Origin of the sequence: Agrobacterium sp. 10MFCol1.1 (assembly GCF_000381165.1) — a bacterium.
GTDB classification, from domain to species: domain Bacteria; phylum Pseudomonadota; class Alphaproteobacteria; order Rhizobiales; family Rhizobiaceae; genus Agrobacterium; species Agrobacterium tumefaciens.
Map to the genome: position 1 here is coordinate 112,148 of NZ_KB906072.1, position 54,566 is coordinate 166,713.

Genomic DNA, 54,566 nt, shown 5'->3' on the forward strand with positions numbered 1-54,566 from the left:
ACCGCTTCCTGCCCTATCTTCAAAGCATCCGATGGCTGAACATTTCGGCAGCGACCTTCAGCATGGGGTCGATTTCGATGGAATCGCTGATTTCGCGCAGCGGCGAGATAATTTCCCTGCTCGGTTCCAACGTCACCCCCGCAGTCGTTCAGGGCATGATCTTCCTCGCCGCGCTTTTGATGTTCCTCTACAGCCGCCTGCGGCTGCGCAAGGCGATCATCATGGCCTTTCCGGCCCGGCACCAGCGGCTGAGGGCCATTCGGATCATCGCTTCGGTGGAAGAAGTGCTCGGCACCTATTTTGCCACGGCAGCGCTGATCTATGCGGCGCTGGGCGTGACGATGGTGGCGATCGCATATTTCGGCGGGCTGGCCATGCCGCTTCTGTGGGGGCTTTTCGCCTTTCTCTCCAGCTTCGTGCCATTTCTCGGCATCACCGCCATGACGGTGTCGCTGGCGGTGGCAGGCATCATCACGCATGACAACATGGTGCTGGCGTTGCTGCCATCCGCGATCTTCTTCACCATTCACCTGTTGATGGAAAACCTGGCCTTTCCGGCAGTTGTGGGCCGCAACATGGAGATCAACCCCTTCCTCGTCTTCGTGATGATCATCTTCTGGACGTGGATGTGGGGTGCTGCGGGCGCCATGCTGGCACTGCCGCTGTCGCTGATCGCCATGACAGTAACGCGCGAGCTGTTTCCTTCACGCCGCATCGTTCCAAACCTGCCGGCCTGATGGCCGGTCAAGAGGCGAGAGGGATGCGGAGCTTATCGGCCATGCGCCGCTCGTGCTCGATCAGCCATTTCTTGCGCCACAGCCCACCGCCATACCCGGTCAGGCTGCCATCTGCGCCCAGCACCCGGTGGCAGGGAACGACGATGGCAATCTGGTTAGCGCCATTGGCGCGGGCGACGGCACGCACGGCGGATGGCCGTTGCATCGACGTCGCAAGCGAAGAATAGCTGACGATCTCTCCCGCCGGTATCTCCCGCAATGCGTGCCAGACATCGCGCTCGAAGGGTGTGCCGTGTCCGGCAAGCCGGGTTTCGAAGTCAGCCGAGTGCCCGGCGAAATAGGCCGCGAGTTCTGCTGCGATCTGGCCGGTGACCGGCGTCCTGCCCAGCACCATATCCGCGCCGGTGCGGGCCTTCAGCCGCTTCAATTCGGCCGGAAGCGCTGGACGGTCGGCAAATTCGAGAAGATGCAGGGCGTGATCATCGGCAACCACCAGCATCGGGCCGATCGGCGTGTCGATCCAGTCGCCCTTCAGGAACCCCTTGCCTTTCATGGCGGCGGGAGAGGTGCCGAAGAACTGGTTGATGGCCGAGCGGAAACCGCTGCCGGATTCATATCCGGCATCGATCTGCGCGCCGATCACGGCTTCTCCTGATGCGAGGCTTGTCGCCGCATCTCCCAGCCGCCGCAGCCTTGCGATTTCCAGAAAACTCATGCCGAAACGGCGTTTGAAGGTGCGACGCACGGTGGAAGGGTCATGGCCCATCGCCACCACATCGTCCTCACGCCAGCGCCGCGCCGGTTCGTTTTCCAGCGCCGTCAGAAGGGTGGTGACGGTTTCATCCGCCGTGCCATAGGAAAGCATCGGCTTGCAGCGCTTGCAGGGGCGGAAGCCAGCTTCCAGACATTCGGCGATGGTTTCGCGAAAGCGGCAGTTTTCGATCTTCGGCTTTCGCGCCGTACAGGTAAAGCGACAGAAGATCTTCGTCGAGGTCACGCACACATAGGCCACGCCCTCATAGGCGGGGTCCTTGTTCACAAGGGCGGAATATAGGGTTTCGGTGTCGGGGCGTTTGAACAGCATGGAAGGATGCTAGCGCAAATTTGCGCGGTATGCCGCCGAAAAACGGGCGTGGATGTGGGATGCTCATTTCCCTCGTTCCCGTGCTTGTTACAGGAATGAGGAGAGAGCCGCCCCGCTCAATTACCCGGCGGCGTAAACGACGGGTCGTCCAGCCTTGTGAACACCACGCCGCGGGCCTTCAGCGCCAGAAGGCCCCTCACCACGCCCTCACCCGCTTCGTGGGTGGGCTGGTTGATGTGGGAGATGATGACGTCGCCGTCCCTGGCCGAAGCGATGTGCTTTGCCGTGGCGGCCGCGCCCAGAAGCGAGCCGCCATCGCCATTGACGGAATAACCCGCCACCCGCATGCCTAGTCTATTGATGGTGGCCATGGACGAGGTGGTGTATTTCGCCGTCGCACCGCGAAACCATTGCGGTTGAAGACCGGTCATGGCGACAATTGCCTGCCTGCCGCCCTCGACCTCCTGCTCGACTGCCGCTTCCGAACCGGCAGCGGCAATGCCGTAGATGGCAACGGGCTTATCCACCGCTGGCACATGGTTCTCGCCGTGGTTTTCGATCTCGAAAAGATCCGGATGCGCCATCATTACGGCAAGCGCTTCGCTGTTGTGCTTCAGCCAGCGGGCAGTGACGAAGATCGTCGCCGGTATCTTTTCCTGCACCAGCGTATCGAGAATGCGATGGTCGGTCTTGCCCATGCAGGCGTCCAGAGTCATCGCCACCCGCACCCTGCCGTCATGCCTCGGCGTCATTTTCAGCGTCGGCTCGACGAGACCCGTCCCCGCGAAGGCGGCAGTGGAGAGCGACAGGAAGAGAGCGGCAAAGGGCAGGCTACGCAGCATTTTTCAGTTTCCGAAGGGTAAGATGTGGCAATCCGCCTGCAAAACGCCCGAATTATGGCGCGGCTTCCAGCGTGGACAGAGCGTTCAGCACCTCTTCCACCCGCTGGCGCTCTTCGCTGGTGAGCGACAGGATTGGCCGGGGCGGCTCGCATGCCGTTACCGACAAAGCGTTGGCGGCGGCGTAGACCACCCTGATACTGCCGAATTCCTTGAAGAGCGCCCAGAGCGGCTGGAAGGCCAGATCGAGCCTGCGCGTCTCCTCCGCATCCCCGGCCTGAGCGGCGCGCATCAACCGCAATGCCGGAACCGGCAGCAGGCCCGCAACGACGCTGTACCAGGCATCGCCACCGGCAAGCGTTGCTTCCGCACATCCCCAGTCGCCGCTGTAACCGATGGCGAAATCATCCGTCAGTTTCGGCCGCAGCCGCGCAAGCTCTCCCGCATAGTCGGAATCGGCCGGCAGCGGCATCTTTATGGCACGGATATTCGGGATATAGGCGAGCCTGACCAGAAGCTCATCGCTGAAGGAGAATCGCGTCGTCGTCGGGTTGTTGTAGATGGCGAGCGGCAAATCGGTTGCGCCGGCGACGGCGGCGAAATGGTGATAGGCCTCTTCCTGAGTCAGCGGCGTATAGGAAACGGGTGCCAGAAGCAGCGCATCGGCACCGGCAGCTTCGGCATCCTTCGCCAGCGCCACGGCCTCATCGGTACGCAATGCGCCGACGCCTGCCATCAATGTGCGCCTGCCCTTGAGGACGGCATGGGCTGCCTCGACCGCGCGCCGCCTCTCGGCACGCGACAGATACATATAGGTTCCGGTGCTGCCGAGAATACCGATGGAATCGACCTCCGCCGCATCCAGCCGCTCGACGAGGGCGGAAAAGGCTTGGCTATCCACCTGCCCGGCCTCGTCAGCGGGCGTGATCGGAAAAGCCGAAAGTCCCTTGAATTGCTTCGCCATGTTCTCGCCCCTCAATTCGATCGAAGGACAGCGTTACAGACCCATTGGCAGGGCGGCAAGAAAAGCGGGGTTTAAACCGGCGACCGCGGACGAAGAATTCCCCGATCAGTCATAAAGATACAACTTCTTCCACTGCTCTTCGGGAATCTTGTCGCCGACACGGTAATCGAAGGACTGGATGGAGAGGCTGTCGCTTTTCAGCTGGCACTTGTATTTGAGCTTGTACCATTCACCGGCGCTTCTGAAGACTGCACCCGACGCCTTGATCGAATTCTTGCCAACCTCGGGATCACCGAAGGTATAGGCAATGACCTTATCCGGCTTCATGCCCTTCTGCTCCGTCGCGATCCGCTCCATCGCCTCTATGTCGCAACGCTGCTCCAGACGCTCCTCGGGGGCGAGCACGTTCAGCTGCCGCATGACGTTGGCGTCTATTGCGAAAGCGGGTGTAGATGCCTGCAAGGCAAGGAAAAACGCAGAAAGAGCAGCGGGAAGAAACTTTCGCATGGGATCCTGTCAGTTTTCGTTTGTTCTTATCGATGCACGGCAGGCCGGTGGCAGGCGCGTATCATCGCTGATTTGCCGGATATTGCCAAAATGTGATCGAAAACTGACGAAATTGTGCCCAAGCCTCATTTCACCTGTGGAGATTTGAAACTTGATCGGTGGTGAGGGGCACTCTACATCTTGGGTGCCGCCCACGCATTTTTCATACGAAAGCGAGTTTCCCTTGCCGATTTTCAAGAACCTGCCCGCCGCCCCGACCGCCGAAAAACGGCCCGTCCAGGATACGCATCACGGCATCACCCGCACCGATGACTACGCATGGTTCCGGGCCGATAACTGGCAGGCCATGTTCAAGGACCCTACCCTGCTCGACCCAGCCATCCGCGCCCATCTGGAGGCCGAGAACGCCTATATGGAAGCCGCAATGGGCGACACCAAGGCGCTTCAGGAAAAGCTGTTCGAGGAGATGAAAGGCCGGATCAAGCAGGATGATTCCTCTGTTCCGGTCAACGATGGACCCTATGCCTATGGCACGCTGTTCGTGACCGGCGGCGAGCAACCGCATTATTTCCGCACCCCGCGTGATGGCGGCGAAAAGCACGTGCTGCTTGATGGCGACAGGGAAGCTGAAGGCAAGGATTATTTCCGTCTTGCCGGCCTCGACCAGTCTTCCGATCACAGTCACGGCATCTGGGGTTATGACGACAAGGGTTCGGAATATTTCACGCTGCGCATCCGTAATCTCGAAACCGGTGAAGACCTTGCCGATGTCGTGGAAAATACCGGCGGCGGCGGGGCATGGGCGCCTGACGGCAAGAGCTTTTTCTATACGCTGCAGGACGAAAACCACCGCCCCTCGAAGGTCTTCCACCACATCATCGGCGAGCCGCAGTCGGCCGACCGGCTGGTCTATGAGGAAAAGGACCCCGGCTTCTTCATGGGCGTTGGCGCGTCCGTGCTCGACGACTTCATCTTCATCGACATTCACGACCATGAGACCAGCGAATACCGCATTCTTTCCACCAAGGACCTGATGGCCGAGCCTGTCGTGGTTGCGGAGCGCGAGGAAGGTATCGAATATTCGATGTGTGAAGGCGGCGATGTCTTCTACATCCTCACCAATGACGGCGATGCCAAGGATTTTCGCATCATGGAAGCGCCGGTTACCGCGCCGGGCAAGGAAAACTGGAAGGAGGTCGTGCCGCATGAGCCGGGTCGCCTCATTCTCTCCGTCGATGCCTATGCCCGCCATCTGATCTGGCTGGAGCGCCGCGACGGCCTGCCGCGCATCGTTATCCGCGATCGCCGCACGGGCGAGGAACATTCCATCGCCTTTGCCGAGGAAGCCTATTCGCTTGGCCTGCATGGCGCTGCAGAATACGACACCGATGTCATCCGCTTCTCCTACTCCTCGATGACGACGCCGAGCCAGTTGTTCGACTACAATATGGTGACGCGCGACCGCACGCTGCTGAAAACGCAGGAAGTGCCTTCCGGCCATAATCCCGACGATTACATTACCCGCCGCATCATGGCGCCTGCCCATGACGGCGAGTTGGTGCCGGTCTCGCTGCTTTACCGCAAGGATGTGGCGCTCGACGGTTCGGCCCCCTGCCTGCTTTATGGCTACGGCGCCTATGGCATCACCATCCCCGCTTCCTTCTCCACCACAACGCTGTCTTTGGCAGACCGTGGCTTCATCTATGCCATCGCCCACATTCGCGGCGGCAAGGACAAGGGTTTCGAGTGGTATGAAACCGGCAAGATGAAAGACAAACAGAACACGTTTAAGGATTTCATCGCGGCTGCCGATCATCTGGTCAAGGAAGGCTTTACCTCCTACGATCGCATTATCGCGGAAGGCGGTTCGGCAGGGGGAATGCTGATGGGCGCCGTCGCCAACATGGCCCCGGAAAAATTTGCCGGCATCATCGCTGCGGTTCCCTTCGTGGACGTACTGACGACCATGCTTGATGACACGCTGCCGCTAACCCCGCCGGAATGGCCGGAATGGGGCAATCCGCTGGAATCGGAAGAGGAATATCAGTGGATCGCCGCCTACAGCCCCTATGACAATGTCGGGGAAAAGCCCTATCCGCCGCTGCTTGCGCTTTCCGGCCTCACCGACCCGCGCGTGACCTATTGGGAACCGACCAAATGGGTGGCGAAACTGCGCGAAAAGACGACGGGGGAAGCCCCGATCCTGCTCAAGACCAACATGGCGGCTGGCCATGGAGGCAAGTCGGGCCGTTTCCAGCGGCTGGAAGAAATTGCCTTCGAATATGCCTTCGCACTGAAGGTCGCGGGCAAGGACACCGTCTGACACGCTGAATGCAGAAACGGGCGGCGATCCAATCGTCGCCCGATCTTATTTTGGACGAAAATACCTGCAAAAATCTCGTTATTGAATATTTTTTCCACAAATTATCATACGCATCTTTTATTTAAATAACATCTTTATCGACATTGAATTTTTATTTCCGGTTGCTGCAACTCATAATATATCTTCCGCAAACGCAAATAATTCCCATGTATTACGTCACCGGAAAAAATGTTCCGGAAATCGAACGCATGGCTGCGTTGCGCCATTTCGCATTGCAATATCACTTTTCGGCCGTATTATCCGGGCCGTTGACATATTCATGCGCCTTTTCGCCGCCTTTCTCGCGGCAATCCTGCAGCACGTCTTGCGGATAATCTTATCGCCGGATTTTTTCGGCTTTTTCATGCGCCATGTCAGTTCGCCCTTGGCAATCCGGGCTTTGCAGTGCTCCCGCTTTGCCAATTGAAAACACTGCATCAGACTTGGAGGTCTCCCATGAAGAAACTCCTAGCCTCGACCATTCTCGTAACGGGCTTTACCATCGCTGCCGGTGCAGCAAATTCCGCCAACGCCGCAGAAACATGTGGCAGCGTCACCATCGCCGAAATGAACTGGGCATCCGCCGGTGTTGCGGCTTACGTCGACAAGTTCATCATGGAAAACGGCTATGATTGCACGGTCAACGTCATTAGCGGCGACACCACTCCCACATTCACCTCCATGAATGAAAAGGGCCAGCCGGATATGGCGCCCGAAATGTGGGTGAATACCCTTGGCGCCCCCTATGAGGACGCCGTCAAGAAGGGCAACCTGATCCAGGAAAGCAAAATCCTGAGTGAAGGTGGCGTTGAAGGCTGGTGGATTCCCAAATATCTCGCCGACGAACACCCCGATATCAAGACAGTTGAGGACGCACTCAAGCATCCCGAGCTTTTCCCCGCGCCGGAAGACGCCAGCAAGGGTGCCGTGTTTGGCTGCCCGCCGGGCTGGGGCTGCCAGCCAACGACCGCCAACCTGTTCAAGGCACGCAAGGCCGACGAGAAGGGCTTCGCCCTGATCGATACCGGCTCCGCAGCAGGCCTCGATGGCTCGATCTCCAATGCCTATGAGAAAAAGCAGGGCTGGCTCGGCTATTACTGGTCCCCGACGGCCATTCTTGGCAAGTACGACATGGTGAAACTGGACGATGGCGTGGCACTCGACCGCGAGGCCTACGACAATTGCATCGCCAAGCCTGATTGCGCCGATCCCAAGCCAAACGCCTATCCGGTGGCAGAGGTATTCACTGTTGTCACCAAGGATTTCGCCGAGAAGGCCGGTCCTTCCATCGACTATATCCGCAAGCGGCAGTGGGACAACGAGACCGTCGCCAAGGTTCTTGCCTGGATGGATGAAAACCAGGGCACCAACGAAGACGGCGCGGAATATTTCCTCGAGAACAACGAGGATATCTGGACGAAGTGGGTTTCGCCCGAGGTGGCGGAGAAGATCAAGGCTTCGATGTAACGCATCCGCAGGAGGGAAAAGCTTGGGTTTGTATCCGTAGCTTACCCCCCCTCTGCCCTGCCGGGCATCTCCCCCTCAAGGGGGGAGATCGACCAGCGGCAAGGCCTCGCTCCACTCCAACCTAGCGGATGAAGCGATGTGGCGCGTCTTGCCGATCTCCCCCCTTGAGGGGGAGATGTCCGGCAGGACAGAGGGGGGTGCCCGCACGCTCCAGCGACTCCATTCTTCCTCCCATTCATCCAAACCAAAGGGAAAACAACAATAATGGCCCTCTGTAACTATCTGCCGGATATGCTGTGCAAGTTTCCGGCCATCGATAACGGCACGATGCGTGTGGCACGCAAGACCATCGATGACGGTTTTCGCGATATCGTGCGCAATTACGGCGATGCGATCGATGTGATCGTGCATCCGCTGCAGCTCTTTCTCAACTCCTCGGAGCGGCTGTTCATCCAGACCCCGTGGATCGTCACTATGCTGGTCATTCTGGCGATCGTGCATCTGGCCGGGCGCAGCTTCAAGATCACCGGTGGCACGGCCATCTCCCTGCTCATGATCGGCGCAGTCGGCCTCTGGCGCGACGCCATGACGACGCTTTCCATCGTCGCCATCGCCACGCTGATCGCCATCGTCATCGGCCTGCCGCTCGGCATTTTGATGGGACGCTCCGAACGGTTGCAGCGTATCATCAATCCCGTGCTCGACGTGATGCAGACCCTGCCAAGCTTCGTTTATCTCATCCCAGTGGTGGTGATTTTCGGCATCGGCAAGGTACCGGGCCTGATCGCAGTGGTGATCTACGCCATTCCGCCCGTCATCCGCCTGACCAGCCTCGGCATCCGCCTGGTAGACCGGGAAGTGCTGGAAGCCGCCGATGCCTTCGGCTCCTCCAACGGCCAGAAGCTGTTCAATGTGCAGCTGCCGCTGGCGTTGCCCACCATCATGACCGGCATCAACCAGACCATCATGATGGCACTCGCCATGGTCGTCGTCGCCTCCATGGTCGGTGTCGGCGGGCTCGGCAAGAATGTGCTGCAGGCCATCAACAACCAGTTTTTCACGGTGGGCTTCCTGAACGGTTTCGCTCTGGTCGCCATCGCCATCATGTTCGACCGGGCAAGCCAGGCTTTCGGCAAGCGCCTGCAGAAATACCGCGAGGTCTCCCATGGCTAAAAGCATTGAAATCAGGAATCTTTACAAGATCTTCGGCAAGCATCCCGAGAAATATCTCGAAGCGGTGCGATCAGGCATGGACAAGGTCGAGCTGAACGACAAACACAACCATGTGCTCGGTCTCAACAACATCAACATCACCATGCCGGGCGGCAAGATCACCGTGGTCATGGGGCTTTCCGGTTCCGGCAAGTCGACGCTGATCCGCCACATCAACCGGCTGATCGACCCGACCGCAGGTGAGGTTCTCTACGACGGCGAGGACATTTGCGACATGAGCACTTCGGCGCTGCGGAAATTCCGCCGTCACAAAACGGCGATGGTGTTCCAGAAATTCGGCCTCCTGCCGCATCGCACCGTGCTGGAAAACAGCGTCTACGGCCTCGATATTCAGGGCATGCCACGCAAGGACAGCGAAGAGAAAGGCCGTTACTGGCTGGATCGTGTCAGTCTTGCCGGCTATGAGGATTATTATCCGAACCAGCTTTCCGGCGGCATGCAGCAGCGTGTCGGCCTTGCCCGCGCGCTTGCCAACGATGCCGATATTCTCCTGATGGACGAGGCCTATTCGGCTCTCGATCCGCTGATCCGTGTCGATATGCAGACGATGCTGCTCGACCTTCAGCAGGAGCTGAAAAAGACCGTGGTGTTCATCACTCACGATCTGGATGAGGCTTTGCGACTCGGCGACCACATTGCCATTCTGAAAGACGGCGAAGTGGTGCAGCAGGGCGACGGCCAGAGCATCATCCTTTCCCCTGCGGATGGTTACGTCACCGACTTCGTGCGCGACGTCAACCGCAGCCGCGTGCTTCAGGCCACCACCGTGATGGAACCGCTGACGGCGAAACCCGAGGGCATGTCGGTGCCGGAAAACGCGACACTGGAAACCATCGCCCGCGATATGTCGGAGGCGAACGAAACCAGCGCCCATGTGGTGGATGAAGACGGCAAGCCAGTCGGCGCCATCGGCCTCGACACGCTGGTGGCGGCGATGGTCACGCCGGCACCTCAGGAGACGGAGGCCGGGGTGGCAGTCGTGGAGGAAGCGGAAAAAATCCCGGAACCGGCGGCGCCTGTGGAAAAGGAAACTGCGTAATCCGGCACCAACAGGATTTGCCTTTCTTTCAGAGGACCGAAAAAGCCCCAGCCCCGCTGCGCAAAAGACATCGGAGCTGCCTGGCCGCGTCCAAACTCTTTCGTCATACCGGCCTAGAGCCGGTATGACGGGAGTGGGGTGTTTGGCGCCAGAGTTTGAGCGGCACAACAGGGTCGCCATGGCGAGCACGACGCGAAGTGTGGGCAAGGCCGGTAACGCCCGCCTTCCCATCCAACCATGCAAAAACGAAGCACCCCTTTGCCACGTGTCAAGCCGGGAACGACATTGCAATGCAGCAAGCGCAAGCTTCGGGCAAGCCGCCGCCGTTAACCATTTGTTAACTTTTGAACGCGGAATCACTGGCATGCAGATCGAAAGCAATATTGGCGGATACAATTATCAGGCTCGTGTCCGCGACATCGAAAAACCCGGCAGCGCGCAGAGCGCGCCCGAGGAACAGGCCGTTAAACGCGGCCCCGGCAACCCGACCGTTTCCAGCACCGTTCTTTCCCGTTCGCTGGCCAACGTGCTGTGGGCCGTCGGCAATGGCAGCGCGCCCGCCCACACGCAGGCTGCGACCTCCGCCGAGGACAAGGCAGAAGCGCAGGCCGAATGGGTGCGCAGCGCCTATTCCGAATACGAATAGATGATTCCGATCAGGCCCTTGCCGGGCTGACCTCCACCGTTACATGTGAGAGTTCATGTATGGCTGCAAGCTTCTGCTTGTAGAAAGCCGGCGCCTTCGGCACCTGCGAGTGGATGGCGACAATGGCAGCGTGATGCCCCGGCCCCACCTGCCAGACGTGCAGGTCGGTGATGCGATCTTCTTCCGTTTCCACGCTTTCACGGATTTCCTGCGGCAAGTCCTCCGTCAGCGGAACCGCATCCACCAGCGTCGTTGCCGTGGAGCGAATGAGTCCCCATGACCAGCGGGCAATCACCACACCGCCGACAATACCCATCAACGGATCGAGGAAGGACCAGCCGTTCCACTTGCCGAGCAGCAGCGCGACAATGGCGAGAACGGAAGTCAACGCATCGGCGAGTACATGCAGATAGGCTGCGCGCAGATTATTGTCCCTGCCGCCCTTCGCACCGTGCTCGCCGTGATGCGCGTGCGAGCCGTGATCGTGATGGGCGTGGCTGCCATGGCCGTGATGGGCATGCGAACCATGTGCGTGACCATGGCCGTGGCCGTGATCGTGATCGTGATCGTGGTCATCCTTCAACAGCACGGCGCTGACGAGATTGACGATAAGACCGATGACGGCGACGAGGATCGCCTGATTGAAGTCTATCTGAACAGGATTGAAAAGCCGCATCGCACTTTCGACGGCGATGAGCAGCGCCACCACCGCCAGCACGATGGCGCTGGCAAAACCGGCGAGATCACCGAACTTGCCGGTGCCGAAGGTGAAGCGCGGATTGCGCGCCTCGCGCCGGGCATATAGATAGGCCAGCGCCGAGATGAGCATTGCGCCCGCATGGGTGGACATGTGCCAGCCATCCGCCGTCAGCGCCATGGAACCGAACCAGTGGCCGGCGACGATCTCCGCCACCATCATGACTGTGGTCAGCGCAATCACCATCCACACGCGCTTTTCATTGCGCTCATGGTTACGGCCTAAGAAAACATGGTCGTGGCCGGACGCTGCGGGAAATTCGGATGTCGTCGTCATGTCGCTAATCCTGTTCGATCCTGGAATATTCTGTTTCACGCATGTCTTTTCCCAAAGCCGCGGACACTTTTGGGAGAGAGGTTAGCGGATGTAGGTCTTCAGCACCTGGGCCAGCTCTTCCGCCGCACGCGCCCGCTCGTCTTCATTTTCGGCGTGCACGACGTGCTCATGCAGATGTTCCTGCATCACCTCCCCCGTCAGGCCGGAAAGCGCACCGCGCACCGAGGCCAGCAATTGCAGCACCTCGCCGCAGGGCTTGGAATCGTCCAGGGCACGCTCCACCGCCTCCATCTGCCCCTTGAGGCGACGGATACGAGCGAGAAGCTTCTCCTTGTTGCGGATCGTATGGGACATGAGTACCTCATATACTATAGGGGGGTATACTATATTGCGACGTTTTTTGGTTCAAGCCCTGCGCGACGCAATCTTCGCGAATGTTTCGACCCCTAAAAATACCCCATGAAACTTAGGGGACTCAGTCATGACGACTATCGCAGCAACAACCAGCAGCTATTACGCAACTCCGGTCCGGACCCTTGAGCCGACAAAGACCAGGGAAACAAATGCGACCACCGAGGCCCTGCTGGAACTGACACGGGCGGCACACCGCGCGATTTCCAGCGCCGAGAGCGTTGCCGTTTCCGCCACACCTGCCGCCGCCAGCGTTTCCGCCGGCCTTGCCGCAGCACTTTGGAACCTGGACAGCGGCGCACAGGCCAGAACCGAACCGGCGGTAGATATCGCCGCATCAGCGCAGCCTGACGCCGCCGCCAGCATCGAGACAGAAGTTCTCAAAGCCCTGGCGCAGGCACTCGGCGTGGATGCCGCCGCCTGACACCCATTGAACGGCAGGCTGAAAAGCTATATCTCTAGAGACTAGAGCATCCGGTTCGTTCTTGTCCCGGCTGCTCTTGAGGATATGGAGAAGGCAATGCTGTCCATCGGTGAATTGTCCAAACGTACCGGCGTGAAGGTTCCGACGATCCGCTATTATGAGCAGATGGGCCTCATCCGCGAGGCAGACCGCTCGGAAGGCAACCAGCGCCGTTACGAAAAATCCGATCTCGAAAGGCTGGCTTTCATCCGCCATGCCCGCGATATCGGGCTCAATATCGACGCCATCAGAGAATTGATCGCGCTCAGCCAGCACCGGCAAATGCCGTGCGAGGGTGCGGACCGCATTGCCGCCGAACACCTCGCCCATGTGCGCGAAAAAATCACCAGCCTCAAGAAGCTCGAGCATGAGCTGGAACGTATCGTCTCCCATTGCCATGGTCATTCGATCGAGGATTGTTACGTCATCCGCGCACTTTCCGACCATGGCATGTGCGAAGGGGAGCATTGAGGCTGAAGAGCAGGCTTGACAGATTTCAGATTCGAGCGCATTGCATGGACATGATCAACGAACGCGCACCCATCTCCTGCTCGTACTTTTGGGCCTACCTGTAAAGGGCGGCTCGACAGATCATTTTGTCAACAAGCCGCCGTCAGGCGGCTTTGTTGTTTTTCAAGCGTCCTGACGGCACCGATAAAACCGAAGGACCAGAAAAATGACCGAAGACAGTTCCCTTACATTGGAAAGACCGCCCGTCGTCATCATTCGTGGCGCACGCAAGACCGATTTGCCTGAGCTCAATGAGATGATCACCCTGCTTGCCACCTTTCATGGCGATGCGGCGGCGATTACGCCGGCGAAACTGGAACGCGACCTGTTCGGCCCGCTTCCCTGGGTGCATGGGCTGGTGGCGGAAGCCGACGGCGCATTGATCGGTTACGCCCTGATGCTGCCGCTCTACAGGGCGCAGGAAGGCCGCCGCGGGCTTGAGCTACACCATCTTTTCGTGCGTGACGGTCACCGCGGCCATGGCACCGGCCAGCACCTGGTTTCCCGCGCCCGCGATATCGCCAAGCGCCTCGGTTGCGACTATCTTTCCGTCAGCGCCACGACCGGCAATGTCGCCGCGCATCGTTTCTACGAAAGCATGGATTTCGCGCCGCGCCCGGTCACCGGCATGCGCTACATGCAGTCTATCGCCTGATTGCAACCTTCGGAGACGGTCATGACACGGATTGCCATTGCGCTTGCGCAGGATTTTGCGGACTGGGAACCGGCGCTGCTTGCCGCCGCCGCGCGCGGCTATCTCGGCGTCGAGATCGTTTACGCAACCCCGGATGGCCGGCCCGTGGTTTCAATGGGCGGGCTCAACGTTACGCCCGACACATCCTATGATGCGCTTGATCCTGCTAACATCGATGCGCTCGTCATTCCCGGCGGTCTCAGCTGGGAAAAGGGAACGGCTGCCGATCTTGGCGGGCTGGTACAGCGGTTTCGCGAGAAGGGCCGGCTGGTTGCCGGCATCTGCGCGGCTGCCAGCGCGCTTGCCGGCACGGGCGCCCTTGATGACGTCGCCCATACCGGCAATTCGCTCGCCTCTCACAAGGCCTATCCGTCCTATCGCGGTGAAGCGCTCTATCGCGACCAGCCGAAGGCGGTCAGCGATGGCGGCATCGTAACCGCAGCCGGCAGTGCACCCGTCAGTTTCGCAGTGGAAATTCTGAAACACCTCGGCCTCTTTGGTCCGGAAGCCGAGGCGGAACTTCAGGTTTTTGCGGCGGAGCACCGGTAAGGCTCACCTTGGTGTCGAGAGTTTTGCGGATCCTCTCATCGTCATTCCTGTGCTTGTCACAGGAATGAGGTGGTGGGGAAGTTAAGCCGTGAGACCATCACAAATCACCCCTGATCAAGCACCCGGCAGACACGGGGCGCGACATCCCCGCACTCCCCCGCAATCGCCCGGCGAATATCGCGGCTGTTGAGATGCAGACTGCGACCGGCCGGCAAAGCCGAGCGTTTTATCTTGGCAAGGGCTGCGGCCGTAAAGGCAGCCTCATTCTCATGAAAATAGGCGAGCGCCGCTTCCCGTTCCGGGCTGACGACGAGGACTGCCTTGAAGGCAAGGCGGTGCACGGCGCAGAAAGCGCCGTGACCGGGAACGGCAAAACGCAGCGCATCGAGTTCCTCACTCCATTCGGCTGCGCCCTGCATGGTTTCAAGCTTGCTGGAAGCGCTTCAGGAAAAACGCGCTCAATGTTCCGAGCAAGGTCCAGAAGACAAAGCTGGTCACGGTGGCGGCGACGATGAACTGTCGTTCCAGCGGCAGCGGTGCCAGCGCATGTTCACCTTCCGGCGGCAGGGGCGCGCCCACCACATGTGGAGCAACGATCAACACCAGTGCGAGCACGATTGCCCAGGGTTCGCGGCGGAATGCGATCAGCGCAATGCCGCCTGCGGTCGCCGCAACCGTCGAAAGCCACCAGATTTGACGCGCCTCAAGCGCGGCCGCCGGGCTGCCCGGTAGTTCCGGCGGCAGGCCGATCATCGGCGCAAGCATGACGGCGGCAAAACCGGCCACACCCCACAAAAGGCCTTCGCGCCAGCCGGCATCGGTGCCGCGCAGCGAGATGAGGCCGGTGAGCACCAGTGCATAACCGATGGCGGTCAGCACGTTGGCGGCGACCGTATAGGCGGTGCGCTCGAAGCCGTCGGCCGGAGACCAGGCTTCCTCGTTATGTTCGTGCGCGGGAACGGCAGCGCCGGTCGTGGCCGGAGCATCGTGGCTGTGGGGCGCTTCGCCACCGGCATTTTCATAGGTTTCCGCCTTCAGGATCAGCGGCGTGGTGCCGAAAGCCTGCATGGCCGAAACGGCGAAGCCGCCAACGATGCCGACGAGGACGGCGGTAAAAACGATATTGCGAAAGAACGACATGCTTCCCACCTCAATGGCAAGGGAAAGCATTGGCATGACGCGTGTCATGCGCGGCGTTGTGAACGGCTTCCACATGCGAAAAGCCGACAAAACCGACGACGAACAGACCAAGCACGATCGCCGTCAGCGATTGCGCGAAGCTGCCCGTTTTTGCTGAAACGGCGGCATTTGCCGTATTCTGGTTGATGGACATGGTGACCCCTCTTACGGCGCGACCCCGCGCCTTTAGACGCGGCGGAACGGCAAAACGCCGTGCAGCCGCATGCGATACACTTCACCACGGGGATACGAGACTGACACAGGGCGGCACGTTCAAGCGCCACCACCCTGAAATTCCGCTCTTCCGGACACCCCGCCGGCATGGACATTTCCGTGATGGCAGGTCTCCTGGCTTACGGGTCAAAACCTGAAACACCTTCCCGGCATTGCCCTCGCCCATATCCGGCGAGATGCTTACCAGTGGCATTTCGTTTCAGGCTCTCCGCTCACAGTTGCGGGGGCAGCCACGAATGAGGATGTCTCCCTATCGTGTTCCCTTTTCACCTTCCGGAACGCCCGGAAGGAACCATCACAGGACCGTTATCCGATGGGTGTGGGTGGGAGTCAATGGCAGGCCGGCGTGAGAATTGCGCGCCGCGGCTGGATGCCGGATCAAGTCCGGCATGACGGCGAAGGGCTACCGTGCCGGGATGGCCTTCAGATAGGCGGCGATCGCATTGCGGTCTTCGGCCGTCAGATGCGCCATGTTCTGCTGCACCTTGACCATGGAGCCGCCGACGCTGTCGAATTCCGGGGTGAAGCCGGTTTCCAGATAGTTGGCAATATCGGCCGCCTCCCAGCTTCCGACGCTCTGCGAGCCGGGGGTAATATCGGGAATGCGGCCCTCGCCTTCGGGATTTGGACCACCGGCCAGCCATTTGCCATCGAGAAAACCGCCAAGTGCATTGCGCGGCGTGTGACATTCGCCGCAATGGCCCGGGCCTTCCACCAGATATTGGCCGCGCAGCAATTCGGCATTGGCATCGGCAAGCTCGACGCGGGGTGGCGCGGATGTATCGAAATAGAGGAATTTCCAGCCGCCCAATGCCATGCGCATGTTGAAGGGGAACGGCAGTTCGTGATCCGGCGCGTCATTCTGGCTGGCGGGCAGAACCCGCAAATAACCGAAGAGGTCGTTGATGTCCTTCTGCGTCATGCGGGCATAGGAGGCGTATGGGAAGGACGGGTAGAGATGTTCGCCGTTCTTGCCGACGCCGCGCGTCATCGCATCTCCGAATTCCGAAAGCGTCCAGCCGCCAATGCCATGCTGCGGATCGGAGGAAATATTGGGCACATGGAAGGTGCCGAAGGGGCTTTTCAACGCTTGCCCGCCCGAAAGCGTCAAAAGCGCATCGCCCTTGGCATCTGGTGCCGCATGGCAACTTGCGCAGCCACCCGCCCAGAACAGCGTTTCGCCATTGGCAAGGTCCGGCTCGCCAAGGCTCACCCAGTGGCTGGGTGCCTGACGCACAGGCGCGGTGACCCAGGCGAAAATGCCGAAACCGGCAATGGCCGCCACCGCGATCCCGCCCGCGAGCTTCGTCCAAATGGAGGCCATGACCCCTCTCCCCATTATCACCTGATGAGATCAGGCATCATTCCCGCTGAAAAAAACGCCGCCGGGAAGCGGCGTTCTTAATAGGATCATTTCTTCAGACGGTAGGTCTGGTGGCACGCACCACAATCGGCACCGAGGGTCTGCATGGCGGCGGTGACGCCTGCCTGATCGGCGGGAAGGCTGGCGAGGACCTTGTCCGCATCGGCACCGAGCTTGGCGGCCTTGGACTTGAAGTCATCGAAATTTTCCCAGATCGCGGGTGCCGCAGCACTTCCGGTCTCGCTGCCCGGGGGAAACTGGTCGGGGAAAGCCTTGGCGTTGGTGCTGATGGTCGTCACGGCAGCCTTTACGGCTTCGGCGTCATAAGGCTTCTGGCCCTTGGAGATGGCAGCAAGCGCCCCCATGGAGCCGCCGATCTGCTTCATCATGCCTTCACGTTTTTCGACTTCGCCGGCAGCGAAGACCGCTCCGGCGCAAAGACAGCCGAAAAGCATGGCCGCCGCGATGGTTTTCAGTTTCATACACTCTCTCCTTGATTCCGGCAGATGCCGAACGCGCGATAACGGCGCGAGGATGCCCTTTCCGCATGGCGAAAAGAAGTCACATTGCAGTGAATTTCCCCAAGAAAACAGAAGTCTAGGAGAGTGCTTCCCAAAGCGTAACCAGGGCTGCGGCAATCAGCATGAAACCGGCGGCGCGGCCGATGAAAATCGTCGCGGCAGGCGAGGAAACGAGCCATGCCCGGCTTTTATCCGCCGTCAGCGCCAGAGCGCCATAGACCGTGAACTGCGTGATGGCCACCATCGCGCCCATTACCAGCCCCTGCATCCAGATTGGACCATAGTCGGGTTTGAGGAATTGCGGATAGATCGCCATCATGAAGAGATAGGCTTTCGGATTGGAAAGGCAGGTGAGCACGGCCCGCCAGAACGCCTTTCTGACAGAGGCGCTCGCCTGCGCATCATCGCCATTGACGGTGATAGCGCTGCGCATCAGGCCGACGCCGATCCAGACCATGTAAGCGGCGCCGGCGACCAGCAGCGGCAGGAACAGCGACGGCATCCAGGCGGCAAGCATGCCGACGCCAAATGCACCGTAAAGTGAATGCACCATGCCGCCGGCGCTCATGCCGCTTGCGGCGGAAAGCCCGGTTCTTTTGCCACCCGTCAACGCACTTGCCAGCACGAACAGCATATCCATGCCCGGCAGGATGATGATGCCGAACAGGACCAGAAAGAAAAGCCAGAGATTTTCGGCGTAACTCATGTCAGTATCTCCCAAAACAGTTTTCGACACATTCGGGAAAACTCATGTTTCTCAATGTGTTTTGCTGCTTATAGGAAAAGCCAACTGACAGCGTTGTGTCAGTTGCGTTGGGAAACCACCGGGAAAAACGGCAATGCGCAAGGCATCGAGACTGTTCGAGATCATCCAGATCCTGCGGGTGGCGCGCAGGCCGATCACCGCGCAGACCATTGCCGAGGCACTGGAGGTCACGGTGCGCTCGGTCTATCGCGATATTTCGGCCCTTCAGACCATGCGCGTGCCGATCGAAGGCGAACGCGGCGTCGGTTACATACTGCGTCCCGGCTTCAACCTGCCGCCGCTGATGTTTTCCATCGAGGAGACGGAGGCGATCGTGCTTGCGCTCGCCATGGTCGCGCGCACGGGCGACACTGAATTGCGGCAGGCGGCCAAAAAGGTCAGCGACAAGATTGCGGCATCCCTGCCCGAACCCCTGTCGAAAACCCTGTCGGCCAATGCCCTGCACGCCTGGGGCAGCATCGCGCCCTCACCCGCCGGCGTCGATCTTGCCATGGTCAGGCGGGCGGTGCGCGACGAGGAGCGGTTGGACATAACCTATGGCGATGAAGCCGGCGTGGAGACCCGGCGACAGATCCGGCCCATCGCCACGATCTATTATTCGGAGACGACCAATATCGTCGCCTGGTGCGAACTCAGGCAAGCGATCCGCAATTTCCGCTCCGACCGCGTTCTGACCTGCAAGACAACCGGCAGCTTTTTCAAGATGGAAGGCGAAAGGTTGCGGCAATTGTGGATGAGCGGCTGGCAGAGCAATCAGCTGGGGACTTCGGAACGAACGACGAATCAAGCCGGCGCGTAAAAGCACCTGATTTAGCGCGTCTTTCAACCTTCGTTCTGTGTCGGGGCCTCCGTCTCAACCGTCATTCCTGTGACAGGGACAGTAATGACGGTTGAGAGGGTGGTGCTGACTTCAAAGCACGGCAGCGTTATGCCGCAAATGCTCCAGCACCCTATCGTCCTCGCGCCCGAAACCGCGGATGACGATTCGGTCGGCAAACACATCGGCAATGGCGAAGGTGTTCTGGTCGGGCGTATCCACCATGCCCTTAAAGTTGACGAAGTGAGTGTTGCCCTGCACCCCGTAATTGCCCTCATGATTATGGCCGCTGAACCATGCGACGACCGAAGGGTGTACATCAAGAAGATCGAGGATTCGAGGCGCGTCCCACATATTATGGGCGTTGTTCGGATAGACCGGATAGTGGCAGAGAATGACCACTTTTTCACCCGCCGCATCCGCCTTTTGCAGAACGGTCCGCAGCCATTCGAACTGTTCGTCGCTGAGCGACGCATTCCAGTCCTGCGCATTGATCGCACCCACCTCTTGCAGGCGCCTCAGACGCTCTTGCGCCAGCGTGCGGCGCGGATCGCCCGGCGGCGGGGCAAACAGGCTGACCTCGTTGCCGTCAAGCACCACGAAACGTATCTCACCGATGGTGAAATCGTGCCAGGGCGACGCCATGCCGAGGCGGGAATGGATGGCGGACAGGTGTTGGGCGGCAACGGCGAAATCGTGATTTCCCGGCAGCATCACCGAAGGGTGGCGAAGCTGCTCGTAGACGCCAAGGATCGCATCGAAATTTTCAAAACCGCGATCGATGATATCGCCCAGCGTTACCACGAAGACCAGTTCCTCGCGATTGAAGGCGTCGATCGCTTCGCCAAGCTTTTTCGGGCTTTCGGCATAATACCGGCCCATATCCGGGCGGGGTTCGGCATCGGCATATTGGGGATCGGCAACGATGCCGAATGAGAAGAGCGGTGTGGTTTTTTCAGTCATGATGCGCCGCGATAAACCGGGCGGATGACAGGCTTGTGACAAATGGGAGCGACACGCTGGATTGTCGACCTCAAAAGCAGAACACCCGGCCTTTGGGGGGCCGGGTGTTCAAAAAATTGCGATCCGCAAAACTTACTTGGAAGCGGCTTCGTAACGCTCCAGGACGTAGTCCCAGTTGATGAGGTTGTCGACGAAGGCTTCGAGGTACTTCGGACGCAGGTTGCGGTAGTCGATGTAGTAGGAGTGTTCCCATACGTCGACGCCGAGGATCGGTTCTGCGCCATGAACCAGCGGGTTTTCGCCGTTCGGGGTCTTGGAGATTTCGAGCTTGCCGTTCTTGACGGAAACCCATGCCCAGCCGGAGCCGAACTGCGTGGTGCCGGCAGCGATGAAATCAGCCTTGAACTTGTCGTAACCGCCGAGATCGGAGGCGAATGCCTGTTCCAGCTTGCCCGGCAGCTTGTTGCCGCCGCCGTCCTTCTTCAGCCACTTCCAGAAATGGACGTGGTTGTAATGCTGGGCAGCATTGTTGAAGAGACCAGCATTGGTGCCAAAGGACTTCTTCACGACTTCCTCAAGCGAAAGGTCGGAAAGACCGGCTTCCGCCGCCAGCTTGTTGCCGTTGTCGACATATGCCTTGTGGTGCTTGTCGTGATGGAACTCGAGCGTCTCGCGCGACATGTATGGTGCAAGCGCGTCGTAGTCGTAGGGGAGTTCAGGAAGTTCGAAGGCCATGGTTTTTACTCCTTTTTGCAGCGGGTTACCGCTCCTAGAAACCGTGTGAGCGGACCATAGGAGCGAACCTCTGTTTGGGCAACCTGTGAAATATCAAAATGTTCCGACAAAAGAGAAAATTCCTCTCAAGCCAGCCGCCACCACATTTGTTTCACAACCCTGGCGTACTGTTTTCCACCCTATCGGTTCGCTTTTGATGAAATTGCAGGAAGGAAATTCCATGACCCGCCCCATGAGCCATCGCGCGCTGCTTCTCGCCGCCTTCTCCTCGCTGGCGCTACCCGCCGTCGCATCGTCTGACGATGCCTGGAAGGAATTCGTGGCGGATGTGCAGACGGCGTGCCTTGGCGCCAGCAAAGACATGATCGAGGACGCCAAGGTGGTGGTCGATCCGGTGGGCAGCGAGAATTATGGCCTCGCCGTCCTCACCGGCAAGGCCAAGGGCGCGGATGCGACGATCAGCCATATCTGCGTTTACGACAAGAAGACCAAGGCCGTCGAACTCGGCAGCGAGCTTGCCGGCGATACGCTGAAGGTTGAAATCCCCGGCTCCACCAAGCCCTGAGGTTTCAGAAACGGGGCGTGGTGTCGCCATCGCCCAGCGCGCGCTGCATCAGCACCGTGTCCAGCCACTGGCCGTGTTTCCAGCCGATGGACTTGAATGTGCCGACATGCTCGAAACCGGCGGCGCGGTGCACACCGATGGAGGCGGCGTTGGCGCTATCGCCGATGACCGCAATCATCTGCCGGAAGCCGCGCGAAGTCGCATCCTCGATCAGCGCATCGAGCAGCTTGCGGCCAATTCCCATGCCCTTCATGGCCGGATCGATATAAACGGAATTCTCCACAGCAGCACCATAGGCCGGACGCGGGCGATAGGCGCCGGCATAGGCATATCCGGCTATCTTTCCGTCGATTTCTGCAACGAGATAGGAGTAGTTGCCTTCCACCAGCAATCGGCGGCGCTCAAGCATCATATCCACGCTTGGCGGATCGATCTCGAAGCTGGCGCGGCCATGCAGCACGGCATCCCGGTAGATTTCGGTAATGGCTGGAATATCCGCCTCCTCGCAGGGGCGGATGGTAAGGCTGGAAATTGTGGGAAGGGTCATTCTCGTGTCCTGTGGTCATTCACGGCATTATTGTGCATTGCGGCTCAGTCAAAATAAAGATTATCTGTCTTATACAAACGATAAGGTTTTCTTTGATGATAGACCTCGATCTGCGGCAGGTGCGCAGCTTCATGGATGTCGCCGATCTCGGCAGCTTTTCCGCCGCAGCCGACAAGGCGGGGCTAACGCAGCCGGCCATCAGCCTGCACATCCGGCTGCTGGAAAAGCAGCTCGGTGTGCGGCTGATCGAACGGGTCGGCAGGCGCGCGCAGCCGACGGCGGCGGGCCGGGACTTTCTCATCCATGCAAGACGGATTGCGGAAGAAGTGGCGCATGCCATCGATACCGTAGCCCCTCATCGCAGCGGCGTGACGGGACGCCTGCGCATCGGCACGGGCGCCACCGCCTGCATCTATCTTCTGCCGCCAGTGCTGGGCAAAATCCGCCAGGTGATGCCGGGGATAGACATCGTCGTTCAGACCGGCAATACCCACGATATACTGAGGCTTCTCGAAGCCAATACGATCGATGCGGCGGTGGTGGCCCTGCCGGCCAGCGGCCGCAGCCTCGATATCAGCGACATCCATCTCGATGAACTGGTTGCGGTTTTCCCGCTTGGAACCATCAGCGACGCAACAATCCTGAATGCCGAGACGCTTTCGACACAGCCATTGCTGCTTTACGAGGGCGGCAATACGCGCAAGCTCGTGGATCAATGGTTTTCGGCAAGCGGCCGCACCGTGCAACCCGCCATGGAACTGGGCAGCGTCGAGGCCATCAAGAAACTGGCCGGCGCGGGCCTTGGCCTTGCCATCGTGCCACGCATGGCGATGGAGCATGAAGATGCTCCATCGGGGCTTGAATGGCGCTCGCTCGAGCCGCCGCTCGAACGGCGGATCGCCCTTGCCCTCAGACGCGACAAGCACATGACCGCGCCACTAAGGGCGCTCGCTGCTGCATTGCCAAACCTGCAGAAACGATGAAGCCCGCGTCGGTTTCGGACGCGGGCTTCGATCTGTTGATGCTTGAGACTTTTTTCTTTCGTCATGCCGGACTGGATCCGGCATCCAGCCACGGCGCGTCTGCGCCGTGAGAAGAGTCGTACGCGATCAGAGACTTGATCGCGCTGGACCCCGAAGCCAAAGGCAATCTCGTCCTCAGAACTCGGTCCAGTCATCACCCTTCACGGCCAGCGCGGCATTGCCACGCGAAGCAGTGACCGGGCGGGATCTGGACGGCTGGGAGACGGGTGCACGTGCGGGGCTTGCCTCTCGCATGTGCTTTGCCGTCTCGCGCAATGCGGAAGTCTGCTGACCGAGCTGGAATTGCGCCAACAAAGCCTGGAGATTGGCACATTCCTGCGCGAGACCCGCACCGGCCGCATTCATTTCCTCGACCATCGCGGCGTTCTGCTGCGTGGCCTGATCCATGTGATTGACGGCGGTGTTGACCTCGGAGAGACCGGCGGACTGTTCCTGCGCCGCGGTGGCGATGGCGTCCATATGGGTGTTGACGGACAGTACGAGCTGCTCGATCTCGGAAAGCCCGACGCCAGTATCGGCGACAAGCTTCACGCCCTCACCCACCGCAACGGCTGACGTGTTGATGAGCTGCTTGATTTCCTTGGCGGCCTTGGCGGAACGCTGGGCCAGTTCGCGCACTTCCTGTGCAACGACTGCAAAACCCTTGCCCGCATCGCCCGCCCGCGCCGCCTCGACGCCCGCATTCAGCGCCAGAAGGTTGGTCTGGAAGGCGATTTCGTCAATAACACCGATGATCTGGCCGATCTGGCGCGAGGAATGCTCGATGCGTTCCATGGCGGAAACGGCATCGCGCACCACCTTGCCGGAAAGATCGGCCTTTGCCCTTGCCTCACGCACCGTGTCACGCGCATCGCCTGCCCGCTTGGAGGTGGCCGAAACATTGGCGGTGATCTCTTCCAGCGCGGCAGCGGTCTCTTCCAGAGAGGCAGCCTGCTGCTCCGTGCGGCGGGAAAGATCGTCCGATGCCGACGAAACCTCGTGAGCGCCGCCATTTACCGTCTGCACGGACTGGCCGACACTTGTCAGCGCTTCGCGCAGTTGAACGACGGAGCTGTTGAAATCGTGCCGCAGCGCCTCGAATTGCGGTGCGAACGGCGTGGCGATCTCGCAGACCATGTCGCCGGAAGCGAGACGGCGAAGACCGCCCGCCAGCGAACCCGTGGCCTGATTGAGCCGTTCTTCGGCCTCGGCCTCGGCGCGCTGCTGCAACTCGATACGGTCCCGCTCGGCCCGCTCGCGGTTGGCCAGGGCTTCGGATTCCAGCTGCCTGTTGCGGATTGCCGCCTCGCGGAAGATTTCCACGGCGCGGGCCATCTCGCCGATCTCGTCGCCGCGTTTTGCGCCGGCGACATCGATCGAAAGATTGCCGCCCGAAAGCTCCATCATCGCGTTGGTCAGGCGGCTGATCGGCCGGGTGACGCGGCCGACGATGACGGCAAGCGAGAGGATACAGAGCGCCAGCGTCGCGATGAAGACGACGAGATAGATCATCGCATCGATGAAGGCGTCCTGTTTGGCCTGTGCGGCATTTGCGTCCAGAACATCCATGGCGGCAGAAGCGATTTTCGCAATCGTGCCGAGGTTTTCGGTGACGGTGGTGCGCCAGCTGTCCATGGTGAAGGCAGGCGTGCGACCATTCATGAGATCGTCGATGAGCTTGGCGCGCTGCGTGCTGAAATCGCCCTTGAAGTAAGTCTTGTCCGCCGTGGCGTAGATATCCTTGAGCGATTGCGGCGTCGATTCATGCGTAACCAGATCGCCGGTCGCTTTCCAGGCGAAAGCCGCACCGGCATCTAATGCGCCGAGCTGCTGCATCTCCTGCGCCGTCAGTGGACGGTTCTGGGCAACGGCAGCGTTGAGAATGACGGTGGCGCTGCCGCCAAGGGCACGGGCAGACCAGCCGTAAGAGCGCAACTGGATCAAACCGGTCTGACCCTGATCGAGAGAGCGAACAGTGCCTTCAAGCGCTGTCGAGCCCGCCTCGAGCGAGGCGAGGAAATCGCCGCCGAGCGCCATGACCGTCTTGTCGAGCCCGCCTTCGCGCCGGTCAAGCGGCAGCGAAACGTTGGCGTCAACCTTCTTTCGCAATTCGACGAACTGCGCGTAGACATCTTTAACGCGCTTCAGCGGTGCCTGAAGCTGCGTGTCTTCAAGCGACGAAGACTGCGTGAGGAATGCCGTCATGGCAGCATCCACCTTCTGGCGTGCGGCCTGCACGCTGGCGACGCTGCCCGTCGATTTCGACGGATCGAGCGTCAGTGCCGTGGCGCTGTCGCCGCGTTCACTGCGGAAATTCAAAAGAGCGTTGAAAAGAAGCTTGTCGAGCGAGACGAGTTGCGCAACCTCTGAAAAGGTGCCGGCGCGATTGGCCGACCGCCACAACTCGTTTCCGACCAAACCGGCCAGCGCGAGGCTGATGGTAAGAAAAAATCCTACAAGTACATTACGAATGCTGAAAGACATCTGGCGGCCCTCGTTAGCCGGAAGGGAAGATGCTGCAAACTACGTGTGGTTTGTCTAAAATTGGATTAAATTCCCCTCAGTTTTCGCGGGAAAATACTGCACTGCAAAAACAAAAGGCCACGGCAAGCCGAACGCCTGCCATGGCCCTGATCGAAATACCTGTCAGCTTTGCCCACCAGACAGAAAATCACATTCGATTTTCGTCCGTAACGATGCGCAGATTAAAGAGAGTCAGAGCGTCCGGCAGGACGCACGGCGCTCTAGACGTCTGCGCCGAGACGTGCCCAATCCATGTAAAGATCGAGCGCCTTGCGGGCGACCGGACCTGCCTGCAATGCGCGGTCATCCAGTTTCACAACAGGGGAAACCTTGGAATAATTGCCCGAGCAGAAGATTTCATCCGCCCCGCGGAAATCCTCGACCGACAGGGTCGCTTCGCGCACTTCGAAACCGGCCTGGCGCAGAAGGCCCATCACCCGCGAACGGGTGATGCCGGCAAGGAAGGTGCGGTTCGGAACCGGGGTGAAGACGACGCCGTCCTTGACCATGAAGACGTTGGACGATGCCGATTCAGCGACATTGCCGTTCATGTCGCACATCAGGGCGTTGTCGAAACCGCGTGCACGGGCTTCCAGAATGGCGCGGCCGCTATTGGGGTAAAGGCTACCGGCCTTGGCATCCGTCATCGCGGTTTCCGGTGAAGGACGGCGCAGCGGCGAGACGGTGAGCGTCAGCGATGCGCCGGCATTCATCGGCGCTTCGAAAAGGCACAGCGCAAAACGGGTGGAATTGGCATCGGGCGCGACGACGCTGCCCGGCGAACCGTGTTCTGCCCAATACATCGGCTTGATGTAGATTTCAGTCTTGCCGTCGAATTTATTGACGCCTTCCAGCGCCAATGCCTCGATCTCTTCCGCCGTCATGGTCGGCTTCATGCCCATGTTGGTGGCCGAGCGGTTGACGCGCTGGCAATGCAGATCGAGATCGGGAGCCACGCCATCGAACCAGCGCGCGCCGTCAAACACCGTGGAGGCCAGCCACATGGCATGCGAGGTCGGGCCGATGAGCGGCGGATTGCCGGGCAGCCATTGACCATCAACATAGGTCCAGGTGGTTGATCGGGGTGCGGTATCGACGGTCATGACTGTCTCCTGTCTTGAGCATCTCCGCCTTTCTGCAAAAAGCGAAAGAGCTCCATCTTTTTCGTCCTGCCACATTGCCGCACGCAAAACCGCTTCGCACTTTTGCTGGCAATGCTCTGAAATCGGCGGGAGTGAATGCCTCTGACCGGGTGAGGTCAAGTTTTAATTGCCGCCATGTCTTATTTTGATGGAAAATAACAAATGCATGCCCCGACAAAGACGTTTTGTGAGGCGAAACAAAAGGTTGATGAATAGATCCATCACAATAATTCATGCATTGGATGATGGCGGGGGGATTTCGCCCATGCGATGCTGGCAGTCTGACGGCGCTTGCAACGCCCTTTACAATTCTTGTTCGCCGATCCGAATGCGACACGTCAGCAGGAGAAAATCATGGCATGGTCCGCCCAGCAATATCTGAAATTTGAAGACGAGCGGACACGCCCGGCAAGGGATCTTCTGGCGCAGGTGCCGCTGGAGCGCGTGCTGAACGGTTACGATCTGGGCTGCGGCCCGGGCAATTCCACCGAGCTTTTGACCGATCGTTACGGCGTCAACGTCATCACCGGCATCGACAGCGACGACGACATGCTGGAAAAGGCGGCGGACCGGCTGCCCAACACCCGTTTCGGCAAGGCCGATCTCGGCAACTGGCGGCCCAGCCAGAAGGCGGACCTGCTTTATGCCAATGCGGTGTTCCAATGGGTGCCGGATCATCTTGCCGTTCTTTCGCAGCTGATGGACCAGCTGGAAAGCGGCGGCGTGCTTGCCGTGCAGATGCCTGACAATCTGCAGGAGCCGACACATCGCGCCATGGAGGAAACGGGAGCAGACGGCCCCTGGAAGGACAAGTTTGCGGATGGCAGATTACGCCGCAAACCCCTGCCCGCGCCATCAGCCTATTTCGATGCGCTGACACCGAAATCCGCGCGGGTGGATGTGTGGCACACCATCTACAACCACCCCATGAAGGATGCGGAAAGCATTGTGGAATGGGTGAAGGGTACGGGTCTGCGCCCCTATCTTGCCGCCGCCGCCGAGGAACACCGCGAGGCCTTCCTCAACGACTATACCAGGCGCATCGCAGCCGCCTATCCGCCCATGGCAGACGGCCGGCTGCTGTTGCGTTTTCCGCGCCTGTTCGTGGTGGCGGTGAAGAAGTAGCGTAGTTTTCGCCTCCCCTCATTCCTGTGCCTGTCACAGGAATCCAGCCGGCCCAAGTCCTTGGGCTGAAAAGGCTCTCTCGCCGCGCAGACGCGCGGCGCTGGATCTCTGTGACAAGCACGGGGATGAGGAGAGCTTAGAGTACGACATGGCTACGGCACCATTTAGCCAATCGGCCTCAACGCATTATCTCTAACCCGCGAAGGCGTAGACCCTCAGACGATGGCCGTCGGGGTCGGCCGCAGTGAATGTGTAGCCGAAGTCCATCGTGCCGGGCTGCTGCAAAATGGCGATGCCCTTTGTCTTCCAGTCGGCGAAGGCTTCATCCACCTGCGCATCACTTTCGACGCGGAAGGCAAGCTCCCCGCCACCGCCCGTTAACGATGCCTTCGGCTCCACCGTATGCCTCGACCAGAGGCCGAGCTTCATGCCGTTTTGAAGCACGAACAGGGAGAATGTCGGAGAGGCTTCGACCGGCTCTGCGCCGAGCAGGGCTTTATAAAATTCCGTGCTGGCCGGCGGGTTGTCGACGTAGAGAATGGTGAAATCGGGGTGGGTCATGGCTGTTCTCCTTGAGTTGCGGATGAACAGGTTCTAGACCCGCGTGCTGTCAGTTTTTGTCAGCATGATTTTGTTGCCGTCGCTGTTTTTCCCGCTCGCGCCACTCCTTCAGCAGGGACTGGCGGCGGCGGGGATAACGCTTGTCCAGAGGGTTGAAGCTCTCGATGCGGTCGGCCCGGAAACTGCGGAAATCCTGCCGCGTCTCGCACCATGCCAGCACCACCCGCACCAGATCGAAAAAGGCGAGCGCGAAGGGCCAGATCACCCGCTCCGTCAATTCTCCCTTCTCGTCGCGATAGGTCATCACGACCTTGCTCTCCTTGCGAATAATATCGCGAATGGCGGCGAGATCGACGTGGATGGTGGCCATGGCCTGCCCGGGGCCGACAAGCAGGGTGGAATTATCGAGCTCCTCACGCAGGGCATCGGGCAAAACGGCGGCGATCTTGACGAGTGCGGCGCGGGCTGCCTGCGCCAAGCCCTCATCGGCACGGCCCGCGACCCATCGCGACCCGAGCACAAGCGCCTCGATCTCCTGCTGCGAAAACATCAGCGGCGGCAGCAAAAAACCGGGACGCAGCACATAACCCACACCCGCCTCGCCCTCGATGTCAGCACCCTGCGCCTGAAGCGTTGCTATATCGCGGTAAAGCGTGCGCAGGCTGACGCCGGTTTGCGCGGCCAGCGCCGTACCGCTGACCGGCATGCGGTGGGCGCGCAGGATCTGCAACAGATCAAGAAGCCGTTGTGAGCGCGACACGCGTGGTTCCTCCACATTCCGATCATGCCATCTACGACGTTTCACCATCGACTGGTAGCCTCGCGCACAGCGCCTCGCAATGGCGAGACGCTTGAAACCAATGGCGCGGACACCAGTTAATAAAAGACCGCTTCCCCATCCGGCAGTCCTTGCCGGCCATGTTTGCAATAAACAGGAGAGACATGCATGTATGACGTCAACGCGAATGGCGCGAACATTCCCGCCCTCGGTTTCGGCACCTTCCGCATTCCGGAAGAGGATATCAGGCGCATTTTACCGGAGGCGCTGAAACTCGGTTTCCGCCATGTCGATACGGCGCAGATCTACAAGAATGAAGGTGCGGTTGGCGAAGTGATCGCAAAGTCCGGCATTTCCCGGCACGATATTTTCCTGACCACCAAGGTCTGGGTGGACCGCTACCGCCACGCTGATTTTCTCGCCTCCGTCGATGAAAGCCTGCAAAAGCTGAAGGCGGATTATGTCGATCTCCTGCTGCTGCACTGGCCGAAAAGCGATGTGCCGCTGGCGGAAAGGATCGGCGCGCTGAACGACGTGCGCAAGGCCGGAAAGGTGCGCAATATCGGCATTTCCAACTTCAACGTGGCGCTGACGGAAGAGGCGGTCAAACTCTCCGACACACCGCTTGCCACCAACCAGATCGAATACCATCCCTATCTGGACCAGACGAAGGTGATTGCGGCCGCGCGCAAACACGGGCTTTCGGTCACTGCCTATTATCTGATGGCGGATGGCAAGGTGCCCGACGATTCGGTTCTGAAGGATATTGGTGCAAGGCACGGCAAGACGGCCGCACAGGTGGCGCTGCGCTGGGCGGTGCAGCAGCCGGATGTCGTGGCGCTTTCCAAGACCGCAACCGAAAGCCGCCTCAAGGAGAATTTCGACATTTTCGATTTTGCGCTCTCGGAAGAGGAAATGCAGGCGATCCACGCGCTTGCCAAACCCGATGGCCGCATCGTCAACCCAGGTCACCTCGCACCCGACTGGGACGATTGACAGCGTGAACCCGGTCCGGTCTCACCGCTGCGTCAACGCCAGTTTCGCCCCGAGCGCCACAAACGCGGCGGCGAAACTGCGTCTCAGCCAGGTGAGTACGGCCGGGCGCGCCACAACCTGCCGCCTGACCGAGGCGGCAGAACAGCCGTAAAGCGCAAAGACCAGAAACGTCATGGCCATGAAGATCAGCCCGAGATCGACCATGCGCCACGTCGGAGAAACCTCCTCCGGCGCGATGAATTGCGGCAGGAAAGCAAAAAAGAAGATCGACAGTTTCGGGTTCAGGAGATTGATGAGGATAGCCTCACCGATGACCCTCCCTGCCTTGCGGTGCTCCTGCTTGTCGTCGATCTTCAGCGCCCCATCTTCCCGAAGCGTGTTCCATGCCATGTAGAGCAGGTAGGCGACACCCAGATATTTGATCACGCCGAAGGCAAGGGCGCTCGCGTGCAGAATGGCCGCAAGTCCGGTGATGGCGGCCAGCAGATGCGGCACGATGCCGAGCGTGCAGCCGAAAGCCGCGACGACGCTCGCCTTCGACCCTTGGGACAGGCCGGCGGCCAGCGTGTAAACCGCGCCTGTTCCGGGAGAAGCGGCGATGATCAGGGATGTGATGAGGAATTCGGGCGTCATGGATTCTGCAAGTCCTGTTGAATGGAGGACAGGAGCTTGACTGTGTCCGACGCGGGGGTCTTGGATGAAATTGCAGCGTTGAGGCTTGGAGGCTCGCGTCTGTAGCCCTAGTACCCCAACCTGCGCTACGAAACCGCCGCCCTATACGCCGCGGGCGTCACCCCGAACTGCCGTACGAAAAACCTGTTCAAATGGCTCTGGTCGGAGAAACCGGCGAAAAAAGCCACATCGGCGGGTGGAGCACCCTTGGCCAGCGCACCCCGTGCCAGATGCAGGCGTCGCTGCAAAAGGTAGCTGTGTGGCGTCAGCCCCGTGGTCTTGCTGAAGGATCGCAGGAAGCGGAACTGGCTCATGCCGGCCTCCTGCGCCAGATCGGTTAGGCGCAATGGCCGGGCAGGATCGTCATCGATCCTGCTTTTCGCGCGTCTTATGCTATCGGGCGCTGCCGTCTCGCGTGGTGTTGCCACTGTTTCCATTGCACCCACGAGCAGCATAAGGAGGGTCTCGTCGCAGCGAAGGGTGTCACCCGGGCGATCAGTTGCCGTCACGGCTGAAAAAAGCGCGCGGAACCGGTCCGCCAGAGGCCTTGTATCGACGGGATAGGCGAATTCGAAAAAGCCGTGATCCTTTTCGATGATATCGGCAATGGCGGCCTGCACGATATCGATGTCGAGATAGATCATCCGCCAGGCGCGCCCGCCCTCTCCCAGCGGAATGCCGTCATGAACCTCACCCGGATTGACGGTGATGACATGGCCGGCTTCAGCCTCCACCATGCCGCGCCCGCTCAGCGATTTCTGCGCGCCGCGCTCCACAAGGCCGATGCCGAACTGGTCGTGCATGTGACGTGGAAAAGAGCGGTCGCTATCCGCAACCACGGCAGCAATACCGGGCATGGCGGTTTTCGGCATCAGGAATTGACGGCTGCCCATGAAAAGCTGGCGCTCCCTTTAAAGAGCGCCACGCTATCACAGGCGATGCCTCCGAGACAGGGCCGGGCCTTACGGATGCATGCCGTTGACCATCGAAAACACCTGATCAAAATTGCCGTTCTGCGCGGCGAAACGCAGCGGCTTGCAGCGTTCCACAACCACTTCTTTCTCATCCGGGCGACCGCCGAGAATGTCCATCACTTCCGAAATGAAGGCCTCGAGCGGCATGGCTCTTTCGTCGCTTGCCTGGCCTTCCCCCATCAGCGTCGTCTGCACATAGGGCGGCACGATTTCGATGACCTCAACCGAGGTTTCTTTCAGTTGTTCGCGAAGTGCGACCGAGTAGGCATGGATGGCCGATTTGGTGGCGCTGTAGGTTGGGGTGACCACCATGGGCACGAAGGCCAAGCCGGAGGATACCGTCAGCACTGTCGCTTCAGGCTGCTTGAGGAAATGCGGCAGCAACGCCGCCGTCAGGCGAATGGGCGCCAGAAGGTTGGTGGCGATGGTTTCCTCCGCCGTATCCAGATAGTCCGGGGCCGAGGCGATTTCCTCCGGCCGCATGATGCCGGCATTGTTGATGACGGCGTTGAGCGTCGGATGTGTCTTGATGAGATTGTCGGCGAAAGAGCGGATGCCTTCGGCGTCGGTCGCGTCCATGACCATCGCGGCCATGCCGGGATTGGCGGCCGTTACCTCATCCAGCACATTCTGGCGGCGGCCGGAAATGACGACCTTGTTGCCCAGCCGGTGAAACGCTTCCGCCAGCGCCCGGCCGATGCCGGAGCCGCCACCGGTGATGAGAATGGTGTTGCCTGTCGTTTTCATCGAAAAATCCTTTGCCTGTTGGATGACGGGAAATTAGCGGCTATACTCTCCATTCGTAAGTAGGCACCCAAAAGAATTATACTTACCCAAAGGAGAGTGTAAGATGAAACGGTATGCCGCCGATCCCATGATCGAGAACAGGCGGAAGTCTCCGCCGCCCACGGAAACCGATCCGGTCATCGAGGCGCTGGTTGAGGATATCATCGCGAAAGTGGCGGACAAATGGACGATGCTGATCCTTGAGGTGCTGGAAGAGCATGGCACGCTTCGCTTTACGCAGATCGGCAGGCTGGTCGGCACCATAAGCCAGAAGATGCTGACGAAAACGCTGAGGCAGATGGAAAGCGACGGACTGGTGCGCCGCACCGTGCACCCCGTCATTCCACCGCATGTGGATTATGGCCTCACGTCTCTCGGAGAGACCCTTGGCAGCGCCTTTTGCGGCGTGTGGATATGGGCGGAAACCCACCATGCGGAAATAGAAGAGGCGCGGCGCCGGTTCAATGAACAGCCGCCGCGCCCCGCTATCGAATAAAATGTCGCCTTACGCGAACTGGCTGAGGCCCGGAACCGAAGCGATCACCTGATCGACAGTCTCATCGCCCGCGTGCTGGCGAGCAACGGCGATGGTTTCCTTGGCGAGCGTGGTGATTTCGCTCATGCCGATGCCCTGGCTCATCAGTTGCTGGCCGAGACCCATGATGCCGCCGCCGCCGATCGCGCTCATCAATCCGCCCAGCAGACCGCCGCCACCAGCGCCCTCGCCATTATACTGTGCCACGAGATCGCTGGCACCCGGAATGGCTTCGATCATGCGGGCGATCGGACCATCTGCCGCCTCGCGCTGGAGAAAACCCAGAATCATGCCAACAGCCTTTTCGGCCAGCGCAGGGTCTATGCCCGCCTTTGCGGCGATCTGGTCAACGACTTCGTTCATTCTTGCCTCCTGTTGAAAAACGACGCCAACACCGAATAACTGACGTTAACGTCAACGTAAAACAATCTCATGCCGCATTCAAGCGGGCGGCGGGCGGGTGCGACAACTTTCATGAAGCGGTTTTTCTTCATCGCCATCAAGCAGTTGTTGCGCCTTGAAACTGTCCTTATAAGATCATCACAACCATACTATGAAAAGGCCGCTTTGGCAGTAGCGGCCAGAGGGTGCCGTAAAAGTTCAATTCGGACATGACCATCTTCAAATCGATCGCGATTTAAGGGGCATGCATCAGTCGCAGGAGAAAATGGTCGATGTTGCAGGACGGACAGATCTATATCGGGACCAGCCGCAATCCGGACGACAGCCTGAACAAGGGTGAATATCTGGAGCTGAAATTCGGCAACCGCCACGGCCTGATCACCGGCGCAACGGGCACGGGCAAGACCGTGACCCTGCAGGTTCTTGCCGAAGGTTTCTCGCAAGCCGGCGTTCCCGTTTTCTGCGCCGATATCAAGGGCGACCTTTCCGGCATCGCCGCCCAGGGCGAAACCAAGGACTGGGTGCAGAAACGTGCCGAACAGATCGGTTTCACGGATTTTTCCTATGGCAAATCGCCGGTGATCTTCTGGGATCTCTACGGTGAAAAAGGCCATCGCGTGCGCGCCACCATTGCCGAAATGGGCCCGCTGCTGCTGGCGCGGCTGATGGATGCTTCGGAAGCCCAGGAAGGCGTGCTCAACATCGCCTTCAAGATCGCCGATCAGGGCGGGTTGCCGCTGCTCGATCTCAAAGACCTGCAATCGCTGCTGAACTACATGGGCGAGAATGCTAGTGCGCTGTCCAGCCAGTTCGGCCTGATTTCCAAGACCTCTGTCGGTTCGCTGCAACGCGGGCTGCTGGTCCTCGAACAGCAGGGTGCCGCAAACTTCTTCGGCGAGCCGGCGCTGAATATTGCCGACATCATGCGCGTCGGCACGGACGGGCGTGGCACGGTTTCGGTTCTCGCCGCCGACAAGCTGATGATGAACCCGCGCCTTTACGCCACCTTCCTGTTGTGGATGCTCTCGGAGCTCTTCGAGGAACTGCCGGAAGTGGGCGACCCGGAAAAGCCGCGTCTGGTGTTCTTTTTCGATGAGGCGCATCTGCTGTTTAACGATGCGCCAAGGGTGCTCGTCGAGCGCGTGGAGCAGGTGGTGCGGCTTATCCGCTCCAAGGGTGTGGGCGTCTACTTCGTGACGCAGAACCCGCTGGACGTGCCGGAAACCGTTCTTGCCCAGCTGGGTAACCGCGTTCAGCATGCGCTTCGCGCCTATACGCCGCGCGAGCAGAAAGCTGTGCGCACCGCAGCCGATACGTTCCGCCAGAACCCCGCCTTCAACACAGCCGACATCATCACCACGCTCGGTACGGGCGAGGCTCTGATTTCGACCCTGCATGACAAGGGCGCGCCCTCCATCGTCGAGCGCACCCTTGTGCGGCCGCCCTCGGGCCGCGTCGGGCCGCTCACCGATGCCGAGCGCAAATTGCTGATGGATACCGGCCCGCTTGCCGGTCAATACGACAGGGATGTGGACCGGGAATCGGCCTTTGAAATCCTCAACGCACGCGCCCAGAAGGCTGCGGAAGCCGAAGCCGCCAAGCGCGCGGAAGAGGAAAATGCCTCCAGCCAGTCCGACAGTGCCTCGGGACGCTGGCGCCTGCCCGGTTTCGGCGACGAGGAACCCACAAAGGCCTCCACCACCGGCACCCGCAAGACGAGCGGTTATCAGCGCGAAACCGTGATCGAGGCGGCAATGAAAAGTGCCGCCCGCTCGGTTGCCACATCCGTGGGCCGCGCCATCGTGCGCGGCATACTGGGAAGCCTGAAGCGTTAAAACAGATAAGCCGCCCGGCCTCGATCAGCCGGGCGGATTTTTTCCTGTTAGCGTGACGGTTCACGGCTCACGATAGAAAATCATGCCGCCGTGGTAAAGCACATCGTCGATGAACTCGCCATCGGCGGTAAAGCCGGTATCATCCCAATAGTCGATATGGTTGCCCCTCACCTCGTAACGCCCCTGATAGGCGCTTTTGCGTTGGCCGCGCGCCTCATCGTAGCGGCCATCAGGCAAAAGCTCCTGACGGATATGGCCGTCGCCGGTGACCCACATGCCGATATAGGGGTGGCTTTCGGTCTGGGCCATCTTGTCCATATTCCCTTTCACGGCACGATCCTCCTGATGGTGGCCGGTATCGGCGGCGGCCGTTGCGAGTACAAGGGCAAGCGATGTCGAAACAATCTTCATTGTCCCGATCCTGCCTATGCGGCGGTCGGGCGGACGACGATTTCATTGACGTCCACGTCGTCGGGTTGTTCGATGGCATAGCGGACTGCGCGGCCAATGGCGTCCGGCTTCAATGCTATGGCCCGGTAGCTTTGCATCAGCTCCGCAGCGGCCGGATCGGTGATGGTGTGGGCAAGTTCGCTTTCCACCACGCCGGGGTGAATGCAGGTAACCCGCAGGTCGCGGTTTTCCTGTCGCAGCCCGTCGGAAATCGCCCGCACCGCAAATTTCGTCGCGCAGTAAACGGCAGCCGTGGGCGAAACGGCGAGCGCACCGATGGAGGCGATGTTGACGATGTGGCCGGATGCGCGGGCGGTCATCTCAGGCAGAACGGCGGCGACGCCATAAAGCACGCCCTTGATGTTGACGTCGATCATGCGGTCCCATTCATCGACCTTGAGGGACGACATCAACGATAGTGGCATGATGCCGGCATTGTTGACGATGACGTCGATCCGTCCGAACGCCTTGCGTCCCGCCTCGGCAAAATCCTCGACACTCTGCCTTTCCGTGACATTAAGGGGATGGACGACAACCTCAGCGCCCGTTTGACGCAGTTCGTCGGCCAAAGCCTGCAAACGGTCCATGCGGCGCGCACCCAGAACCAGTTTCGCGCCTGCAGCGGCAAGTTCTCTGGCGATACCCTCACCTATCCCGCTCGACGCACCTGTTATGAGAATAACTTTGTTCAATGTCATGGCTTTCTCCTTGGCTTCACGGCCCGCTTTTTCGAGAGGAGGCCGTTGCAGGAAAGATAAAGCTTTGCCATTGTCGTGATAATTACCTCAATGATAACCTCCATGGATAGATTTACTAACCAATGAATGTTGATCTCAACGCGCTTTCCACCTTCTGCATGGTTGCCGAGGAACGCAATTTTCGGGCTACTGCGGACAGGCTCGGCGTAACACGGTCAGCCGTCAGCCAGACCATCCGCAGGCTTGAAGAAACGATGGGGATAGCGCTCGTTCAGCGCACAACGCGCAGCGTCAGCCTGACGGAAGCGGGGCAACAGCTTTACGCCGATGTTTCGCCATCCATCTCCAACCTCATGCAAGCGACACAGGCCGCCTCTTCCCTGAGTGGAACGCCTCGGGGGCAATTGCGGCTTGCTGTTTCCTCGATAGCGGAGCGCTTCTTGTCCGGGCCATTACTGGCGCGCTTTGCTGAAATCCATCCGGAAGTGCAACTCGATATTGTCGTGACGGATGAGGAATTCGATATCGTCGCCGAACACTACGATGCCGGCGTGCGTCTGGGGGAGCTGATCGCGCAGGATATGATTGCCGTTCCGGTTTCCGGGCCGCAGCGGCAGCTCGCCGTCTGTTCCCCGCAATATCGAGATCGTGTCACCTTACCGACGCAGCCGCGCGAACTGATCCATCACAGATGTATCGGCTGGCGCCCTCGTCCGGACGTTGCGCCATATCGGTGGGAATTTGCCGAAAATGGCCGGGAATTCGCGGTCGCCGTCCAGCCGGACTTCACCACCAACGACATGCAGTTGATGATAAAGCTGGCCTGTGCCGGCGCCGGCATCACATTCGGCATGGAAGAGACTTTCCGTCCCTACCTGGAGAGCGGCCAGCTTGTTTCCATGCTGGAGGACCATTCTCCGACTTTTGCGGGATTTTATCTCTATTATCCCAATCGACGTCATCTTGCGCCGAAGCTCCGCGCCTTTATCGATCACGTTCGGCTACCGAGAAACCGGTAATCTGCCGGAGCAGCCTCCGGCAGATCGGTATATCAGCCCAGAAGGGTTACTTCTTCTGCGACAGCAGCGAGAAGAAAGCGCCCTGCGGGTCCTGGCAATTGACGATCCAGCTCTCGCCGGGAACCTCCATCGGGCCGTTGACGACCTTGCCGCCACCGGTACTGACCCGGGTGATGGCGTCATCGATGCCGTCGACGTTGAAATAATAACCCCAATAACAGGTGGGCGCACCCGCCATACATTTCATCATGCCGCCGACGACCTTGCCGTTATGGGCGAAGATGCGATACGGGCCCATTTCTGCGCCCATGTCAAAATCATGGTCCTTGGTCCAGCCGAAGACCTCACCGTAAAAGGCTATGGCGTCGTCGACATTGTTGGTGGCAAGTTCGTACCAGCCAACGTGACCCGGCAGGTTCTGCGTCTCCTGCGGAAAACCGCCGGTTTCCATCGGCAGCGGCGTCATGATGCACAGAACCGCACCGGAAGGATCAGCCACCACGGCGAAACGGCCGATCTCCGGGATATCCTGCGGCGGACGCCTGACCGAACCGCCCTTTTCCGCGAAAAGTTTTGCCGTGGCGTCCACATCGTCAACGCCGACATAACCGGTCCAGTTGGGAGGAATGCCCTGGCCCTTGTGTTCTTCGGTCAGTTCCATGATGCCGCCCATGCCTTTGCCATCGGCTTCCAGCACCAGATAGGGCATTTCCGGCGAACCGAAATCCTTGGTCTGCCAGCCGGCGACATGACCATAGAAGCGGGCACCCTGCTCCATCTCAGGCGTCATCAGTTCAACCCATATGAATTTTCCGTGTGTATCGGACATTGAATCTCTCCGGGGTTATGGCGTCATTTTTCTGGCGATCGGCCGCCGCAGGACGCGGCAGCGCATTATTCGGCGTGATCGGGCAAATTCCGGCGGGGCGTCATGCCTTGCGCTGGAACTCCGATGTCATGAAGGTCTTGAAACTGCCATCCGGCTGCCGGACGCTGCCGGAAAAGCTGCGGTTATTGTCGTCATGCAGCACCAGCACGTCGTGATAGGTATCGATGCGGCCGGAACCGTCAAAGGCCGGTCCTTCCGCTTCGAGTGTCAGGGTCTTGCCGTCGTCTTCCAGCCAGCCCTTGTAGACCCAGAGATTGGTCATCATCGACCCCACCCAGGTGCCGACGAAATGGCCCTTGGCAGGGTCGAAACCCACGGTGATGACAGCCGTCATCTCCGTCCCGTCAGGCATCTTGCCGGTGCCGTGCCCGATGATCCACAGCCCCCCGATGGAGCTGACGGTTTCGGTGAACCGCTGGGCGGGATCATCGGGATCGTATCCCTCATGCCCGGAACTGGCGGTCATGACCCAGTCGCCGACGATCCTGCCCAGGAACGCGTGTTCCTTCTGCGGCTTGGCATTTTCCATTGTCGTCTCCTCCTCCTCGTCCTATTTCAGTGGCAGCAAGACGCGGCCTTGGGCTCGTCCTCGTACTGGTCGTGCCGGCGCACCCAATCCATTACACCCTCTTCATTACGGCCTTTTGGCACCAGATCGAGCAGCATCAATGTACCGAGCGTCTCTTCCATGCCGCGGGCATAGGCGGAATAGCTATGGTAAATCCTGCCGTCCTCGCCCTTGGCGAAAATGCTGACGCCGTGCAGGTCCTTCAGGTCGCCCATCGGCTCGATCTCGCGGTAATTGTAGGTGATCGCCCCGCTCTCGATATCCTCATCACGGAAGGAGGCCTGATAATCATAGTTGAAGTCGCTGCCGTTGGCCGAGACCCAAGGGAATTTCCAGCCCATGCGTTTTTTATAGGCCTCGATCTTTTCGAGCGGTGCGCGCGAGACCGCAACGAAACCCGCATCGCCGTGCTTCAGGTGAACCATCGCACCATCGACATGGTCGGCGAAAAAGGAACAGCCGGTGCAGCCCTCCTCCCAGTCGGGCGCCAGCATGAAGTGGTATACGATGAGCTGGCTGCAATTGCCGAAGAGTTCCTTCAGCGATTTCGGGCCGGAAGGCGCGTCGAAAATATAATCTTTCGTCACCTCTTCCCAGGGCAATGCGCGGCGCGCCTCGTTCAGCCTGTCGCGCGCGCGGGTCAATTCCTTTTCCTTCACCAGCAGATCGCGGCGGGCCGCAAGCCACTCCTCATTCGAAACGACGGGATGAGACATGATCTTTCCTCCTTGGATCCGTCTTTCACCACGGCACCGCTCCGCTTCCATGGTGGGCGCCGCCTGTGGCTGCATTGAAAGCCAGGAAAACCATCAGCAAGGCGACAGGTTCCGCTTGACTAATTACGTTGATATCAACATATATAGTCCATGTCAAACACCAGTGTGATTCCTTTTTCGGCAACTCTTTTAGTGCGGGACTCCTGTCTTTGCCTGCATGCGCAACGTGCGGCGCGGGCGCTGGCGCGGCTGTTCGATAACGCATTGAAGCCCGTGGGCATCAACAACGGCCAATTTTCCCTGCTGATGTCGCTCAACCGGCCGGAGCCGCCGCCGATGGGGCCGGTCGCCAATCTTCTGGCGATGGACCGCACGACGCTGACGGCAGCGCTGAAGCCACTGGAGCGGCGTGGGCTGGTCAGTATCGAGCAAGACCCAAAGGACAAGCGCGGCAAGCGGCTGCGGCTGACGGTGGAAGGCATGGCCGTACTCACCGCCGCCTTCCCCATCTGGCAACAGACCCACGCCGAAATCGAGGCCCGCATCGGCAGCGGCGACCCCGACCGGCTGCGCCGCGACCTCATTGATCTCGGCTGACGGGAAAGCGGCGTATTGCCACTTTTACCCGTGAAAATGTCATCTACCCGTCGTGCCGGACGGCGAAACTAACGAGGAAGACGCAACAAGGGAGGAAACCATGCGTGTTATCGTTTTCGTAAAGGCCACCCGCAGCAGTGAGGATGGCATAATGCCGACCACCGAACTGATGGAAGCCATGGGCAAGTTCAACGAGGAACTGGTCAATGCCGGCATCATGCTTTCCGGTGATGGCCTCCACCCTTCCTCCAAAGGCAAAAGAGTTGTTTTCGATGGTGACAGCCGCAGCGTGATCGACGGCCCCTTCCCGCACACCAACGAGCTGGTTGCCGGCTTCTGGCTCTGGAAGGTGAAGGACATGGATGAGGCTGTGGAGTGGGTGAAGCGTTGCCCCAACCCGATGCTGGAGCGCAGCGAAATCGAAATCCGCCCGATGTTCGATATGGAGGATTTCGGCGACGCGGTGACACCTGAAATCGCCGAACATGTGGAAAAACTGCGCGAGCGCGTGGCAAAACAGTAAGGGCGCCGCGCTTGAGGGCTGGAGAATGCGGGTCGCCATATTCTCCGGCACCACCCTCCTCTTCAAAAGCCATTGCCTCGAACCCCTGCCGCTGTTAATTGTTGGATGGTTGAACACGTATCAAGAAAGGAGGCTTCGCATGGATATTTCCTGCTTCTGGCGCAACCGCCAGATCTGCCACCTTTTTGCCCTGCAGACGCGTTTGCAGGGCTGACCGGAACACCAAAACTCTGGTTTGCCCGAAAGGCCGCGCAGAATGCAGCTTGTCTGCCGTTGCGCATGTTTTCACGACGGATCACCTCGAACCGATATCCCGTACTGCATTGTCGCAGACCACGGTTCGTCACAGATCCGTTTTGCCAGAGACAATTTCATGACCCTTATCACGCTTCGAAACCTCGGAATCATTCTGGGAAAGCCGCTTTTTTCCAATCTTGGCCTCACCGTGAATGCCGGAGACCGCATCGGCATCGTCGCTGCGAATGGCCACGGCAAATCAACCCTGCTGAATTGCCTTGCCGGTGAACTGGACGCTACCAGCGGTGATATCACCCGGCTGCGCGGGCTGACGCAGTCCATCGTCCACCAGCACCTGCCCTCCCCGCTTCTGGAAAAGACGATGCGGGACGCCGTGCTTTCCGCCCTGCCGGCAGATGAGATCGACAATGAGAGCTGGCGCGCAGACATTATTTTTGATGCCATGCTGGTGCCGGAACCCTATCGTCATCGCCATTTGAAAGAGCTGAGCGGTGGCTGGCAGCGACTTGCCATGCTGGCGCGGGCGTGGATCACCGAGCCTGACGTTCTCCTGCTCGATGAGCCGACCAACCATCTCGACCTCGAAAAAATCAACGTGCTGGAAAGCTGGCTCGGTCAATTGCCGCGCGACACGGCGGTCGTCATCGTCAGCCATGACCGCGCCTTTCTCGACAATGTCACGAAGACCACGCTGTTCCTGCGGCCGGAAAATTCGGCACTGTTCCGGCTGCCTTACGGCCATGCGCGCACGGCACTCGAAGAGGAGGATGCCGCCGATGAGCGGCGTTTCCAGCGCGACATGAAAACCGCGCAGCAATTGCGCCGGCAGGCCGCCAAGCTCAACAATATCGGCATCAATTCGGGCAGCGATCTTCTGACCGTCAAGACCAAGCAATTGCGCCAGCGTGCCGAGAAACTGGAGGAGAATGCGCGCCCAGCACATAGCGAGCGCTCCGCCGGCAAGATCCAGCTCGCCAATCGCGGTACCCATGCCAAGGTTCTGGTCACTCTGGAGGATGTGCCGGTCTCGACGCCGGACGGGACACTGCTGTTTCGCACCGGCCGGCAATTTGTCCACCAGGGCGACCGCATCGTCATTCTCGGCCGCAACGGCGTCGGCAAGACGCGGCTGATCTCGCTTCTGAAAGCGGCGGTGATGGATGAAGGCCAAATACAGGACGGCATAAAGGCCACGCCTTCGCTGGTGGCCGGATATGTCGATCAGTCGCTTGCCGAAATCGACGACGACAGCACGCCATTTGCGCTCATGACCCGCCGATTCGACATTGGCGACCAGCGCATACACGGCCTGCTTGCGGGTGCCGGTATCGACATGGAAATGCAGAAACGTCGCGTCGCAACGCTTTCCGGCGGCCAGAAGGCGCGGCTCGCCATGCTGGCGCTGCGGTTGGCGGAACCGAATTTCTACCTGCTGGACGAGCCCACCAACCATCTTGATATAGATGGGCAGGAAGCGCTTGAGGCGGAAATCATCAACCGTTCGGCCAGTTGCGTCTTCGTCTCGCATGACAGGAGTTTCGTGCGGGGGGTCGGAACGCGTTTCTGGCTGATCGACAAGCGCAGGCTGGTGGAAGTCGACGATCCCGAAGCGTTTTTCACGTCGGCATGAGGCCCGTCAAACGGGCTGAGAGTAAAAACAAGCGAAACGCCCGTCAGCCCAGCAGGCTGGCGAGGCGTGGATCACCGGAAAAATCCGCGACCGCAAACCCTGTTCTGCGCATCGGAAATTCGCACAGTGCCTGCACCCCGGTCTTCGACAGGCGGATGCGCCAGCTCATCCGTTCCACCGGCATTTTTTCGGCAAAGGCTTTCGGCGACAGCACCGCGATATTGAGGCCGCCTGCGGGATCGCGCACCGAGCGGTAGAGGATCGCCTCGATCTTTGCCAGACGCGCCTGCTCGGCCAGCGCCTGGCATGGCTCGTAATTCTGCAGGTCGGTCCACAGCGCCTCGTCCCGGTTCAATTCCGGTTGCGTCAGGTCCAGCGCCGCATCGGTGGCGATACGGGCGGCAAAGGCGGAATAGTCGGCGGGATTGGCAGGCAGCGGTGTGCCGGGAGATTCCGCATAAAACAGCAGCCGGTAGAAGGCCATTTCTGCAAGCGCGGTTTCCACCTTGGCTGCGGCGTAATAAACGCCTTCGGTAAAGCCAGCTCGGCGGAAACGCGAGCCATGTGGATAGGCCGCACCATACCGGAAGGGCGTGGCAAGAAGATAATCGAGCCCGGCGCATTCCGGCGGAAAGGGCCGCTTGCTCGCCTCCAGAATATCTTCCAGCAGCGATTGCTCCTCCACCGTATCAACCAGCTTCATGGTGGAAACCTGATGCTGCGCTTCCACCAGCCGCCAGTATTTTCCCGATGCGGCGCGCTTTTCAGACAGGAGCGCGTCGGGCGTCCAGATAGGAGAGGACATCGATCAATCCGGTAATGGTGGTGAGCCTCTCGGCAGGCACGGCGTTAAGCGCCGTATTGTGATTGCGCAGCCAGTTTTTGGCTACCGCCTCATCGCCGCCGGCGATTGCATCCAGCGAACGGAAAACCCGGATCAGCAGCACCGCAAGCTCGAAAGACTTGGCGCCCGGCTCCAGCAGGAAATCGAGCCGCTTCATGCGTGACACTGTCGGGGCGGAAACACCGAGAATATCCGCGGTGCGGGCGGCATTAAGGCCCAGCCGCTCGGCAGCGGTCATAACGGCCTTGGTGACGACCCTGCCCTGCGAAGCAGGATCCATGGCGGTCTTGGCGTGAATATTCATGGTATATATCCTTCCCTTAGAAAGAATATAGCACTTTTCTTTCCATAAACAAGAAGGCCGGGGATTAACCCGGCCTTGCTGCTGGAACTTGCTGGATCAGGCCACAGAGACCGGCACTTCCGTGGAGGTGCGCATGGCGTGGCTGTAAGGGCACACGATGTGAGCGGCGGCTACCAGTTCTTCTGCCTTTTCGCGCTCAAGACCGGGAATGTTGACCTTCAGCGACACTTCGATGCCGAAGCCGGTGCCGTCTTCGCGCGGCCCGATGCCAACGGTTGCCGTCACAGTCGTGTCTTCAGGAATCTTTACCTTCTGCTTGCCGGCGACAGCCTTCAAGGCGCCGAGGAAGCAGGCGGAATAACCGGCTGCGAAAAGCTGCTCCGGATTGGTGCCGCGGGCGCCATCGCCGCCGAGTTCCTTCGGAACGGTCAGCGTTACGTCGAGCACGCCGTCTTCCGACTTGGCGTTGCCGGCGCGGCCACCGGTGGCGGATGCTTTGGTCGTGTAGAGAATAGGCATGGCATTTACTCCCGTTGGGTTGGTGTTGGGTTTCTTATAATGCGCAATTCAATTGTGCGCAATATAATTTTGCACATTGAATAAAAAATTGTTTTTTGCGATAATTTCACGAAATTTCGCCGCGCATCCATGTGGCAGGAACCGAAAGGCAGGGCTGATTGTTCCCTTCCCGGTTGATTTTTGGAGCAGAACAATGGGCGCAGAGAGCGACGACACCAATTTGGAAAGCCTGTTGAGGCTGGACCAGCAGATATGCTTTGCCCTTTACGGCGCGGCGCACGCTTTCACCCGCGCCTATAAGCCGCTGCTGGACCCGATCGGCCTGACCTATCCGCAATATCTGGTCATGATGGCTCTGTGGGAAAAGGAAACCTCCACCGTGAAGGCACTCGGTGAAATGCTGGGCCTCGATTCGGGCACGCTTTCGCCGTTGCTGAAAAGGCTGGAACATGCCGGGCTGATCACCCGCAAACGCGGAACTGTTGACGAGCGGCAGGTGCTGGTGGCCGTAACGCCCAAGGGCGCCGATCTCAAAAAGGAGGGCGTGAAGATCATGGCGGCAATCGGCGACGCCACGGGCTGCGGGCTGGAGGAACTGGTGCAACTGCGGGACCAGGTTAATGCGCTGAAGGAAAATATCGCCCGGCCGTGATCCCGAAAAAACAAAGGCGGCACAAGGCCGCCTTTTTATTCGAACAGGCTTGGCTTACTGCCAAACAACCACACGCGCCTTCTGCGGCACGCGGTCGTAGAGGTCGATGACGTCCTGGTTCATCAGGCGTACGCAGCCGGAAGAGACGGCCTTGCCGATGGAGTTCCATTCCGGCGATCCATGGAGGCGGTAAAGCGTGTCCTTGCCGTTCTGGAAGATATAGAGCGCGCGGGCACCGAGCGGGTTTTTCAGGCCCGGTGGCATGCCGCCGTTCTTGGAAGAATATTTGACCAGTTCCGGCTGGCGGGCGACCATTTCGTCCGGCGGGGTCCATTTCGGCCATTTCTGGCGCCACTGGATGACGCCTTCGCCGGACCAGGCGAAACCATCGCGGCCGATGCCGACGCCGTAACGCATGGCGCTGCCGCCCTGCTCCACGACATAGAGGAAACGCGAGCGCGTATCCACGACGACGGTGCCGGGGCGTTCGCCGGTCGGATCGACTACGCGCTGACGATAATAACGCCGGTCGATCTTCTGGTAGGGAACCGCGGGAATGACGTAACCGCCATCCTCGACCGAACCGTACATGACGGCCAGTTCCGCATCGCTAACGCCCGACGAGAACATCTGGCGGAAATCGCTGCCGATGCTGCTCGCCTGCTGGCGAATGGCTTCACCCGTGCCGGAAGAAGCGCAGCCCGCCAGCAACGAAGCGGAGGAAATACCCAGAAGGGAAAGGAAAGTGCGTCTGGAAAGATCTGTGTCGGTGCTTGTCATAAGGCCGGATTGTCCCACATTTCGAACGGCTATATCGCCGTTGTACATCGTTTGTTCCACGTACACAGGCGTATTGCGAAAATAGTTAACCGACCGCTAAAAGCCAGCCAGAAGGAGCTGGGGGAACCCCACGATGCAGCGCTTTCTTTTAGAAAGTGGTCAGATAACCACAATCTGTGCGCCCTTCGGTACGCGCTCGTAGAGGTCGATCACATCCTGATTGAGCATGCGCACGCAGCCGGACGAAGTTGCCTTGCCGACGGACTGCCAGTCGGGCGTTCCGTGCACGCGGTAAAGCGTGTCCTTGCCGTCCTTGAAAATGTAAAGGGCACGCGCGCCGAGCGGGTTGTTGAGACCCGGCGTCATGCCGCCATTGGCGGCGGAAATGGAGGTGAGTTCCGGCTGGCGCCTGACCATTTCGTCGGGCGGCGTCCAGCGCGGCCATTTCGCCTTCCACTGGATCTTGCCGCGACCCGACCAGGCGTAACCGTCGCGCCCGAGGCCAACGCCATACCGGATAGCCTTGCCGCCCGGCTGCACCAGATAGAGAAAATGCTGCTTCGTATCCACGACGATTGTACCCGGCGCTTCCGCCGTCTGGTAACTCACCTCCTGCCGGAGATAACGCGGATCGATGCGACCATAGGGAATGGCCGGCAGGGACCGGTCGTCATCGCGGATCGGGCCATACATGACCCGGTGCAGCGGATTGGAGACCGGAAGGCCATAGGCCATCGCCTGACCTTGCGCCTGCGGCACATTCAATCCCTGCACCTGCGGCGCGCTCAGGCCCTGCCCGCGCACCGGCGGACCGTATTCCTGATGGAAGCGGGTTCGGAACAGATCCGGCGGGCGCGTGGAAAGCTGACCCGGCTGTGGTGGCAGTTCCGGCTGGCGATTGGAGCTTACGGAATTGAAATTGAACACCGGCGCCGTTTCCTGAACGAAGACGTCCGGGTTCATCCGGCTCGTATCCGTCACGAAAAGGCAGCCGCTCAGGAAAGGCAGCAGCGCAATAACCGCCAGCGAGGCCGCCCGGCGGCAGTTTTTCAATAGGAGTGCTGTCATCTGAACCGCTTCATGAAACCAAGTTTGAAGGCATGATGCATTGCGCGGCTGGCGCGAGGCTGGTGTGTGCCTTTCAAAAAAAATCGGAAAAGCGCATTTTTGCCCTTGAACCTCTAGTTGCTAGAGGTGCCAGATTGGCTGTCGAGTGGAATTCAGGAGCTAGAACCATGAATATTTCGACACGCGGCAGTTTGAACGGGGAATCAGGAGACCTGACCTTCACGGTCGGCGGCATGGATTGCGGCAGCTGTGCGGCGAAGATCGAAACGGCGCTCTCCCGGCTGCCCGGCGTTGCCGACGTCAAGGTCTCTGTTGCGCGCGAAAGGCTGAACCTTTCGCTGGCGGAAGACAAAACGTCGGTCGCAAAAATCGAGGATACGCTGCGCAAACTTGGCTTCAAGCCCGCTTTGCTGCCGCAGGACAAGGCTCCGCGCGAAAAGATTGCGGCGGAACATAATGATCATGGGCATGATCATGACCATTCATCGTGCGGTGGTCATCACCATCCGGAAGCAGCACCGAGCATCGAGCAGAACAATGCCCTGGCCTTCTCTGTCGGCGGCATGGATTGCGGCAGCTGCGCGGCCAAGATCGAAACCGCGCTTTCGCGTCTGCCCGGTGTTGCCGACGTCAAGGTATCCGTTGCGCGCGAAAGGCTGAACCTTTCTCTGGCAGATAACAAAACCCCGGTCGAAAAGATCGAGGACACGCTGCGCAAGCTCGGCTTCAAGCCTGCATTGCTGCCGCAGGAAAAAACCGCACTTGGCAAGGTCGAAGAACATAATCACGATCATGCGGACGACCATGACCATGGATCATGCGGCGGTCATCACGGCCATGATCACGATCACAAACATGATCATTCAGGCCACGACCATTCAAGCTGCGGCGGCCACCATCATGACGATGCGAAGCACGCGCATAGCCACGGGAGCGTTGAAACCGTCGCGCAGAGCGCCGACATAGGCCACGCCCATGGCGCGGATGAAAAAGGCGTGTGGTGGCGCACGGCCAAGGCGCGCAACACCTTCACCGGCACCATTCTCGTGGCCGTTGCCTATGCTGCGGAGCTTGGCTTCCCGGCATGGGGCAGTTACGCCTTCATCGTCGCAACGCTGGTCACACTGTTTCCCATTGCGCGCAACGCCTTCAACGCCGCGCGTTTCGGGGCAATCTTCACCATCGAGATGCTGATGACGATTGCCGCCATCGGCGCCATCATCATTGGCGAGGCGGAAGAAGCGGCGATCGTCGTGCTGCTGTTCTCCGTTGGCGAGTTGCTGGAAGGCTTTGCCGCCGCACGTGCCCGCTCGGGCATCAAGGCTCTCGGTTCCCTGCTGCCAAAAACGGCACTGGTGGAAGAAAACGGTACGCTCCGGCAGGTGGCCGCCGATAAGGTTCGCATCGGACAGGTGGTCGTGGCGCGTCCGGGCGACCGCATTGCTGCCGATGGCGTGGTGATGGAAGGCGAATCCAGCGTGGACGAATCGCCGATGACCGGCGAAAGCATTCCGGTCGCCAAGGAAAAAGGCGCACGCGTCTTTGCGGGTTCGATCAACCATGACGGTTCGCTGCGCATTCGGGTCGACCGTGCGCCGGAAGACAACACCATTGCCCGCATCATCACGCTCGTTGAAGAAGCACAGGACGCCCGCGCCCCGACCGAGCGCTTCATCCAGAACTTCTCGCGTTATTACATGCCGCTGATCGTCGCGATTTCCGCACTTACCATCGTCGTGCCGCCGCTTGTGGGCCTTGGCGATTGGGACACCTGGATTTATCGCGGTCTCGCCCTGCTTCTGATCGGTTGCCCCTGCGCACTCGTCATTTCCGTTCCCGCTGCCATCGCCTCCAGCCTTTCGGCTGCGGCACGGCACGGTATGTTGGTGAAGGGCGGTGCGGTTATCGAGATGCTGGCACGCACCGAAACCGTGGCCTTCGACAAGACCGGCACGCTGACGCTCGGCGAACCTGTCGTGACGGATGTGGTGGCTCTTGACGGCAACGAGGCCGGGCTGATCGCGCAAGCCGCGACCATCGAGAACGAGTCCAGCCATCCGCTTGCCAGAGCCATCGTCAACCATGCCAACAAGGCAGGCGTAACTCCCCTGCCCGGCTCGGAGATCAAGGCGATTTCCGGTCGTGGCATGCAGGGCACCGTCGGCGGCAAGCGCCTGTTCATCGGCGCGCCGCGTTTTGCAACCGAAGTCGGGACCGTATCGACGGAACTTGCAGAGCGCATTTCCGCACTGGAAAGCGAAGGCAAGACCGTGGCTGTCGTCATGGCCGAGGGTGCGGCAAGCGGTCTCTTCGCCATGCGCGACGAACCGCGCAAGGATGCGGCAGAAGGCATCAAGGCACTGAAGGAGATGGGTATTTCCTCGCTTATGCTGTCTGGCGACAATGCCCGCACGGCAAAGGCAATCGGCAACAAGCTGGGACTTGAAGCGCGCGGCGAACTCCTGCCGCAGAACAAGGTCGAGGAAATCCGCAAGCTTGCCCAGAAGAAAACCGTGGTGATGGTGGGCGACGGCATCAACGATGCACCCGCCCTCGCGGCTGCAAGCGTCGGTGTCGCCATCGGCTCAGGCACGGATGTGGCGATGGAAGCGGCGGATGCAGCGCTGATGCGCAACAATGTCGGCGATGCTGCCCGCCTGATCGGCCTATCGCGCGCCACCATGCGCAATATCCACCAGAACGTAACGATCGCGCTCGGCCTGAAGGCGGTATTCCTGGTGACAACGGTTACCGGCCTCTCCGGCCTGTGGCTCGCTGTTTTCGCCGACACCGGCGCTACGGTTCTCGTCACCGCCAATGCCATGCGGCTGCTCGGCTACTTCAAGAAGAGCGCCTGACTTTACGAGAGGGCCGAAAGCTGCAACGCGGTTTTCGGCCCTTTTTTATGCAAATTCGTTGAAAAAGCGGATGCTTTCCGTCACGGCACCCGGCACCACGCCATTGTGTGTGCCGGGCAGCAGTTTTTTGTCGACCTTGAATCCCGAATACACGGCGCGGTCGACGAAAAGCTGGTGATCGGCGTCGAACGGGCGCTCCTCCGTGCCGCGCAGCAACAGCGCCGGGCATTTGAGGCTGGGGCCGAAACAGACCGAAGAGCGCATGATAAATTCCCGCTCGTCGGTTTCGTCGAAACAGAGTTCGTCCGAATAGCGGTTGAAGTAACGCCATGAATTGACGCCCGCCGAAATCGGCGCGGCAGCACGGAATTTGCGGCTCATGGCGGCCAAGAGCGTCAGCGTGCCGCCATTGGAATGCCCGGCAATGAAGAAGCGTTTCCTGTCGATACCGGGCAGGCTTTCCAGATAGGTCGCCGCCGCCAGCGCATCCGCTGTTTCGTCGTAGAAACCGGAATAATTGCCGTTCTGGCCGTTTTCGCCCCGGAAGGACGGCAAAAGCACCACGAAACCCGCCTCCCAATAGGGCTTCATCATCGCCCAATGGCCGTCACCGGTGGCGTTGCCTCCGTGCAGGAAAAGCACCGCGGGTTTGAGTACCGTCGAGGGCTGATAATGGGAAAGCCAGGCCACAAGCTCGATGGAACCATCCGGCCCGCCACGATAGGTGACCCGTTCCGCGCCCGGCGGTGTGCCGAGCGGCGATGATTTTTCCGGAGCGGACATTTTGCGCAGCAAATGGGTATGGAACCGTTTACGCGCCTCGCCGTAATCCTGCTTTTCCAGCGGCAGCACTTCGGGCGTGGGAATGCCCGCTTTCGCACCGGGGGGCAAAAGTGCCGCTGCTGCCAGGCCCATGGCACCCACAAGCAGATTGCGCCGCGTCAGGCTCCTTAAGGTCGCGCCGCTTTCTTCCTGTCCGAATGCTGAGGAGAGAAAGCGTTTATCTGGCATATGCGCACCTGAGTGATCAAAACATTAGAAGCAGTTCAGCACTGCGGCGAGAGGCTGTCCAATCACGGATTCGCGAATGACAACAATGTATTCGCAGCCATCATGGCATTTTCTGGACAAAACATTCCCTTACTCCTGGGCTTGTTACAGGAATCCAGTCGACGCGCATCGGCGCGGCGGGAAGAGTCCCATCAGCCCAACGACTTGGGCTGGCTGGATCCCTGTGACAAGCACAGGGATGAGGGAGACAGCGGAGACCCCTACCCATCAACGCCATCGATCATAGCCACAAGCGTCGCCAGGCGATCCGCCTCCGCCGGGAGTTTGTCGGCGCGAAGCCTCGCAATGCGTGGAAACCGCATGGCAACGCCGGATTTGTGGCGGTTGGAACGGTTGATGCCCTCGAAAGCCACCTCGAGCACGAAACCGAAATCCGGCGTGGCGCGCACCGCGCGCACGGGCCCGAAACGCTCGACGGTATTGTCGCGCACGAACTTGTCGAGCACTTCCAGCTCCGCATCGGTAAAACCGAAATAGGCCTTGCCAACCGGCACCAGCTGTTCACCATCCTCCCCTTCCGCCCATACGCCGAAGGTGAAATCGGAATAATAACTCGAGCGTTTGCCATGGCCGCGCTGCGCATACATCATGACAGCATCGATATTGTAGGGATCGCGTTTCCACTTGAACCACGGTCCCTTGGCCCGGCCGGCCTGGTAGGCGCTGTCGCGGCGCTTGATCATGACGCCTTCGATCACCGGATCGGGCGGCGCGGCGCGCAGCGTATTCAGCTCGTCCCATGTTGAAAAACCGATGAGCGGAGACAGGTCGAAGCGGTCATGCGGGGCATGTTCGATGATATCCGACAGGCGGCCACGGCGTTCTAGATAGGTCTGCGCGCGAATGTCGCTCTCACCATCGAACAGCAGGTCGTAGGCGCGGATGAAGGCCGGATAGTCATCCTGCATCGTGGCCGTCACCGTCTTGCGGTTCAGCCGTTGTTGAAGGTCGGAAAAGGTGCGCGTGAGATTGTTGGAGCGCGCCGTGCCGCCAATCAGCAATTCACCATCCATCACGCCTTCGAAATCGATGGCATCGAGCACGTCGGGAAATGCGCCGGAAATATCGTCGCCGGAACGGGAGTAGAGTTTGCGCGTCTCGCCTGCGCGGGAAAGCTGCACACGGATGCCGTCCCATTTCCACTCGGCAGCATAATCGGCAGGGTCCAGACCATCGAGATCGCCGTCTGCAACCGGGGTGGCCAGCATTACCGAGTGAAAGATGGCGGGCGTTGCCAGAACCGGCCGCTCGGACTTGCCCTCGAGCCAGGCGAAAAGCGTCGTGTAAGGCGGCGTCAGACCGTGCCAGAGGGTTTCGATTTCGATGATGTCCTTATCCGCGAAATCCGCCAGTGCCTGCCGCGCCAGCCGCGCCGAAACGCCGATGCGAAGGCTGCCGGTTGCGAGTTTCAGGAAGGCGAAACGCGAGGAGGTATCGAGCCGGTCGAGCAGATCGCGCACCGCTCCGCGCACTTCGGTGCGGCCGAGCGAATTCATCAGCGTCACGACTTCGCCAAGACGGGGATCCTGCGCCTCGGAATCATCCAGACCGCCGATATTGCCCCAGACGAGCGAGATGGTCTCGGCCAGGTCGCCGACATAATCGTATGAATAGCGGAACAGCACCTCGTCCATGCGCTCCAGCACCAGCTCGCGCAGCATTGCGGGCTTGACGCTTTTGAGGTCCAGCGTGCCGGCAATCGCCGCCAGACCGTACCCCCGGTCTGGGTCAGGCGTATCACGGAAATAATCGGTCAAAAGCTTCAGCTTGCCGTTGCGCGATGGGGTGAGGACAAGTCGGTCGAGAAGGGTGGCGAAGGCTTTCATCTCAATCCCCCTCGTCTTCGTAACCGACTAGATGCAGCGGTTTGGCAGCAATGCCCTGCAATTCGCACCAGCGCACCAGCGCCTCCTCGCGACCATGCGTGACCCAGACGGCCTGCGGGCCAATTTCCTTGATGGTTTCCAGCAGTTCCGGCCAGTCGCAGTGGTCGGAGATGACCAAAGGCAGCTCCACGCCGCCCTGTTTCGCCCGCTGTCGGACCATCATCCAGCCGGACGCGAATGCGATCAGCGGCTCGTTGAAACGGCGCGCCCAGCGCTCCTGAAATGCAGAGGGCGGGCCGACGACGATCGCGCCCTTGAAGATGGCGGGATCGCTTTTTTCAAGCGTCGCGGGGCGCAGCTCACCGAGATCGATGCCCTGCGACACGTAATAATCGCAGAGCCGCGCCAACGCGCCGTGGATATAGATGGGATCGGCATAACCATTGTCGCGCAGGAGCCTGATAACGCGCTGCGCTTTGCCGAGCGAATAGGCGCCGACCAGATGGGTGCGCTCGGGAAACTGCTTGATGGAGGTGAGCAGCTTGCCGATTTCCACCCGCGGCAGCGGGTGGTGAAACACCGGCAACCCGAAGGTGGCCTCGGTGATGAAGACATCACACGGCACCGTTTCGAAGGGTGTACAGGTGGGATCGATACCGCGCTTGTAATCGCCAGAGGCAACGATGCGCATGCCGTTCATTTCCACGGAGATCTGCGCCGAACCCAGCACATGGCCCGCCGGGTGGAAACCGACGGTCACGCCGTTTACCTCCACCGTCTCCCCGAATGCGACCGCCTGCTCGCTGCCGCAGAAGTCCTCGCCGTAACGGATGCGCATGATATCGAGCGTCTGGCGTGTGGCCAGCACCGCCCCGTGGCCGGCGCGGGCGTGATCGGAATGGCCGTGGGTTAACAATGCACGCGCCACCGGCCGCACCGGGTCGACATAAAAATCGCCCGGCGGGCAATAAAGACCCTTGGGCGTGGAGTTCAGGAGCTGTTCCGGCTTCATATTCATTGAGATAGGGCCGCCCGCGCGAATTTAAAGTGCTGCGAGCATAACGCGGAACGGGCGTTAAATTTCCAGGGGTGCAGTTTTGTTTTCGCGCTCAGAGGTCGCGGGTATATTGGAAAGGCCCGGAACCATCCCTCATCCTTGTGCTTCTCACAGGGATGAGGGAAGAGCAAGTTGCCGGAGGAAGGCACAGCTCGAGTTCACCGCGCCTTATAAGGACAGCCGCCCCCTACTCCCCCGCACTTTCCGCCGGCTTGGCCGCCTGTGCTGCGGCTGGCAACCGGACCGGTTTCAGCATCAGTGCTGCGGCAAGGCCGATGGCTGCGGTTGCGGCGGCTGCGAAGAACAGCGGCGTGAAGGCATCCGAATAGAGCGAGGCAACGGCTGCCTGCGATGCCGCGGGCAGTTCGGAGAGCATCTTCGGCGTCAATTCCTCAATCCTTCCGACACCCGGAATGGTCACGGCAACGCCCTTGAGGCTGGAGGTGACGATTGCGCCATAGACCGAGATGGCGATTGCTGCGCCGCCCATGCGGGTGAGCGTCACCGCGCCGCTTGCGGCACCGATATCGGCCTTCGGCGCGGAATTCTGCACGCCGATAATCGGCGCCTGCTGACCGAGGCCGACGGCGAAACCCTGCGCCAGCATGAGAATCGCAATCAGCCAAAGCGGCGTTCCCGCGTGCATCTGCGTGAAGAGCA

Annotated in this window: 61 protein-coding genes and 1 riboswitch (2 of these 62 running past the window's edge); of the genes, 24 read left to right on the forward strand and 37 right to left on the reverse strand. The window is 59.9% G+C overall.

Annotation, left to right across the window (positions count from 1 at the left end):
* On the forward strand, positions 1-737 hold the 3' portion of the coding sequence (locus tag F617_RS0100605) for an AI-2E family transporter (RefSeq protein WP_003512001.1). It extends 448 nt beyond the left edge of the window; the window shows 737 of its 1,185 coding nt (coding positions 449-1,185); its start codon lies off the left edge, out of view; the stop codon is at positions 735-737.
* Between the two features lie 7 nt (positions 738-744).
* Here F617_RS0100605 and F617_RS0100610 read toward each other — a convergent pair whose 3' ends face one another.
* The 4 genes from F617_RS0100610 to F617_RS0100625 all read right to left on the reverse strand — a co-directional run bounded on the left by F617_RS0100610 (position 745) and on the right by F617_RS0100625 (position 4,131).
* Positions 745-1,821: a bifunctional transcriptional activator/DNA repair enzyme AdaA gene (locus tag F617_RS0100610; RefSeq protein ID WP_019564111.1), complete on the reverse strand. Its 1,077-nt coding sequence runs from the start codon at positions 1,819-1,821 to the stop codon at positions 745-747.
* A gap of 116 nt (positions 1,822-1,937) precedes the next feature.
* Positions 1,938-2,663 (reverse strand): polysaccharide deacetylase family protein, encoded by a 726-nt coding sequence (locus tag F617_RS0100615; RefSeq protein WP_019564112.1) that lies wholly within the window; start codon positions 2,661-2,663, stop codon positions 1,938-1,940.
* Positions 2,664-2,715: 52 nt separating this feature from the next.
* Entirely contained in the window at positions 2,716-3,624 is a 909-nt protein-coding gene (locus F617_RS0100620) for a dihydrodipicolinate synthase family protein (protein ID WP_019564113.1), read from the reverse strand.
* A gap of 105 nt (positions 3,625-3,729) precedes the next feature.
* Positions 3,730-4,131, reverse strand: a complete 402-nt coding sequence (locus tag F617_RS0100625) for a DUF930 domain-containing protein (RefSeq protein ID WP_003511997.1) — start codon at positions 4,129-4,131, stop codon at positions 3,730-3,732.
* 223 nt (positions 4,132-4,354) lie between these two features.
* On the opposite strand from F617_RS0100625, the gene F617_RS0100630 reads away from it, so the two are divergent.
* From F617_RS0100630 to F617_RS0100655, 5 genes are all read left to right on the forward strand, one after another.
* A complete protein-coding gene (locus F617_RS0100630) occupies positions 4,355-6,454 on the forward strand; it encodes a S9 family peptidase (RefSeq protein WP_026330605.1) in 2,100 nt (699 codons plus the stop codon).
* A 495-nt stretch (positions 6,455-6,949) separates the two neighbouring features.
* On the forward strand, positions 6,950-7,960 hold the full coding sequence (locus F617_RS0100640; protein ID WP_019564115.1) for an ABC transporter substrate-binding protein: 1,011 nt from the start codon (positions 6,950-6,952) through the stop codon (positions 7,958-7,960).
* 264 nt (positions 7,961-8,224) lie between these two features.
* Positions 8,225-9,133, forward strand: coding sequence for a proline/glycine betaine ABC transporter permease (locus F617_RS0100645; protein WP_003511991.1), 909 nt, complete (start codon positions 8,225-8,227; stop codon positions 9,131-9,133).
* The gene (locus F617_RS0100650; RefSeq protein WP_019564116.1) at positions 9,126-10,232 is read left to right on the forward strand and encodes a glycine betaine/L-proline ABC transporter ATP-binding protein; all 1,107 of its coding nucleotides are present in this window, start codon (positions 9,126-9,128) and stop codon (positions 10,230-10,232) included. Before F617_RS0100645 ends, F617_RS0100650 begins: the two co-directional genes overlap by 8 nt.
* Positions 10,233-10,596: 364 nt before the next feature.
* Entirely contained in the window at positions 10,597-10,878 is a 282-nt protein-coding gene (locus F617_RS0100655; RefSeq protein WP_003511987.1) for a hypothetical protein, read from the forward strand.
* A gap of 10 nt (positions 10,879-10,888) precedes the next feature.
* On the opposite strand, the gene dmeF is transcribed toward F617_RS0100655, so the two are convergent.
* Complete coding sequence (gene dmeF / locus F617_RS0100660; protein WP_019564117.1) at positions 10,889-11,911, reverse strand: CDF family Co(II)/Ni(II) efflux transporter DmeF; 1,023 nt, start codon at positions 11,909-11,911, stop codon at positions 10,889-10,891.
* An 81-nt stretch (positions 11,912-11,992) separates the two neighbouring features.
* Positions 11,993-12,265, reverse strand: coding sequence for a Ni(II)/Co(II)-sensing transcriptional repressor DmeR (dmeR, locus tag F617_RS0100665; RefSeq protein ID WP_003494395.1), 273 nt, complete (start codon positions 12,263-12,265; stop codon positions 11,993-11,995).
* Between the two features lie 127 nt (positions 12,266-12,392).
* Here dmeR and F617_RS0100670 point away from each other — a divergent pair, with 127 nt between their 5' ends.
* The 4 genes from F617_RS0100670 (at position 12,393) to F617_RS0100685 (ending at position 14,538) form a co-directional block, all read left to right on the forward strand.
* Positions 12,393-12,746 (forward strand): hypothetical protein, encoded by a 354-nt coding sequence (locus F617_RS0100670; RefSeq protein ID WP_019564118.1) that lies wholly within the window; start codon positions 12,393-12,395, stop codon positions 12,744-12,746.
* Between the two features lie 96 nt (positions 12,747-12,842).
* Positions 12,843-13,256, forward strand: coding sequence for a helix-turn-helix domain-containing protein (locus F617_RS0100675; RefSeq protein WP_003511977.1), 414 nt, complete (start codon positions 12,843-12,845; stop codon positions 13,254-13,256).
* A gap of 205 nt (positions 13,257-13,461) precedes the next feature.
* On the forward strand, positions 13,462-13,950 hold the full coding sequence (locus tag F617_RS0100680; protein ID WP_003511975.1) for a GNAT family N-acetyltransferase: 489 nt from the start codon (positions 13,462-13,464) through the stop codon (positions 13,948-13,950).
* 21 nt (positions 13,951-13,971) lie between these two features.
* Positions 13,972-14,538, forward strand: a complete 567-nt coding sequence (locus F617_RS0100685; protein WP_019564119.1) for a type 1 glutamine amidotransferase family protein — start codon at positions 13,972-13,974, stop codon at positions 14,536-14,538.
* A 104-nt stretch (positions 14,539-14,642) separates the two neighbouring features.
* Here the strand turns inward: F617_RS0100685 and F617_RS0100690 are convergent, their stop codons facing one another.
* The 6 genes from F617_RS0100690 to F617_RS0100715 form a co-directional block, all read right to left on the reverse strand.
* The gene (locus F617_RS0100690) at positions 14,643-14,957 is read right to left on the reverse strand and encodes a hypothetical protein (protein WP_019564120.1); all 315 of its coding nucleotides are present in this window, start codon (positions 14,955-14,957) and stop codon (positions 14,643-14,645) included.
* Between the two features lie 4 nt (positions 14,958-14,961).
* The gene (locus F617_RS0100695) at positions 14,962-15,678 is read right to left on the reverse strand and encodes a CbtA family protein (RefSeq protein WP_019564121.1); all 717 of its coding nucleotides are present in this window, start codon (positions 15,676-15,678) and stop codon (positions 14,962-14,964) included.
* Positions 15,679-15,688: 10 nt separating this feature from the next.
* The gene (locus F617_RS0100700; RefSeq protein WP_003494386.1) at positions 15,689-15,871 is read right to left on the reverse strand and encodes a CbtB domain-containing protein; all 183 of its coding nucleotides are present in this window, start codon (positions 15,869-15,871) and stop codon (positions 15,689-15,691) included.
* Between the two features lie 166 nt (positions 15,872-16,037).
* Positions 16,038-16,263: riboswitch (cobalamin riboswitch) on the reverse strand.
* 91 nt (positions 16,264-16,354) lie between these two features.
* Positions 16,355-17,275 (reverse strand): cytochrome c, encoded by a 921-nt coding sequence (locus F617_RS0100705; RefSeq protein ID WP_003511962.1) that lies wholly within the window; start codon positions 17,273-17,275, stop codon positions 16,355-16,357.
* Between the two features lie 86 nt (positions 17,276-17,361).
* A complete protein-coding gene (locus tag F617_RS0100710; RefSeq protein WP_013635681.1) occupies positions 17,362-17,796 on the reverse strand; it encodes a cytochrome c in 435 nt (144 codons plus the stop codon).
* Positions 17,797-17,911: 115 nt separating this feature from the next.
* A complete protein-coding gene (locus F617_RS0100715) occupies positions 17,912-18,541 on the reverse strand; it encodes a LysE family translocator (protein WP_019564122.1) in 630 nt (209 codons plus the stop codon).
* Positions 18,542-18,674: 133 nt separating this feature from the next.
* On the opposite strand from F617_RS0100715, the gene F617_RS0100720 reads away from it, so the two are divergent.
* Positions 18,675-19,400 (forward strand): YafY family protein, encoded by a 726-nt coding sequence (locus F617_RS0100720; protein WP_019564123.1) that lies wholly within the window; start codon positions 18,675-18,677, stop codon positions 19,398-19,400.
* Between the two features lie 111 nt (positions 19,401-19,511).
* Here F617_RS0100720 and F617_RS0100725 read toward each other — a convergent pair whose 3' ends face one another.
* Positions 19,512-20,381 (reverse strand): metallophosphoesterase, encoded by an 870-nt coding sequence (locus tag F617_RS0100725; protein ID WP_019564124.1) that lies wholly within the window; start codon positions 20,379-20,381, stop codon positions 19,512-19,514.
* Between the two features lie 132 nt (positions 20,382-20,513).
* Positions 20,514-21,116, reverse strand: a complete 603-nt coding sequence (locus tag F617_RS0100730; protein ID WP_003511955.1) for a superoxide dismutase — start codon at positions 21,114-21,116, stop codon at positions 20,514-20,516.
* Positions 21,117-21,336: 220 nt separating this feature from the next.
* Between F617_RS0100730 and F617_RS26795 the strand changes: the two genes are divergently transcribed.
* On the forward strand, positions 21,337-21,681 hold the full coding sequence (locus tag F617_RS26795; protein ID WP_034501817.1) for a hypothetical protein: 345 nt from the start codon (positions 21,337-21,339) through the stop codon (positions 21,679-21,681).
* Between the two features lie 4 nt (positions 21,682-21,685).
* Here F617_RS26795 and F617_RS0100740 read toward each other — a convergent pair whose 3' ends face one another.
* Positions 21,686-22,228: a GNAT family N-acetyltransferase gene (locus tag F617_RS0100740; RefSeq protein ID WP_019564126.1), complete on the reverse strand. Its 543-nt coding sequence runs from the start codon at positions 22,226-22,228 to the stop codon at positions 21,686-21,688.
* 95 nt (positions 22,229-22,323) lie between these two features.
* Here F617_RS0100740 and F617_RS0100745 point away from each other — a divergent pair, with 95 nt between their 5' ends.
* Positions 22,324-23,211, forward strand: coding sequence for a LysR family transcriptional regulator (locus F617_RS0100745; RefSeq protein WP_019564127.1), 888 nt, complete (start codon positions 22,324-22,326; stop codon positions 23,209-23,211).
* Between the two features lie 174 nt (positions 23,212-23,385).
* On the opposite strand, the gene F617_RS0100755 is transcribed toward F617_RS0100745, so the two are convergent.
* Both F617_RS0100755 and F617_RS0100760 read right to left on the reverse strand, forming a co-directional pair.
* Positions 23,386-25,734 carry a methyl-accepting chemotaxis protein gene (locus F617_RS0100755; protein WP_019564129.1) on the reverse strand — a complete coding sequence of 783 codons (2,349 nt, stop codon included), beginning with the start codon at positions 25,732-25,734 and terminating at the stop codon, positions 23,386-23,388.
* 260 nt (positions 25,735-25,994) lie between these two features.
* The gene (locus F617_RS0100760; RefSeq protein ID WP_019564130.1) at positions 25,995-26,876 is read right to left on the reverse strand and encodes a branched-chain amino acid aminotransferase; all 882 of its coding nucleotides are present in this window, start codon (positions 26,874-26,876) and stop codon (positions 25,995-25,997) included.
* 393 nt (positions 26,877-27,269) lie between these two features.
* Here F617_RS0100760 and tam point away from each other — a divergent pair, with 393 nt between their 5' ends.
* On the forward strand, positions 27,270-28,040 hold the full coding sequence (tam, locus tag F617_RS0100765) for a trans-aconitate 2-methyltransferase (RefSeq protein ID WP_019564131.1): 771 nt from the start codon (positions 27,270-27,272) through the stop codon (positions 28,038-28,040).
* Positions 28,041-28,232: 192 nt separating this feature from the next.
* On the opposite strand, the gene F617_RS0100770 is transcribed toward tam, so the two are convergent.
* Entirely contained in the window at positions 28,233-28,601 is a 369-nt protein-coding gene (locus tag F617_RS0100770) for a VOC family protein (RefSeq protein WP_019564132.1), read from the reverse strand.
* A 49-nt stretch (positions 28,602-28,650) separates the two neighbouring features.
* Positions 28,651-29,361: a YafY family protein gene (locus tag F617_RS0100775; protein WP_019564133.1), complete on the reverse strand. Its 711-nt coding sequence runs from the start codon at positions 29,359-29,361 to the stop codon at positions 28,651-28,653.
* A 186-nt stretch (positions 29,362-29,547) separates the two neighbouring features.
* Between F617_RS0100775 and F617_RS0100780 the strand changes: the two genes are divergently transcribed.
* On the forward strand, positions 29,548-30,375 hold the full coding sequence (locus tag F617_RS0100780) for an aldo/keto reductase (protein WP_019564134.1): 828 nt from the start codon (positions 29,548-29,550) through the stop codon (positions 30,373-30,375).
* Positions 30,376-30,396: 21 nt separating this feature from the next.
* Here F617_RS0100780 and F617_RS0100785 read toward each other — a convergent pair whose 3' ends face one another.
* The 3 genes from F617_RS0100785 to F617_RS0100795 all read right to left on the reverse strand — a co-directional run bounded on the left by F617_RS0100785 (position 30,397) and on the right by F617_RS0100795 (position 32,768).
* Complete coding sequence (locus F617_RS0100785; RefSeq protein ID WP_019564135.1) at positions 30,397-31,008, reverse strand: LysE family translocator; 612 nt, start codon at positions 31,006-31,008, stop codon at positions 30,397-30,399.
* 125 nt (positions 31,009-31,133) lie between these two features.
* On the reverse strand, positions 31,134-31,940 hold the full coding sequence (locus tag F617_RS0100790; protein ID WP_019564136.1) for an AraC family transcriptional regulator: 807 nt from the start codon (positions 31,938-31,940) through the stop codon (positions 31,134-31,136).
* A 69-nt stretch (positions 31,941-32,009) separates the two neighbouring features.
* Positions 32,010-32,768 (reverse strand): SDR family oxidoreductase, encoded by a 759-nt coding sequence (locus F617_RS0100795; protein ID WP_003511930.1) that lies wholly within the window; start codon positions 32,766-32,768, stop codon positions 32,010-32,012.
* Positions 32,769-32,871: 103 nt separating this feature from the next.
* Here F617_RS0100795 and F617_RS0100800 point away from each other — a divergent pair, with 103 nt between their 5' ends.
* Positions 32,872-33,303 carry a helix-turn-helix domain-containing protein gene (locus tag F617_RS0100800; protein ID WP_013635666.1) on the forward strand — a complete coding sequence of 144 codons (432 nt, stop codon included), beginning with the start codon at positions 32,872-32,874 and terminating at the stop codon, positions 33,301-33,303.
* Positions 33,304-33,312: 9 nt separating this feature from the next.
* Here F617_RS0100800 and F617_RS0100805 read toward each other — a convergent pair whose 3' ends face one another.
* A complete protein-coding gene (locus F617_RS0100805) occupies positions 33,313-33,705 on the reverse strand; it encodes a hypothetical protein (RefSeq protein ID WP_003511926.1) in 393 nt (130 codons plus the stop codon).
* 311 nt (positions 33,706-34,016) lie between these two features.
* Between F617_RS0100805 and F617_RS0100815 the strand changes: the two genes are divergently transcribed.
* Positions 34,017-35,579: a helicase HerA-like C-terminal domain-containing protein gene (locus tag F617_RS0100815; RefSeq protein ID WP_019564138.1), complete on the forward strand. Its 1,563-nt coding sequence runs from the start codon at positions 34,017-34,019 to the stop codon at positions 35,577-35,579.
* A gap of 60 nt (positions 35,580-35,639) precedes the next feature.
* On the opposite strand, the gene F617_RS0100820 is transcribed toward F617_RS0100815, so the two are convergent.
* Together F617_RS0100820 and F617_RS0100825 are read right to left on the reverse strand one after the other, a co-directional pair.
* Complete coding sequence (locus F617_RS0100820) at positions 35,640-35,990, reverse strand: Atu4866 domain-containing protein (RefSeq protein WP_013635663.1); 351 nt, start codon at positions 35,988-35,990, stop codon at positions 35,640-35,642.
* A gap of 14 nt (positions 35,991-36,004) precedes the next feature.
* A complete protein-coding gene (locus F617_RS0100825; RefSeq protein WP_003511923.1) occupies positions 36,005-36,727 on the reverse strand; it encodes an SDR family oxidoreductase in 723 nt (240 codons plus the stop codon).
* Positions 36,728-36,849: 122 nt separating this feature from the next.
* On the opposite strand from F617_RS0100825, the gene F617_RS0100835 reads away from it, so the two are divergent.
* Positions 36,850-37,746 carry a LysR family transcriptional regulator gene (locus tag F617_RS0100835; RefSeq protein ID WP_019564139.1) on the forward strand — a complete coding sequence of 299 codons (897 nt, stop codon included), beginning with the start codon at positions 36,850-36,852 and terminating at the stop codon, positions 37,744-37,746.
* Positions 37,747-37,792: 46 nt separating this feature from the next.
* Here F617_RS0100835 and F617_RS0100840 read toward each other — a convergent pair whose 3' ends face one another.
* From F617_RS0100840 to F617_RS0100850, 3 genes are all read right to left on the reverse strand, one after another.
* Positions 37,793-38,575, reverse strand: a complete 783-nt coding sequence (locus F617_RS0100840) for a VOC family protein (protein WP_003511920.1) — start codon at positions 38,573-38,575, stop codon at positions 37,793-37,795.
* Between the two features lie 100 nt (positions 38,576-38,675).
* The gene (locus tag F617_RS0100845; RefSeq protein WP_019564140.1) at positions 38,676-39,164 is read right to left on the reverse strand and encodes a DUF1579 domain-containing protein; all 489 of its coding nucleotides are present in this window, start codon (positions 39,162-39,164) and stop codon (positions 38,676-38,678) included.
* Positions 39,165-39,190: 26 nt separating this feature from the next.
* Positions 39,191-39,919 carry a thioredoxin family protein gene (locus tag F617_RS0100850; protein WP_003511917.1) on the reverse strand — a complete coding sequence of 243 codons (729 nt, stop codon included), beginning with the start codon at positions 39,917-39,919 and terminating at the stop codon, positions 39,191-39,193.
* A gap of 150 nt (positions 39,920-40,069) precedes the next feature.
* On the opposite strand from F617_RS0100850, the gene F617_RS0100855 reads away from it, so the two are divergent.
* From F617_RS0100855 to F617_RS0100870, 4 genes are all read left to right on the forward strand, one after another.
* On the forward strand, positions 40,070-40,516 hold the full coding sequence (locus F617_RS0100855) for a MarR family winged helix-turn-helix transcriptional regulator (protein ID WP_019564141.1): 447 nt from the start codon (positions 40,070-40,072) through the stop codon (positions 40,514-40,516).
* 100 nt (positions 40,517-40,616) lie between these two features.
* On the forward strand, positions 40,617-41,039 hold the full coding sequence (locus F617_RS0100860) for a YciI family protein (RefSeq protein ID WP_026330606.1): 423 nt from the start codon (positions 40,617-40,619) through the stop codon (positions 41,037-41,039).
* A gap of 25 nt (positions 41,040-41,064) precedes the next feature.
* Positions 41,065-41,253 (forward strand): hypothetical protein, encoded by a 189-nt coding sequence (locus F617_RS26805; RefSeq protein WP_019564143.1) that lies wholly within the window; start codon positions 41,065-41,067, stop codon positions 41,251-41,253.
* 159 nt (positions 41,254-41,412) lie between these two features.
* The gene (locus F617_RS0100870; RefSeq protein WP_019564144.1) at positions 41,413-42,927 is read left to right on the forward strand and encodes an ABC-F family ATP-binding cassette domain-containing protein; all 1,515 of its coding nucleotides are present in this window, start codon (positions 41,413-41,415) and stop codon (positions 42,925-42,927) included.
* Between the two features lie 43 nt (positions 42,928-42,970).
* Here the strand turns inward: F617_RS0100870 and F617_RS0100875 are convergent, their stop codons facing one another.
* From F617_RS0100875 to F617_RS0100885, 3 genes are all read right to left on the reverse strand, one after another.
* Entirely contained in the window at positions 42,971-43,732 is a 762-nt protein-coding gene (locus tag F617_RS0100875) for an RES family NAD+ phosphorylase (RefSeq protein ID WP_026330607.1), read from the reverse strand.
* The gene (locus F617_RS0100880; protein WP_003511907.1) at positions 43,692-44,075 is read right to left on the reverse strand and encodes an MbcA/ParS/Xre antitoxin family protein; all 384 of its coding nucleotides are present in this window, start codon (positions 44,073-44,075) and stop codon (positions 43,692-43,694) included. The genes F617_RS0100875 and F617_RS0100880 overlap by 41 nt, the downstream gene beginning before the upstream one ends.
* A gap of 96 nt (positions 44,076-44,171) precedes the next feature.
* Entirely contained in the window at positions 44,172-44,594 is a 423-nt protein-coding gene (locus F617_RS0100885; protein ID WP_003511906.1) for an organic hydroperoxide resistance protein, read from the reverse strand.
* Positions 44,595-44,787: 193 nt separating this feature from the next.
* Between F617_RS0100885 and F617_RS0100890 the strand changes: the two genes are divergently transcribed.
* Positions 44,788-45,246, forward strand: a complete 459-nt coding sequence (locus tag F617_RS0100890; RefSeq protein WP_003511901.1) for a MarR family winged helix-turn-helix transcriptional regulator — start codon at positions 44,788-44,790, stop codon at positions 45,244-45,246.
* Between the two features lie 54 nt (positions 45,247-45,300).
* Here the strand turns inward: F617_RS0100890 and F617_RS0100895 are convergent, their stop codons facing one another.
* A complete protein-coding gene (locus F617_RS0100895) occupies positions 45,301-46,026 on the reverse strand; it encodes a L,D-transpeptidase (RefSeq protein WP_013635657.1) in 726 nt (241 codons plus the stop codon).
* Positions 46,027-46,185: 159 nt separating this feature from the next.
* Entirely contained in the window at positions 46,186-47,094 is a 909-nt protein-coding gene (locus F617_RS0100900) for a L,D-transpeptidase (protein ID WP_019564146.1), read from the reverse strand.
* 167 nt (positions 47,095-47,261) lie between these two features.
* Between F617_RS0100900 and F617_RS0100905 the strand changes: the two genes are divergently transcribed.
* The gene (locus tag F617_RS0100905) at positions 47,262-49,952 is read left to right on the forward strand and encodes a heavy metal translocating P-type ATPase (RefSeq protein WP_019564147.1); all 2,691 of its coding nucleotides are present in this window, start codon (positions 47,262-47,264) and stop codon (positions 49,950-49,952) included.
* A 45-nt stretch (positions 49,953-49,997) separates the two neighbouring features.
* Here the strand turns inward: F617_RS0100905 and F617_RS0100910 are convergent, their stop codons facing one another.
* The 4 genes from F617_RS0100910 to F617_RS0100925 all read right to left on the reverse strand — a co-directional run.
* Complete coding sequence (locus F617_RS0100910) at positions 49,998-50,963, reverse strand: S9 family peptidase (protein ID WP_019564148.1); 966 nt, start codon at positions 50,961-50,963, stop codon at positions 49,998-50,000.
* Between the two features lie 260 nt (positions 50,964-51,223).
* Positions 51,224-52,849: a cisplatin damage response ATP-dependent DNA ligase gene (locus tag F617_RS0100915; protein ID WP_019564149.1), complete on the reverse strand. Its 1,626-nt coding sequence runs from the start codon at positions 52,847-52,849 to the stop codon at positions 51,224-51,226.
* Position 52,850: 1 nt separating this feature from the next.
* Positions 52,851-53,867, reverse strand: a complete 1,017-nt coding sequence (locus F617_RS0100920; protein ID WP_019564150.1) for a ligase-associated DNA damage response exonuclease — start codon at positions 53,865-53,867, stop codon at positions 52,851-52,853.
* A gap of 226 nt (positions 53,868-54,093) precedes the next feature.
* Positions 54,094-54,566 carry the final stretch of an MDR family MFS transporter gene (locus tag F617_RS0100925; protein WP_019564151.1) on the reverse strand. 1,060 nt of this gene lie beyond the right edge of the window, so only the last 473 of its 1,533 coding nucleotides appear in the window; the start codon falls outside the window, past its right edge; it ends in the stop codon at positions 54,094-54,096.

Excerpts from the sequence above, each read along its gene's own strand:
- F617_RS0100610 (WP_019564111.1), bottom strand. The coding sequence starts at position 1,821 with ATGCTGTTCAAACGCCCCGACACCGAAACCCTATATTCCGCCCTTGTG.
- F617_RS0100615 (WP_019564112.1), bottom strand. The coding sequence starts at position 2,663 with ATGCTGCGTAGCCTGCCCTTTGCCGCTCTCTTCCTGTCGCTCTCCACT.
- F617_RS0100620 (WP_019564113.1), bottom strand. The coding sequence starts at position 3,624 with ATGGCGAAGCAATTCAAGGGACTTTCGGCTTTTCCGATCACGCCCGCT.
- F617_RS0100625 (WP_003511997.1), bottom strand. The coding sequence starts at position 4,131 with ATGCGAAAGTTTCTTCCCGCTGCTCTTTCTGCGTTTTTCCTTGCCTTG.
- F617_RS0100640 (WP_019564115.1), top strand. The coding sequence starts at position 6,950 with ATGAAGAAACTCCTAGCCTCGACCATTCTCGTAACGGGCTTTACCATC.
- F617_RS0100645 (WP_003511991.1), top strand. The coding sequence starts at position 8,225 with ATGGCCCTCTGTAACTATCTGCCGGATATGCTGTGCAAGTTTCCGGCC.
- F617_RS0100650 (WP_019564116.1), top strand. The coding sequence starts at position 9,126 with ATGGCTAAAAGCATTGAAATCAGGAATCTTTACAAGATCTTCGGCAAG.
- F617_RS0100655 (WP_003511987.1), top strand. The coding sequence starts at position 10,597 with ATGCAGATCGAAAGCAATATTGGCGGATACAATTATCAGGCTCGTGTC.
- dmeF (WP_019564117.1), bottom strand. The coding sequence starts at position 11,911 with ATGACGACGACATCCGAATTTCCCGCAGCGTCCGGCCACGACCATGTT.
- dmeR (WP_003494395.1), bottom strand. The coding sequence starts at position 12,265 with ATGTCCCATACGATCCGCAACAAGGAGAAGCTTCTCGCTCGTATCCGT.
- F617_RS0100670 (WP_019564118.1), top strand. The coding sequence starts at position 12,393 with ATGACGACTATCGCAGCAACAACCAGCAGCTATTACGCAACTCCGGTC.
- F617_RS0100675 (WP_003511977.1), top strand. The coding sequence starts at position 12,843 with ATGCTGTCCATCGGTGAATTGTCCAAACGTACCGGCGTGAAGGTTCCG.
- F617_RS0100680 (WP_003511975.1), top strand. The coding sequence starts at position 13,462 with ATGACCGAAGACAGTTCCCTTACATTGGAAAGACCGCCCGTCGTCATC.
- F617_RS0100685 (WP_019564119.1), top strand. The coding sequence starts at position 13,972 with ATGACACGGATTGCCATTGCGCTTGCGCAGGATTTTGCGGACTGGGAA.
- F617_RS0100690 (WP_019564120.1), bottom strand. The coding sequence starts at position 14,957 with ATGCAGGGCGCAGCCGAATGGAGTGAGGAACTCGATGCGCTGCGTTTT.
- F617_RS0100695 (WP_019564121.1), bottom strand. The coding sequence starts at position 15,678 with ATGTCGTTCTTTCGCAATATCGTTTTTACCGCCGTCCTCGTCGGCATC.
- F617_RS0100700 (WP_003494386.1), bottom strand. The coding sequence starts at position 15,871 with ATGTCCATCAACCAGAATACGGCAAATGCCGCCGTTTCAGCAAAAACG.
- F617_RS0100705 (WP_003511962.1), bottom strand. The coding sequence starts at position 17,275 with ATGGCCTCCATTTGGACGAAGCTCGCGGGCGGGATCGCGGTGGCGGCC.
- F617_RS0100710 (WP_013635681.1), bottom strand. The coding sequence starts at position 17,796 with ATGAAACTGAAAACCATCGCGGCGGCCATGCTTTTCGGCTGTCTTTGC.
- F617_RS0100715 (WP_019564122.1), bottom strand. The coding sequence starts at position 18,541 with ATGAGTTACGCCGAAAATCTCTGGCTTTTCTTTCTGGTCCTGTTCGGC.
- F617_RS0100720 (WP_019564123.1), top strand. The coding sequence starts at position 18,675 with ATGCGCAAGGCATCGAGACTGTTCGAGATCATCCAGATCCTGCGGGTG.
- F617_RS0100725 (WP_019564124.1), bottom strand. The coding sequence starts at position 20,381 with ATGACTGAAAAAACCACACCGCTCTTCTCATTCGGCATCGTTGCCGAT.
- F617_RS0100730 (WP_003511955.1), bottom strand. The coding sequence starts at position 21,116 with ATGGCCTTCGAACTTCCTGAACTCCCCTACGACTACGACGCGCTTGCA.
- F617_RS26795 (WP_034501817.1), top strand. The coding sequence starts at position 21,337 with ATGACCCGCCCCATGAGCCATCGCGCGCTGCTTCTCGCCGCCTTCTCC.
- F617_RS0100740 (WP_019564126.1), bottom strand. The coding sequence starts at position 22,228 with ATGACCCTTCCCACAATTTCCAGCCTTACCATCCGCCCCTGCGAGGAG.
- F617_RS0100745 (WP_019564127.1), top strand. The coding sequence starts at position 22,324 with ATGATAGACCTCGATCTGCGGCAGGTGCGCAGCTTCATGGATGTCGCC.
- F617_RS0100755 (WP_019564129.1), bottom strand. The coding sequence starts at position 25,734 with ATGTCTTTCAGCATTCGTAATGTACTTGTAGGATTTTTTCTTACCATC.
- F617_RS0100760 (WP_019564130.1), bottom strand. The coding sequence starts at position 26,876 with ATGACCGTCGATACCGCACCCCGATCAACCACCTGGACCTATGTTGAT.
- tam (WP_019564131.1), top strand. The coding sequence starts at position 27,270 with ATGGCATGGTCCGCCCAGCAATATCTGAAATTTGAAGACGAGCGGACA.
- F617_RS0100770 (WP_019564132.1), bottom strand. The coding sequence starts at position 28,601 with ATGACCCACCCCGATTTCACCATTCTCTACGTCGACAACCCGCCGGCC.
- F617_RS0100780 (WP_019564134.1), top strand. The coding sequence starts at position 29,548 with ATGTATGACGTCAACGCGAATGGCGCGAACATTCCCGCCCTCGGTTTC.
- F617_RS0100785 (WP_019564135.1), bottom strand. The coding sequence starts at position 31,008 with ATGACGCCCGAATTCCTCATCACATCCCTGATCATCGCCGCTTCTCCC.
- F617_RS0100790 (WP_019564136.1), bottom strand. The coding sequence starts at position 31,940 with ATGGGCAGCCGTCAATTCCTGATGCCGAAAACCGCCATGCCCGGTATT.
- F617_RS0100795 (WP_003511930.1), bottom strand. The coding sequence starts at position 32,768 with ATGAAAACGACAGGCAACACCATTCTCATCACCGGTGGCGGCTCCGGC.
- F617_RS0100800 (WP_013635666.1), top strand. The coding sequence starts at position 32,872 with ATGAAACGGTATGCCGCCGATCCCATGATCGAGAACAGGCGGAAGTCT.
- F617_RS0100805 (WP_003511926.1), bottom strand. The coding sequence starts at position 33,705 with ATGAACGAAGTCGTTGACCAGATCGCCGCAAAGGCGGGCATAGACCCT.
- F617_RS0100815 (WP_019564138.1), top strand. The coding sequence starts at position 34,017 with ATGTTGCAGGACGGACAGATCTATATCGGGACCAGCCGCAATCCGGAC.
- F617_RS0100820 (WP_013635663.1), bottom strand. The coding sequence starts at position 35,990 with ATGAAGATTGTTTCGACATCGCTTGCCCTTGTACTCGCAACGGCCGCC.
- F617_RS0100825 (WP_003511923.1), bottom strand. The coding sequence starts at position 36,727 with ATGACATTGAACAAAGTTATTCTCATAACAGGTGCGTCGAGCGGGATA.
- F617_RS0100835 (WP_019564139.1), top strand. The coding sequence starts at position 36,850 with ATGAATGTTGATCTCAACGCGCTTTCCACCTTCTGCATGGTTGCCGAG.
- F617_RS0100840 (WP_003511920.1), bottom strand. The coding sequence starts at position 38,575 with ATGTCCGATACACACGGAAAATTCATATGGGTTGAACTGATGACGCCT.
- F617_RS0100845 (WP_019564140.1), bottom strand. The coding sequence starts at position 39,164 with ATGGAAAATGCCAAGCCGCAGAAGGAACACGCGTTCCTGGGCAGGATC.
- F617_RS0100850 (WP_003511917.1), bottom strand. The coding sequence starts at position 39,919 with ATGTCTCATCCCGTCGTTTCGAATGAGGAGTGGCTTGCGGCCCGCCGC.
- F617_RS0100855 (WP_019564141.1), top strand. The coding sequence starts at position 40,070 with ATGTCAAACACCAGTGTGATTCCTTTTTCGGCAACTCTTTTAGTGCGG.
- F617_RS0100860 (WP_026330606.1), top strand. The coding sequence starts at position 40,617 with ATGCGTGTTATCGTTTTCGTAAAGGCCACCCGCAGCAGTGAGGATGGC.
- F617_RS26805 (WP_019564143.1), top strand. The coding sequence starts at position 41,065 with ATGCGGGTCGCCATATTCTCCGGCACCACCCTCCTCTTCAAAAGCCAT.
- F617_RS0100870 (WP_019564144.1), top strand. The coding sequence starts at position 41,413 with ATGACCCTTATCACGCTTCGAAACCTCGGAATCATTCTGGGAAAGCCG.
- F617_RS0100875 (WP_026330607.1), bottom strand. The coding sequence starts at position 43,732 with ATGTCCTCTCCTATCTGGACGCCCGACGCGCTCCTGTCTGAAAAGCGC.
- F617_RS0100880 (WP_003511907.1), bottom strand. The coding sequence starts at position 44,075 with ATGAATATTCACGCCAAGACCGCCATGGATCCTGCTTCGCAGGGCAGG.
- F617_RS0100885 (WP_003511906.1), bottom strand. The coding sequence starts at position 44,594 with ATGCCTATTCTCTACACGACCAAAGCATCCGCCACCGGTGGCCGCGCC.
- F617_RS0100890 (WP_003511901.1), top strand. The coding sequence starts at position 44,788 with ATGGGCGCAGAGAGCGACGACACCAATTTGGAAAGCCTGTTGAGGCTG.
- F617_RS0100895 (WP_013635657.1), bottom strand. The coding sequence starts at position 46,026 with ATGACAAGCACCGACACAGATCTTTCCAGACGCACTTTCCTTTCCCTT.
- F617_RS0100900 (WP_019564146.1), bottom strand. The coding sequence starts at position 47,094 with ATGACAGCACTCCTATTGAAAAACTGCCGCCGGGCGGCCTCGCTGGCG.
- F617_RS0100905 (WP_019564147.1), top strand. The coding sequence starts at position 47,262 with ATGAATATTTCGACACGCGGCAGTTTGAACGGGGAATCAGGAGACCTG.
- F617_RS0100910 (WP_019564148.1), bottom strand. The coding sequence starts at position 50,963 with ATGCCAGATAAACGCTTTCTCTCCTCAGCATTCGGACAGGAAGAAAGC.
- F617_RS0100915 (WP_019564149.1), bottom strand. The coding sequence starts at position 52,849 with ATGAAAGCCTTCGCCACCCTTCTCGACCGACTTGTCCTCACCCCATCG.
- F617_RS0100920 (WP_019564150.1), bottom strand. The coding sequence starts at position 53,867 with ATGAATATGAAGCCGGAACAGCTCCTGAACTCCACGCCCAAGGGTCTT.